This window comes from Azospirillum lipoferum, from assembly GCF_024170005.1.
In the GTDB taxonomy this organism is placed as follows: Bacteria; Pseudomonadota; Alphaproteobacteria; order Azospirillales; family Azospirillaceae; genus Azospirillum; species Azospirillum lipoferum.
In genome coordinates this window covers 115344-171343 of the sequence record NZ_JALJXJ010000012.1, presented here as the reverse complement: position 1 = coordinate 171343, position 56000 = coordinate 115344, and the positions used below count along the sequence as shown (strand labels likewise).

Annotated in this window: 55 protein-coding genes (1 of these 55 only partly in view); 22 read left to right on the top strand and 33 right to left on the bottom strand. The window is 66.8% G+C overall.

Annotated elements, in window-relative coordinates:
- Positions 1–36 precede the first annotated feature (36 nt).
- Both J2848_RS25675 and deoC read right to left on the bottom strand, forming a co-directional pair.
- Positions 37–1083, bottom strand: a complete 1047-nt coding sequence (locus J2848_RS25675; protein ID WP_149235127.1) for an autoinducer 2 ABC transporter substrate-binding protein — start codon at positions 1081–1083, stop codon at positions 37–39.
- A gap of 183 nt (positions 1084–1266) precedes the next feature.
- Complete coding sequence (deoC, locus tag J2848_RS25670; RefSeq protein WP_149235128.1) at positions 1267–1938, bottom strand: deoxyribose-phosphate aldolase; 672 nt, start codon at positions 1936–1938, stop codon at positions 1267–1269.
- 274 nt (positions 1939–2212) lie between these two features.
- On the opposite strand from deoC, the gene J2848_RS25665 reads away from it, so the two are divergent.
- Positions 2213–2980 carry a DeoR/GlpR family DNA-binding transcription regulator gene (locus J2848_RS25665; RefSeq protein WP_149235129.1) on the top strand — a complete coding sequence of 256 codons (768 nt, stop codon included), beginning with the start codon at positions 2213–2215 and terminating at the stop codon, positions 2978–2980.
- A 9-nt stretch (positions 2981–2989) separates the two neighbouring features.
- On the opposite strand, the gene J2848_RS25660 is transcribed toward J2848_RS25665, so the two are convergent.
- Positions 2990–3937: a LysR family transcriptional regulator gene (locus J2848_RS25660; RefSeq protein WP_246194425.1), complete on the bottom strand. Its 948-nt coding sequence runs from the start codon at positions 3935–3937 to the stop codon at positions 2990–2992.
- 122 nt (positions 3938–4059) lie between these two features.
- On the opposite strand from J2848_RS25660, the gene J2848_RS25655 reads away from it, so the two are divergent.
- The 11 genes from J2848_RS25655 to fdhF all read left to right on the top strand — a co-directional run bounded on the left by J2848_RS25655 (position 4060) and on the right by fdhF (position 18298).
- The gene (locus J2848_RS25655) at positions 4060–5556 is read left to right on the top strand and encodes a form I ribulose bisphosphate carboxylase large subunit (protein ID WP_149235131.1); all 1497 of its coding nucleotides are present in this window, start codon (positions 4060–4062) and stop codon (positions 5554–5556) included.
- 15 nt (positions 5557–5571) lie between these two features.
- The gene (locus tag J2848_RS25650) at positions 5572–6012 is read left to right on the top strand and encodes a ribulose bisphosphate carboxylase small subunit (RefSeq protein ID WP_149235132.1); all 441 of its coding nucleotides are present in this window, start codon (positions 5572–5574) and stop codon (positions 6010–6012) included.
- The gene (gene rpe, locus J2848_RS25645) at positions 6002–6724 is read left to right on the top strand and encodes a ribulose-phosphate 3-epimerase (RefSeq protein ID WP_149235133.1); all 723 of its coding nucleotides are present in this window, start codon (positions 6002–6004) and stop codon (positions 6722–6724) included. Before J2848_RS25650 ends, rpe begins: the two co-directional genes overlap by 11 nt.
- Positions 6721–7641, top strand: a complete 921-nt coding sequence (cbbX, locus tag J2848_RS25640) for a CbbX protein (RefSeq protein ID WP_246194427.1) — start codon at positions 6721–6723, stop codon at positions 7639–7641. The genes rpe and cbbX overlap by 4 nt, the downstream gene beginning before the upstream one ends.
- Before the next feature lie 44 nt (positions 7642–7685).
- Complete coding sequence (locus J2848_RS25635) at positions 7686–8798, top strand: class 1 fructose-bisphosphatase (protein ID WP_149235135.1); 1113 nt, start codon at positions 7686–7688, stop codon at positions 8796–8798.
- Between the two features lie 14 nt (positions 8799–8812).
- Positions 8813–9688: a phosphoribulokinase gene (locus J2848_RS25630; protein ID WP_149235136.1), complete on the top strand. Its 876-nt coding sequence runs from the start codon at positions 8813–8815 to the stop codon at positions 9686–9688.
- Positions 9689–9729: 41 nt separating this feature from the next.
- Positions 9730–11781 carry a transketolase gene (gene tkt / locus J2848_RS25625; protein WP_149235137.1) on the top strand — a complete coding sequence of 684 codons (2052 nt, stop codon included), beginning with the start codon at positions 9730–9732 and terminating at the stop codon, positions 11779–11781.
- Between the two features lie 17 nt (positions 11782–11798).
- The gene (gene fba, locus J2848_RS25620; protein ID WP_149235138.1) at positions 11799–12890 is read left to right on the top strand and encodes a class II fructose-bisphosphate aldolase; all 1092 of its coding nucleotides are present in this window, start codon (positions 11799–11801) and stop codon (positions 12888–12890) included.
- Positions 12891–12901: 11 nt separating this feature from the next.
- Positions 12902–13582 carry a phosphoglycolate phosphatase gene (gene gph, locus J2848_RS25615; RefSeq protein WP_149235139.1) on the top strand — a complete coding sequence of 227 codons (681 nt, stop codon included), beginning with the start codon at positions 12902–12904 and terminating at the stop codon, positions 13580–13582.
- A gap of 158 nt (positions 13583–13740) precedes the next feature.
- Positions 13741–15516 carry an NAD(P)H-dependent oxidoreductase subunit E gene (locus J2848_RS25610; protein WP_211103340.1) on the top strand — a complete coding sequence of 592 codons (1776 nt, stop codon included), beginning with the start codon at positions 13741–13743 and terminating at the stop codon, positions 15514–15516.
- A 10-nt stretch (positions 15517–15526) separates the two neighbouring features.
- Entirely contained in the window at positions 15527–18298 is a 2772-nt protein-coding gene (fdhF, locus tag J2848_RS25605; RefSeq protein ID WP_149235140.1) for a formate dehydrogenase subunit alpha, read from the top strand.
- On the opposite strand, the gene J2848_RS25600 is transcribed toward fdhF, so the two are convergent.
- The 3 genes from J2848_RS25600 to J2848_RS25590 are packed head-to-tail and all read right to left on the bottom strand — an operon-like array spanning position 18258 to position 19971.
- Positions 18258–18980 carry a (5-formylfuran-3-yl)methyl phosphate synthase gene (locus tag J2848_RS25600; RefSeq protein WP_149235141.1) on the bottom strand — a complete coding sequence of 241 codons (723 nt, stop codon included), beginning with the start codon at positions 18978–18980 and terminating at the stop codon, positions 18258–18260. The two genes, fdhF and J2848_RS25600, sit on opposite strands and share 41 nt — an antisense overlap.
- An 18-nt stretch (positions 18981–18998) precedes the next feature.
- Complete coding sequence (locus tag J2848_RS25595; protein WP_149235142.1) at positions 18999–19442, bottom strand: dihydroneopterin aldolase; 444 nt, start codon at positions 19440–19442, stop codon at positions 18999–19001.
- Positions 19443–19473: 31 nt separating this feature from the next.
- The gene (locus J2848_RS25590) at positions 19474–19971 is read right to left on the bottom strand and encodes a DUF3280 domain-containing protein (RefSeq protein ID WP_246194429.1); all 498 of its coding nucleotides are present in this window, start codon (positions 19969–19971) and stop codon (positions 19474–19476) included.
- A gap of 105 nt (positions 19972–20076) precedes the next feature.
- Between J2848_RS25590 and J2848_RS25585 the strand changes: the two genes are divergently transcribed.
- Positions 20077–20670: a hypothetical protein gene (locus J2848_RS25585; RefSeq protein ID WP_246194431.1), complete on the top strand. Its 594-nt coding sequence runs from the start codon at positions 20077–20079 to the stop codon at positions 20668–20670.
- A gap of 9 nt (positions 20671–20679) precedes the next feature.
- Here J2848_RS25585 and J2848_RS25580 read toward each other — a convergent pair whose 3' ends face one another.
- From J2848_RS25580 to J2848_RS25560, 5 genes are all read right to left on the bottom strand, one after another.
- Positions 20680–22020, bottom strand: a complete 1341-nt coding sequence (locus tag J2848_RS25580) for a quinoprotein dehydrogenase-associated putative ABC transporter substrate-binding protein (RefSeq protein ID WP_149235143.1) — start codon at positions 22018–22020, stop codon at positions 20680–20682.
- A gap of 7 nt (positions 22021–22027) precedes the next feature.
- On the bottom strand, positions 22028–22591 hold the full coding sequence (locus J2848_RS25575; protein WP_149235144.1) for a c-type cytochrome: 564 nt from the start codon (positions 22589–22591) through the stop codon (positions 22028–22030).
- Between the two features lie 101 nt (positions 22592–22692).
- Positions 22693–24531, bottom strand: coding sequence for a methanol/ethanol family PQQ-dependent dehydrogenase (locus tag J2848_RS25570; RefSeq protein ID WP_149235145.1), 1839 nt, complete (start codon positions 24529–24531; stop codon positions 22693–22695).
- A gap of 411 nt (positions 24532–24942) precedes the next feature.
- The gene (locus J2848_RS25565; protein WP_149235146.1) at positions 24943–25758 is read right to left on the bottom strand and encodes an ABC transporter permease; all 816 of its coding nucleotides are present in this window, start codon (positions 25756–25758) and stop codon (positions 24943–24945) included.
- Positions 25755–26543, bottom strand: coding sequence for an ABC transporter ATP-binding protein (locus tag J2848_RS25560; RefSeq protein ID WP_149235147.1), 789 nt, complete (start codon positions 26541–26543; stop codon positions 25755–25757). The genes J2848_RS25565 and J2848_RS25560 overlap by 4 nt, the downstream gene beginning before the upstream one ends.
- Before the next feature lie 171 nt (positions 26544–26714).
- On the opposite strand from J2848_RS25560, the gene J2848_RS25555 reads away from it, so the two are divergent.
- The 3 genes from J2848_RS25555 to J2848_RS25545 are packed head-to-tail and all read left to right on the top strand — an operon-like array spanning position 26715 to position 29568.
- The gene (locus tag J2848_RS25555; RefSeq protein ID WP_246194433.1) at positions 26715–27830 is read left to right on the top strand and encodes an ATP-grasp domain-containing protein; all 1116 of its coding nucleotides are present in this window, start codon (positions 26715–26717) and stop codon (positions 27828–27830) included.
- Positions 27827–28732 (top strand): RimK family alpha-L-glutamate ligase, encoded by a 906-nt coding sequence (locus J2848_RS25550; protein WP_149235148.1) that lies wholly within the window; start codon positions 27827–27829, stop codon positions 28730–28732. Before J2848_RS25555 ends, J2848_RS25550 begins: the two co-directional genes overlap by 4 nt.
- Entirely contained in the window at positions 28729–29568 is an 840-nt protein-coding gene (locus J2848_RS25545; RefSeq protein ID WP_149235149.1) for a RibD family protein, read from the top strand. The genes J2848_RS25550 and J2848_RS25545 overlap by 4 nt, the downstream gene beginning before the upstream one ends.
- A gap of 60 nt (positions 29569–29628) precedes the next feature.
- Here J2848_RS25545 and pqqA read toward each other — a convergent pair whose 3' ends face one another.
- From pqqA to J2848_RS25505, 8 genes are all read right to left on the bottom strand, one after another.
- A complete protein-coding gene (gene pqqA, locus J2848_RS25540; RefSeq protein WP_085083035.1) occupies positions 29629–29709 on the bottom strand; it encodes a pyrroloquinoline quinone precursor peptide PqqA in 81 nt (26 codons plus the stop codon).
- A 290-nt stretch (positions 29710–29999) separates the two neighbouring features.
- Positions 30000–30527, bottom strand: a complete 528-nt coding sequence (gene fae, locus J2848_RS25535; protein ID WP_280174727.1) for a formaldehyde-activating enzyme — start codon at positions 30525–30527, stop codon at positions 30000–30002.
- Between the two features lie 811 nt (positions 30528–31338).
- Positions 31339–32313 (bottom strand): PQQ-dependent catabolism-associated beta-propeller protein, encoded by a 975-nt coding sequence (locus J2848_RS25530; RefSeq protein WP_149235151.1) that lies wholly within the window; start codon positions 32311–32313, stop codon positions 31339–31341.
- Positions 32314–32327: 14 nt separating this feature from the next.
- Positions 32328–33593, bottom strand: coding sequence for an ABC transporter substrate-binding protein (locus tag J2848_RS25525; protein ID WP_170307280.1), 1266 nt, complete (start codon positions 33591–33593; stop codon positions 32328–32330).
- A complete protein-coding gene (locus J2848_RS25520; RefSeq protein ID WP_149235153.1) occupies positions 33568–34323 on the bottom strand; it encodes a formylmethanofuran dehydrogenase subunit C in 756 nt (251 codons plus the stop codon). The genes J2848_RS25525 and J2848_RS25520 overlap by 26 nt, the downstream gene beginning before the upstream one ends.
- Positions 34320–35231, bottom strand: coding sequence for a formylmethanofuran--tetrahydromethanopterin N-formyltransferase (fhcD, locus tag J2848_RS25515; RefSeq protein WP_211103341.1), 912 nt, complete (start codon positions 35229–35231; stop codon positions 34320–34322). Before fhcD ends, J2848_RS25520 begins: the two co-directional genes overlap by 4 nt.
- Positions 35231–36907: a formylmethanofuran dehydrogenase subunit A gene (locus tag J2848_RS25510; RefSeq protein WP_149235154.1), complete on the bottom strand. Its 1677-nt coding sequence runs from the start codon at positions 36905–36907 to the stop codon at positions 35231–35233. Before J2848_RS25510 ends, fhcD begins: the two co-directional genes overlap by 1 nt.
- Positions 36901–38166: a molybdopterin-binding domain-containing protein gene (locus J2848_RS25505; RefSeq protein ID WP_149235155.1), complete on the bottom strand. Its 1266-nt coding sequence runs from the start codon at positions 38164–38166 to the stop codon at positions 36901–36903. The genes J2848_RS25510 and J2848_RS25505 overlap by 7 nt, the downstream gene beginning before the upstream one ends.
- 281 nt (positions 38167–38447) lie before the next feature.
- Here J2848_RS25505 and J2848_RS25500 point away from each other — a divergent pair, with 281 nt between their 5' ends.
- Genes J2848_RS25500 through J2848_RS25475 form a run of 6 tightly spaced genes read left to right on the top strand, consistent with a single transcriptional unit; the run spans position 38448 to position 43998 of the window.
- On the top strand, positions 38448–39464 hold the full coding sequence (locus J2848_RS25500; RefSeq protein WP_149235156.1) for a beta-ribofuranosylaminobenzene 5'-phosphate synthase family protein: 1017 nt from the start codon (positions 38448–38450) through the stop codon (positions 39462–39464).
- A gap of 29 nt (positions 39465–39493) precedes the next feature.
- On the top strand, positions 39494–40399 hold the full coding sequence (locus J2848_RS25495; protein WP_149235157.1) for an NAD(P)-dependent methylenetetrahydromethanopterin dehydrogenase: 906 nt from the start codon (positions 39494–39496) through the stop codon (positions 40397–40399).
- Positions 40396–41388 carry a methenyltetrahydromethanopterin cyclohydrolase gene (gene mch, locus J2848_RS25490; protein ID WP_246194434.1) on the top strand — a complete coding sequence of 331 codons (993 nt, stop codon included), beginning with the start codon at positions 40396–40398 and terminating at the stop codon, positions 41386–41388. The genes J2848_RS25495 and mch overlap by 4 nt, the downstream gene beginning before the upstream one ends.
- The gene (locus tag J2848_RS25485) at positions 41385–42239 is read left to right on the top strand and encodes a triphosphoribosyl-dephospho-CoA synthase (RefSeq protein WP_149235158.1); all 855 of its coding nucleotides are present in this window, start codon (positions 41385–41387) and stop codon (positions 42237–42239) included. The genes mch and J2848_RS25485 overlap by 4 nt, the downstream gene beginning before the upstream one ends.
- On the top strand, positions 42236–43162 hold the full coding sequence (locus J2848_RS25480; RefSeq protein WP_246194436.1) for a quinoprotein relay system zinc metallohydrolase 2: 927 nt from the start codon (positions 42236–42238) through the stop codon (positions 43160–43162). The genes J2848_RS25485 and J2848_RS25480 overlap by 4 nt, the downstream gene beginning before the upstream one ends.
- Positions 43163–43173: 11 nt before the next feature.
- Entirely contained in the window at positions 43174–43998 is an 825-nt protein-coding gene (locus J2848_RS25475; RefSeq protein ID WP_149235159.1) for a quinoprotein dehydrogenase-associated SoxYZ-like carrier, read from the top strand.
- A gap of 12 nt (positions 43999–44010) precedes the next feature.
- On the opposite strand, the gene J2848_RS25470 is transcribed toward J2848_RS25475, so the two are convergent.
- The 14 genes from J2848_RS25470 to J2848_RS25405 form a co-directional block, all read right to left on the bottom strand.
- Positions 44011–44370 carry a hypothetical protein gene (locus J2848_RS25470; protein ID WP_149235160.1) on the bottom strand — a complete coding sequence of 120 codons (360 nt, stop codon included), beginning with the start codon at positions 44368–44370 and terminating at the stop codon, positions 44011–44013.
- A 168-nt stretch (positions 44371–44538) separates the two neighbouring features.
- On the bottom strand, positions 44539–44733 hold the full coding sequence (locus J2848_RS25465; RefSeq protein ID WP_149235161.1) for a hypothetical protein: 195 nt from the start codon (positions 44731–44733) through the stop codon (positions 44539–44541).
- Positions 44734–44928: 195 nt separating this feature from the next.
- Positions 44929–45402, bottom strand: a complete 474-nt coding sequence (locus J2848_RS25460) for a hypothetical protein (protein WP_149235162.1) — start codon at positions 45400–45402, stop codon at positions 44929–44931.
- Positions 45403–45432: 30 nt separating this feature from the next.
- Positions 45433–45765: a cytochrome C oxidase subunit IV family protein gene (locus J2848_RS25455; protein ID WP_149235163.1), complete on the bottom strand. Its 333-nt coding sequence runs from the start codon at positions 45763–45765 to the stop codon at positions 45433–45435.
- Positions 45762–46370, bottom strand: a complete 609-nt coding sequence (locus J2848_RS25450) for a cytochrome c oxidase subunit 3 (protein ID WP_149235164.1) — start codon at positions 46368–46370, stop codon at positions 45762–45764. Before J2848_RS25450 ends, J2848_RS25455 begins: the two co-directional genes overlap by 4 nt.
- A 52-nt stretch (positions 46371–46422) precedes the next feature.
- Positions 46423–48066: a cytochrome c oxidase subunit I gene (locus J2848_RS25445; protein WP_149235165.1), complete on the bottom strand. Its 1644-nt coding sequence runs from the start codon at positions 48064–48066 to the stop codon at positions 46423–46425.
- A complete protein-coding gene (coxB, locus tag J2848_RS25440) occupies positions 48063–49022 on the bottom strand; it encodes a cytochrome c oxidase subunit II (protein ID WP_149235166.1) in 960 nt (319 codons plus the stop codon). The genes J2848_RS25445 and coxB overlap by 4 nt, the downstream gene beginning before the upstream one ends.
- An 8-nt stretch (positions 49023–49030) precedes the next feature.
- A complete protein-coding gene (locus J2848_RS25435; RefSeq protein ID WP_149235167.1) occupies positions 49031–49837 on the bottom strand; it encodes an SCO family protein in 807 nt (268 codons plus the stop codon).
- Positions 49837–50196: a hypothetical protein gene (locus tag J2848_RS25430; RefSeq protein ID WP_149235168.1), complete on the bottom strand. Its 360-nt coding sequence runs from the start codon at positions 50194–50196 to the stop codon at positions 49837–49839. The genes J2848_RS25435 and J2848_RS25430 overlap by 1 nt, the downstream gene beginning before the upstream one ends.
- Complete coding sequence (locus J2848_RS25425) at positions 50189–51259, bottom strand: hypothetical protein (RefSeq protein ID WP_149235169.1); 1071 nt, start codon at positions 51257–51259, stop codon at positions 50189–50191. The genes J2848_RS25430 and J2848_RS25425 overlap by 8 nt, the downstream gene beginning before the upstream one ends.
- Positions 51256–51774: a c-type cytochrome gene (locus J2848_RS25420; protein WP_149235170.1), complete on the bottom strand. Its 519-nt coding sequence runs from the start codon at positions 51772–51774 to the stop codon at positions 51256–51258. Before J2848_RS25420 ends, J2848_RS25425 begins: the two co-directional genes overlap by 4 nt.
- Positions 51771–52322: a DUF3341 domain-containing protein gene (locus tag J2848_RS25415; protein ID WP_149235171.1), complete on the bottom strand. Its 552-nt coding sequence runs from the start codon at positions 52320–52322 to the stop codon at positions 51771–51773. The genes J2848_RS25420 and J2848_RS25415 overlap by 4 nt, the downstream gene beginning before the upstream one ends.
- Entirely contained in the window at positions 52319–53692 is a 1374-nt protein-coding gene (gene nrfD, locus J2848_RS25410) for an NrfD/PsrC family molybdoenzyme membrane anchor subunit (protein WP_149235172.1), read from the bottom strand. Before nrfD ends, J2848_RS25415 begins: the two co-directional genes overlap by 4 nt.
- 4 nt (positions 53693–53696) lie before the next feature.
- Positions 53697–56000 carry the 3' portion of a TAT-variant-translocated molybdopterin oxidoreductase gene (locus J2848_RS25405; RefSeq protein ID WP_149235173.1) on the bottom strand. Its footprint extends 666 nt past the window's final position, so 2304 of the gene's 2970 nt are visible here — the last part of the coding sequence; the start codon falls outside the window, past its right edge; it ends in the stop codon at positions 53697–53699.

Genomic DNA, 56000 nt, shown 5'->3' with positions numbered 1-56000 from the left:
AGCCGCTTCCGGCTGCCGGCGCCCGTCTTCAGATCATCAGAAGTCGTAGGAGCCCATGTTCTCCTTGGTCACGCCAACCCAGCCCTGGCCGTACAGCAGGTTGGCCTTGGCCCCCTGCGGCGTGGTCAGGTTGGTGTAGCCTGGCAGGCCGAGGTTCAGACCGGCCTTGATCTGGTCCTTCTTGCCGTCCAGCGCCATCACCGCCAGCATGTTCATGGCATAGCCGGCAACCGCCGGATCCCAGAACTGGATGTACTGGATGTCGCCTTGCGTCAGATACTGGCCGGCGACCGACACCAGACCGGTGCCGGAGAAGAACAGCTTGTTCTTCAGACCGCGCTCCGCCACCAGACGGCCGGCGCCGGCCGAGGTCGGCATCGGGCCGCCGACGATGCCCTTCAGGTCGGGATACGTCGTCAGGACTTCCTTCAGCTTGTTGTAGTCGGTGTTGGCGTCGTCATAGGTCTCCAGACGGTTGGTCACCATCTGCATCTTCGGGAAATGTTCCTTCTGATAGGCGACAGCGCCGTCGATCCATTCGTTCTGCGACTTGGAGGTCAGGCTGCCGACGGTGCAGACATACTTGCCCTCGCCGCCCATCGCCTTGCCCAGCACTTCCATCAGCTTGGCGCCGTAGGCGAAGTTGTCGAAGGCCTCCAGCACATAGTCGGCGTTCTGGATGTTCGACGCCTCATGCGCGATTACCACGATGCCGCGGTCACGCGCCTTCTTCAGCACCGGCTCCACCGCCTCGACCGAGAACGGGACGATGGCGATGGCGTCGACGCCCTGGGCGATCAGGTTCTCGACCAGTTGGACCTGTGCCGCCGCGTCGGCTTGGCTCGGCCCCACCATCCAGGTGTCGTGGCCGGTGTCGCTGGCGAACTGCTTCACGCCATCGCGCATGCGGTCGAACCAGGCGATGCCGTCGACCTTCACTACGGTGGCGATGGTGTATTTCTTCTTGGTGGCGTCGGACTTCAGCGTCTTGACGGCGTCCGGTGTCGGGACCGGATCGGCGGCCATCGCCGGTCCGGCGACCAGCGACGCGGCGACGATGAGCGAGGACAGCAACTTCTTCATGTCGGCGTGACTCCCATGAGAGGCGATAAGCGCCATGCGGTGGGAGAACTCTTCGACCCACCGCCGGTGCCGGGGTGTTTGCCACCCGCTGCGCGTTCCGTTTTTGGTGATGCCGTGCCGGGTGGGACGGACGGAACTCCCGCCCGACCGGCACGCTCGATGGCGTGCGCGAGGCCTGCGGGGTCAGCCGCCGACGATCGCCACGCTGGCGCTGGCGCCGATGCGCGAGGCGCCGGCTGCGATCATGCGGCGGGCGTTCTCGGTGGTGCGTACCCCGCCCGACGCCTTGACGCCCATGCCGTCGCCGACGGTCCGGCGCATCAGCGCCACATCCTCGGCGGTGGCGCCGCCTCCGGCGAAGCCGGTGGAGGTCTTGACGTAATCGGCCCCGGCCTCCTGCGACAGCCGGCAGGCCAGGATCTTCTCGTCGTCGGTGAGCAGGCTGGTTTCGATGATGACCTTCAGCAGGGCGTCACCGCAGGCCTGCTTGACCGCGGCGACGTCGTCGCGCACTTCGACGGTTCGGCCGGCCTTCAGCAGGCCGATGGGGATCACCATGTCGACCTCGCGGGCGCCGTGGCGCACCACCCATTCGGCCTCATCCGCCTTGATCGCCGTGGGATCGGCGCCGAAGGGGAAGCAGATCACCGCGCAGGGCACGACCGGCGATCCGGCCAGCCGTTCGGTCACCAGCGGAATGAAGACGGGGTTGACGCAGACCGCCTTGAAGGCGTGCGCACGCGCCTCGTCGCACAGCCGCCCGACATCAGCGGGCTGGGCGTCCGGGCGCAACAGGGTGTGGTCGATGAACGGAGCCAGACCGGCCGCATCGGCCGGGACGCTGGTCATGGGCATCTTGGTCCTCCCGGGGAGCCCCTTGGTCTTGAGGGCTCTCCTCGATTGTTGCCGGAACGCCGACACCGCTTCGGAACTCGTCGCGATGTTAACATTCTAACATTTTCTGAAAGGATAGTTTCACATTGTCGCGCACTGTGTCAAGATCAATGCATGCGATTGTGAGCTTGGCCACGGCCATCCTGTTCGAGGCGTCACACCATTGGGATTAACCCGTTTGAATTGTAAGGTACGGCCGCGGGCAGGATGGGTGGAAACGGTACGGGATGCGGACATGTCGATGAGAAGGGCCGATCGCCTGGACCGGTTGCAGAGCGCGCTGGATGCTGGCGGCTATCTTCGGTTGAAGGATGCGGCCCGGCTGCTGGGCGTCTCGGAAATGACGGTGCGGCGCGACATCGCGTCCTGCGACGGGCGCTTCGCCTATCTCGGCGGCTATATCGCCGGCGGGCTGGAGAGCGCCGGCGGCATGGGCTACATCCTGGACCGCGAGCGGGACGCCCACATCGAGATGAAGCGGACCGCCTGCGACTCGGCGGCGACCCTGCTGAAGCCGGGGGAGACGGTGTTCATCGACTGTGGCACCACTACCACTCATCTCGCCAGCCGCATCCCGGCCGACAGCCAGATCACCGTGGTCTGCTACGCCATGAACATCGCCGAGATCGTTTGCAAGAAGCCGGGCTTGCGCGTGGTCATGCTGGGCGGCCTCTACCACGCTTCCTCTGCGTCCTTCTCCAGTCCGGAGTCGCTGGAGATGCTGCGCGGCATCGGCATCAACACCGCCTTCATCTCGGCCGGCGGTGTGCATGAGTCGCTGGGGATCAGCTGTTCGAACTTTCACGAGGTGGAGATCAAGCAGACCGCCATCGCCAACGCCGTGACCAAGGCGCTGGTGGTCGACAGCAGCAAGTTCGATCAGGTCAAGCCGGCCTTCTTCGCCAAGCTCAACAGCTTCGACTTTCTCTGCTGCGATGACGGGATCGACCCGGCGCGGGCGGAGAGGCTTGCTGCGGCAGGCGTGCGCATCATGCTGCCTTGACGCCTGGGTTCAGGTGCCGGGCACCAGCGCCCGGTGGCTGGCATGAATACTGTCGATAATCGCCTGCCCGCGCTCCAGCAGATAGCTGCGCAGCTGCGCATGTACCGGCAACAGCGGCAGGCTGCGGCGGTGGGCGATGTACCAGGACCGCATCAGCGGTAGCCCCTCCACCTTCAGTTCCCGCAGCATGCCCAGCGCCAATTCCAGGTCCACGGTGTGACGGGACAGCAGGGCGATACCGATGCCGGCCATGACCGCCTGCTTGATCGTCTCGTTGCTGCTGGAGGTCATGACGATGCGCGGCGAGAAGCCCTGGCCCTGGAAATAGGCGTCGGTCAGCGCCCGTGTGCCGGCCCCTTCCTCCCGCGCGATGAAGCCGCTGTCGGCCAAATCGGACAGGCGCAGGGCCGGGGCATCGGCCGCGGGATGGGTCGGCGCGCAGATGATGATGCTGGGATGGCGGGCAAAGGGGTCGGCCAGCAACTCCCCCTCGTCCAGCGGGCGGCCCATGATAGCGAGGTCTACCTCGCCCTTGGCAACCATCGCGTTTACCTCCCGCCGGTTGCCGTCTCGGAGATGGATCGACACGCCCGGCCGTTCCTCGCGGAACCGGGAGATCATGTGCGGCGCGATGTATTTGGCGGTGCTGACCAGTCCGATGGTGACGTTGCCGCCGGTCACCCCCTTCAGCGCCTGCATCCGCCGGTCGGCATTGTCCAGCGCCTGGAGGATCAGCGTCGCATGCTCCAGCAGGTCGCGTCCGGCTTCCGTCAGCACGACATGCCGGCCCACCCGTTCAAACAGCGGGAAGCCGCAATGGCCCTCCACCTGCTTGATCTGGAAGGAAACCGCGCCGGGCGTCAGGCCGAACTGTTCCGCCACGCGGGCGAAGGACAGGTTGCGGGCGGCGGCGGCGAAGATCTGGAGTTGGCGCAGCGTGGCATGCTGGATGGTCATCGGCTGCTCCAATCATCAGGAATCCCTATCCATATTGTGCTGTGTATTTGAATTTTCCTCAATAGTACGTGACGCTAACGTTTTCATCGAACGAACCGAACGCCACTGGCGAGGTGAAGACGATGAATTACGTATCGACGACGCTCCCGACCGACCGAAAGGCGAGCGACACGGTCGTCAGCGATCCCAAAGCCCGCTACCGGCCGGGCGTGCTGAAATACCGGCAGATGGGCTATTGGGAGCCGGACTATGAGCCAAAGGACACCGACGTGCTCGCCGTCTTCCGCATCACGCCGCAGGATGGCGTCGATCCCGAGGAGGCGGCGGCGGCGGTCGCCGGCGAAAGCTCCACCGCCACCTGGACCGTGGTGTGGACCGACCGCCTGACCGACTGCGAGCGCTATCGCGCCAAGGCTTTCCGCGTCGATCCGGTGCCCGGAACGCCCGGCCAGTATTTCGCCTACATCGCCTATGAACTGGACCTTTTCGAGGAAGGATCGATCGCCAACCTCACTGCCTCGATCATCGGAAACGTCTTCGGCTTCAAGCCGCTGAAGGGGCTGCGGCTGGAGGACATGCGGATCCCCATCGCCTATCTGAAAACTTTCCAGGGGCCGGCGACCGGCATCGTGGTGGAGCGAGAAAGGCTGAACAATTTTGGTCGTCCGTTGCTGGGCGCCACCATGAAGCCGAAGCTGGGATTGTCCGGCCGCAACTACGGCCGCGTGGTGTACGAGGCACTGAAGGGCGGACTCGATTTCACCAAGGATGACGAGAACATCAACTCGCAGCCTTTCATGCATTGGCGCGACCGCTTCCTCTACTGCATGGAGGGAGTCAACCGCGCCACCGCCGAGACCGGGGAGGTCAAGGGCACCTACCTGAACGTCACCGCCGCCACCATGGAAGACATGTACGAGCGCGCCGAGTTCGCCAAGGAACTGGGCAGCGTCATCATCATGATCGATCTGGTGATCGGCTACACCGCCATCCAGTCGATGGCGAAATGGGCGCGGCGCAACGACATGATCCTGCACCTGCACCGCGCCGGCCATTCCACCTACACCCGGCAGAAGAGCCACGGCGTGTCCTTCCGCGTCATCGCCAAATGGATGCGCATGGCCGGCGTCGACCACATCCATGCCGGCACCGTCGTCGGCAAGCTGGAGGGCGACCCCAACGTCATCCGCGGCATCTACGACACCTGCCGCGAGACCCATGTCCCGCAGAATCTCCAGCACGGCATCTTCTTCGACCAGCCCTGGGCCGGGCTGAAGCGGGTGATGCCGGTGGCGTCGGGCGGCATACATGCCGGGCAGATGCACCAGCTGCTCACATATCTAGGCGAGGACGTGATCCTACAGTTCGGCGGCGGAACCATCGGCCATCCCGACGGTATCCAGGCCGGCGCCACCGCAAACCGCGTCGCTCTGGAAACGATGGTCAAGGCCCGCAACGAGGGCCGCGACATCTGGAACGAGGGACCGGAGATCCTTCGTGACGCTGCCCGCTGGTGCGCCCCGCTGCGCGCGGCACTCGACACCTGGAAGGACGTCACTTTCGACTACGCCTCCACCGACAGCGTCGATTACGTCCCCACCCCCACCGCGGCGATGTGAGAAGGAGCGATTCCCATGCGTCTTACCCAGGGCCAGTTCTCCTTCCTGCCGGACCTGACCGACGGGGAGATCACCAAGCAGGTCCAGTACGCCCTCGACCAGGGTTGGGCGGTAGCGGTGGAGTTCACCGACGATCCGCACCCGCGCAACAGCTATTGGACGATGTGGGGCAACCCCATGTTCGACCTGCGCGACGCCAAAGGCGTGATGATGGAAATCGACGCCTGCCGCACCGCTCACCCCGACCAGTATGTGAAAGTCCTCGCCTTCGACAGTTCGCACGGTTTCGAGACGGTGCGCATGTCCTACCTCATCAACCGCCCGGCCGAGGAACCCGGTTTCGAGCTGCTGCGCGCGGAAGGGCCAGGGCGGCGCATCGGCTACACGGTGCGCAGCTATGCCACCGGCCGCCCATCCGGCAAACGCTATAGCGGGGAGACCGGTCATGGAACGTGAGCTTGAGGCTGGATATCTCTTCGCTCCCTCTATCCTCTCCGCCGACTTCGCCCGGTTGGGCGACGAGGTGGAGCGGGTTGTGGAGGCGGGATGCGAAGTCATTCATGTCGACGTGATGGACAACCATTATGTCCCCAACCTGACCATCGGTCCGCTGGTCTGCGCTGCCATCCGCCCGCGCACCCGCGCCGTCATTGACGTCCATCTGATGGTGCGCCCGGTGGATGCGCTGGTGCCACTATTCGCGAAAGCCGGTGCCGACATCATCAGCTTCCATCCCGAGGCGTCGGAGCATCCCGACCGCACCCTGGCGCTGATCCGCGAGCAGGGTTGCCGCGCCGGGCTGGCTCTCAATCCGGCGACGCCGCTGACCCATCTCGACCACGTGATGGATCGGCTGGACCTGATCGTCGTCATGTCAGTCAATCCTGGCTTCGGCGGCCAGTCCTTCATCCCCTCCGCGTTCGAGAAGATCGCTGAGGTTCGCCGCCGCATAGATTGCTACCGCAAGCGTACCGGCCGCGATATCCGGCTGGAGGTGGATGGCGGCATCAAGCCCGACAACATCCGTGCCGTCGCCGATGCCGGTGCCGATATCTTTGTCGCCGGCTCCGCCATCTTCTGCTCACCCGACGTTGACGGAGGGTATCGCGGAGTGGTGGGGCGCATGCGTGCCGCCCTGATGACCGAACCGGAATGGAGGGCGGCATGAGTGGAGCGGCCGACCTTCTCGATCCCGAAACCCGAGATGGGCAATCCGACGCGCCGTCCGTCGATCTCGACGCGCTCTACCGCGAGTCCGGCATCGGCGGGATGCTGGCGGGAATGGATCGCGAGTTGGTCGGGCTGCTGCCGGTAAAGACCCGCATCCGCGAGATCGCCGCCTTGCTGCTGGTGGAGCGCGCCCGCCGCAGCATCGGCCTAAGGGCGGAGCCGCCGTCACTGCACATGTGCTTCACCGGTAATCCCGGCACCGGCAAGACGACGGTCGCGCGCCGCATGGCCGGGCTTCTCCACGGGCTGGGCTATATCCGGCGCAACCATGTGGTCAGTGTTACCCGCGACGATCTGGTCGGGCAATATATCGGCCATACGGCGCCCAAGACGAAAGAGGTGCTGAAACGCGCCATGGGCGGCGTGCTGTTCATCGATGAGGCTTATTACCTCTACCGGCCGGAGAACGAGCGCGACTACGGCCAGGAAGCCATCGAGATCCTGCTCCAGGTGATGGAAGACAACCGCGACGACCTCGTGGTGATCCTCGCCGGCTACCGCGACCGCATGGAGATCTTTTTCCGCTCCAACCCCGGCATGGCGTCGCGCATCGCCCATCATGTCGATTTCCCTGACTACGAGGCCGGCGAACTGCTGGAGATCGCCCGGCTGATGACGGCGGGCATGCAGTACCGTTTGGCGCCGGAGGCGGAGCGGGCGATGGCCGACTACATTCTGCGCCGCATGGCACAGCCGCGCTTCGCCAACGCCCGCTCCATCCGCAACGCGCTCGACCGCGCCCGCTTGCGACAGGCCAACCGCCTGTTCGAAGCACGCACCAGCGCCATCGCCGTCGCCGACCTGCTGACCATCGCCGAGGAGGACATCCGCCGAAGCCGCGTCTTCATGCAATAGGCCGGCAAAAAGCCGACCACACAAAACACCGAGAGGGGGAACCGATGCCGCACCGTCACACCACCTTCAGCAAATTCATCATCGAGGACCAGCGCCGCCGCGGCGGAGCCGACACCGATCTGACGGCCCTGCTCAACGACGTGCAGACCGCGTGCAAGTTCATCGCCAGTGCCGCCGCCCGCGGGTCACTGTCGCCGTCTGCCGGCCAGCCGGCGGTTCCGGCTCCCGAACCCGGCGTCAACGTCCATGGCGAAACGCAGAAACCACTGGATCTGATCGCCAACGAGATCATGCTGCGCACCTGCGAATATGGCGGCAAGCTTTGCGGCATGGCGTCGGAGGAGATGGAGGAGCCCTACCGCATCCCTCGCGAGTATCCGCGTGGCCGCTATCTGCTTTGCTTCGATCCGCTGGACGGTTCGTCGAACGTGGACGTCAATCTGACGGTCGGCACCATCTTCTCCATCCTCAAGGCGCCCGACGGCGTGGAGGAACCGGAGGTGGAGCATTTCCTCCAGCCCGGCACCCAGCAGGTGGCGGCTGGCTTCGCCCTCTATGGCCCCGCCGACATGATCGTCGCCACTTTCGGCGAGGGCGTGCACGGCTTCACGCTCGACCGCGAGATCGGCGCTTACACTTTGACCCATCCCGACATGCGGATCCCCGACCATGTCTGCGAATTCGCCATCAACAGCTCCAACGCCCGCTTTTGGGAGCCGCCGGTGCGCCAGTATGTCGAGGAGTGCATCAAGGGCAGCTCCGGTCCGCGCGAAGCGGATTTCAACATGCGGTGGATTGCGTCTCTGGTGGCGGAAGTTTACCGGATCCTGATCCGCGGCGGCGTCTTCCTCTATCCGCGCGATGCGCGTCCGACCCACAAGCCGGGCCGGCTGCGCCTTCTCTACGAGGCGAACCCCATCGCCATGCTGGTGGAGCAGGCCGGCGGGGCAGCCAGCACCGGGCGGCAACGCATTCTCGATATCAAGCCGATGGCCCTGCACCAGCGGGTGCCGGTGATCCTGGGATCGAAGGCGGAGGTGGAGCGGCTGGTCGCCTATCACGCCGCCTATGACCGGGGCGAGGAACTGTCCTTCCACGCGCCGCTGTTCGGCAGCCGGTCGCTGTTCCTGGCCCCCGAGCCCGCCGCACTCAGCTGAAGGAGAGGGATGCCATGTCGGCCCGTCACCCGATCATTGTCGTTACCGGCTCTTCCGGTGCCGGAACGACCACCGTTACCCGCACCTTCCAGCAGATCTTCCGAAGGGAGGGCGTTTCCGCCGTCATCGTCGAGGGCGACAGCTTCCACCGCTACGACCGCCGCGAGATGCGCGCCAAGGTCGCTGAGGCGCAGGAGGAACCCCATTCCACCTTCAGCCATTTCGGTCCCGACGCCAACCTGTTCGAGGAATTGGACGACCTGTTCCGCAGCTATGGCGAGACCGGTGGCGGCCGGACCCGCAAGTACCTGCATGACGAGAAGGAAGCTGCTCCCTACAGCCAGGACCCCGGCACCTTCACGCCGTGGGAGGAGATCGAACCCGGCACCGACCTGCTGTTCTACGAGGGCTTGCACGGCTGCGTGCGTACCGACCGCGTCGATCTCGCCCGCCATGCCGACCTGAAGATCGGGGTGGTTCCCATCGTGAACCTCGAATGGATCCAGAAGATCCACCGCGACCGCAACATGCGCGGCTATTCGGAGGAGGCCGTCGTCGACACCATCCTGCGGCGCATGCCTGATTACGTGAAATACATCTGCCCGCAATTCAGCAGCACCGACGTGAATTTCCAGCGTGTGCCGACGGTGGACACCAGCAATCCCTTCATCGCCCGCGACATTCCGACGTCGGACGAAAGCATGCTGGTCATCCGCTTCACCCGGCCTAAGGGGATCGACTTCCCCTATCTGCTGTCGATGCTGAAGGACAGCTTCATGACCCGGCCCAACACCATCGTCTGTCCGGGCGACAAGATGGCGCTGGCCATGCAGCTGATCTTCACGCCGATGATCTGGCAACTGATCGACCGCAAGAAGAAGGCGTTCTGACGGGAAGCCCGAAAAGCTACCTACCGGGGAGGATACCAACCATGAACGCATCAATGATCGCGGCCGTCGAGGTCCGCGAACAGGATCGGCTTGTTCTACCAGCCGACACTCCCAACCGCAGCTCCGGACGCCGGTTGCTGGCGAACGCGTTGCGCGTTCTCGCCATCGATGCGGTGGAGGCCGCGAAATCCGGCCATCCCGGCATGCCCATGGGCATGGCCGAGATCGCCGAGGCGCTGTGGCGTCGCCATCTGCGTCACAATCCGGCGGACCCGCGCTGGCCCGACCGCGACCGCTTCGTGCTGTCGAACGGGCACGGCTCCATGCTGCTCTATGCGCTCTTGCACCTGACCGGCTACGACTTGCCGATGGAGGAGTTGCGGCGCTTCCGCCAGCTCGGCTCGTGCACGCCGGGGCATCCCGAATATGGCGTGACGCCGGGGGTGGAAACGACCACCGGGCCGCTGGGGCAGGGCCTTGCCAACGCTATCGGCATGGCGCTCGCCGAGCGGTTGCTGGGGGCGGAATTCAACCGGCCGGGGCATTGCATCGTCGATCACCGGACCTTCTGCTTCGTCGGTGACGGCTGCCTGATGGAAGGCATCAGCCACGAGGCCTGCTCGCTGGCCGGAACGCTGGGGCTGGACAAGCTGGTGGTCTTCTATGACGACAACGGCATTTCGATCGACGGCCCTATCGCCGGCTGGTTCACCGACGACACGCCGCAGCGGTTCGAGGCCTATGGCTGGCGGGTGATCCGCGCAGTCGACGGTCATGACCCTTACGCATTGGATGCCGCCATCGACGAGGCGCTGACCCCCTGCGGCAAGCCGACGCTGATCTGCTGCAGGACGGTGATCGGTCACGGTTCCCCCAATCGGGCTGGATCGGCGGACGTGCACGGCGCGCCGCTGGGTGCTGCAGAGGCCGCCGCGACCCGAGCGTCCCTGGGATGGACCGCTCCACCCTTCGAACTGCCGGAGGAGGCGCGTGCCGGCTGGGATGCCCGACGGCGCGGTGCCACGGCGCAGGCTGAGTGGCAGGCCCGGTTCGACGCCTATGCCAACGCCCACCCGCAGTCTGCGTCCGAGTTCCTGCGTCGAATGCGTGGCGATTTGCCGGACGATTTCAGGGAGACGGCGGATGCCTGGGTCGCCGCCGTTGCTCAAAAGTCCGAGCCTATGGCGACCCGCAAGGCGTCCCAGCAGGCCATCCAGGCTCTGGCGGGCCTGTTGCCTGAACTGCTGGGCGGATCGGCCGACCTGACCGGTTCCACGCTCACCGACTGGCCGGGAAGCGGCGGACGCCACCTCCATTATGGCGTGCGGGAGTTCGGCATGGCCGCTGTGATGAATGGCATGGCGCTGCATGGCGGCTTTCTACCCTTTGGAGGCACTTTCCTGGCCTTTTCTGATTATGCTCGCAATGGCCTGCGGCTGTCGGCGCTGATGGGGGTGCGTGTTGTCTATGTCTTCACCCATGACGGCATCGGTCTGGGCGAGGACGGCCCTACCCATCAGCCGGTCGAGCATGCCGCCAGCCTGCGCCTGGTGCCGAATCTCGACGTCTGGCGGCCCTGCGATGCCTTGGAAACCGCCGTTGCCTGGCGGGCGGCGGTTGAGCGGACCGACGGACCGACCGCGCTACTGCTTTCGCGCCAATCACTCCCGGTTCAGGCTGGTACCGGCCGCGCCCATGATGCGGTTCGCGGCGGCTATGTGCTGGCCGATGACGGGCGGCCCGAATTGGTGCTGATCGCTACCGGGTCGGAAGTTGCCATTGCGATGGAGGCGGGGCAACTGCTCGCCGGCCGGGGCATCGCCACCCGTGTCGTTTCCATGCCCTGTTGCGAGGTCTTCGACCGGCAGGATCCGGCTTGGCGTCGTGCCGTGCTGCCGGACGGCATTCCCCGACTGGCGATCGAGGCCGGGGCAACCGGACTCTGGCGCGCCTATGTCGGGTTGGACGGAGCTGTGGTCGGCCTCGACCGCTACGGCGAGTCCGCTCCAGCCGCTGACCTCTACCGCCATTTCGGCATCACGGCGGACGCGGTGATGGATTGTGCCCAACGCCTTCGTTCCCCCCAGCTCTGAACCGGAGATTTCCCGCGATGGCCCTGATCTCCCTCCGACAGCTCCTCGACCATGCGGCCGAGCATGGCTACGGCGTGCCGGCCTTCAACATCAACAACATGGAACAGATCCAGGCGATCATGCAGGCGGCGGAGGACTGTGCCAGTCCGGTGATCCTTCAGGCCTCCGCCGGGGCTCGCAAATATGCCGGCGAGCCGTTTCTGCGTCACATGGTGCAGGCGTCGGCGGAGACGTGGCCGCACATTCCCATCTGCCTGCACCAGGACCACGGCGCCAGTCCGGCAATCTGCCAGCAGGCGATCCGCTCCGGCTTCACCAGCGTGATGATGGACGGCTCGCTGCTGGACGACATGAAGACGCCGGCCGGCTATGACTACAACATCCGCGTCACCCGGCAGGTGGTAGAGCAGGCGCACGCCGTCGGTGTCTCGGTGGAGGGCGAACTGGGCTGCCTCGGTTCCTTGGAGACCGGCCGGGCGGGGGAGGAGGACGGCTCCGGCGCGGCCGGCGTGCTGTCGCGCGACCAGTTGCTGACCGATCCGGAACAGGCGGCGGACTTCGTGGCGCGGACGGGGGTGGACGCACTCGCCATCGCCATCGGCACCAGCCATGGCGCCTACAAGTTCAGCCGCCGCCCGGACGGCGAGGTGCTGGCCATCGATCGCATCCGTGCCATCCACGACCGCATCCCCGATACCCATCTGGTGATGCACGGGTCCTCCAGCGTGCCGCAGGAGTGGCTGGAGGTCATCCGCGCTCATGGCGGCAGCATCCGCGAGACCTACGGCGTCCCGGTGGAGGAAATCCGTGAGGGCATCCGCAACGGCGTTCGCAAGGTGAACATCGACACCGATATCCGCCTCGCCATGAGTGGCAGCCTGCGCCGGGCGATGATGACACGGCCCGAGGAGTTCGACCCGCGCAAGTTCCTGGCCGAAGCGATCAGGGCCGCCCGCAGCCTCTGCCGCGAACGGTTCGAAGCCTTCGGGTCGGCCGGTCAGGCGGGCCGCATTGTCCCGCTTCCGCTGGAGCGCATGGCCGCCCGAGCCGCAGCGCTGGAGTTCGCGGCAATGGAGCGGCGGTCGCCTGCGATGATGGGGTCGGGCTGAGGGAGGGGGCGGTGGACAGGCCGGCACCGATCATCTTCGACCTGGACGGGACGCTGATCGACAGTGCCCCGCATCTCGGCCACGCCCTCAACCGCCTGCTCGGCGATTGGGGGCGTCCTGCGGTGAGCGACGCTGTGCTGCGCTCCTTGATCGGCGATGGCCCGCGGCGGCTGGTCGAGCGCGGATTCGCTGCGGCCGGCCAGCCCCTTCCGGTGGAAGAGACGGACACCGCGTTGGCCCATTTCCTCCGCCTCTATGCTGCACGTCCCGCCGACCCGGCCAGTGTTTATCCCGGCGTGCCGCAGACGCTGGCGCGGTTGGCCGCTTTCGGCCATCCCATCGGCCTGTGCACCAACAAGCCCCATGCCATTGCCCGCAACCTGCTGGGCGAGTTGGGGCTTCTTCCGTTCTTCGGCGCCATCGTCGGTGGCGACAGCCTGCCCCAGCGCAAACCGGCACCGGAGCCTCTGCTGGCCGTGCTGGCTGCATTGAACGGCTTGAAAGCCCAGGCGGTGATGGTGGGTGACGGCCCCAACGACGTGGCCGCCGCCCGCGCCGCCGGAGTCGCTTCCATCCTCGTTACCTATGGTTATGCCCATGGCAATCCGGCCGATCTCTCCGCCGATCGGTTGATCCGCCACTTCGCTGACCTTCCGGACGCCTTGGAGGCCATCCGCCGGGATCGCCCCTGACCCCATCCGACATTCCCATCCGGCCAACGCTGAAGATGATTTAGGATGCTGACATTCAGCAGCAGATGCACTATCTTGGCATCTGGTATACGAAACGCCAGGAACTTGGGATCGCGACAACCAGAAGCGCGGACCACCCAGCAGAGGCCAGAACCGTCGTGACCGCACTCCCCCCGATCATCAGCGCCAAGCCGCCCGGCGGCGTTCCAGCCCGCAGCATCCATCCCGGCTCCGGCCGCCGCAAGACGCGTGACCAGCAGAAGGGGCGTCAGGTCGATCCCCTCAGTCTTGACGAGGTTCGGGCGCTTCTCGGCGACCGTTCCCGCCAGTCGGACCTGCTGATCGAGCATCTCCATCTGCTCCAGGACCATTATGGCTGCCTGCACGCCCGCCATCTCGCCGCCCTGGCGAAGGAGATGCGGCTGGCGCTGGTCGAGGTGTTCGAAGTCGCGTCATTCTATGCCCATTTCGACATCGTGATGGATGGCGAACCGGCGCCGCCGAAGCTCACCATCCGTGTCTGCGATTCCCTGAGCTGTGCACTTGCCGGGGCCGAACAGCTGCACAAGGCACTGAAGGCCGGCGTCGACGAACGCGAGGTCCGCGTCGTGCGCGCGCCCTGCATGGGCGGCTGCAACAACGCTCCGGTCGTGGCGATCGGCCATGCTCCGCACGAGAACGCGACGGTCGAGAGTGTGCTCGACGCCGTCGCCCATGGCCATGTCCACCCGGACATTCCCAACTATATCGGCTTCGACGACTACATCCGCGACGGCGGCTACAAGATGCTGGCCGAATGCCTAAACGGCGCGCGCGACGTCGATGCCGTGCTGAAGGGGCTGGAGGATTCCAGCATCCGCGGCCTGGGCGGCGCCGGCTTCCCCACCGGCCTGAAATGGCGTTATGTCCGGGCGGAGCCGGGACCGCGCATGATGGCGATCAACGGCGACGAGGGCGAACCTGGCACCTTCAAGGACCGCTTCCATCTGGAACGCGACCCGCACCGCTTCCTGGAAGGGATGCTGATCGGCGCCTGGACGGTGGAGGCGACCGACGTCTACATCTACCTGCGCGACGAATACCCACAGTGCCGGGAAATCCTGCTGCGCGAGATCCCGAAGGTGGAGGCCGCCGGCTTCGCCCGCCACACCCGCATCCATCTCCGCCGTGGTGCCGGCGCCTACATCTGCGGCGAGGAATCGGCGATGCTGGAGAGCATCGAGGGCAAGCGCGGGCTGCCGCGTCACAAGCCGCCCTTCCCATCGGTGGTCGGCCTGTTCGGTCGCCCGACCCTGATCAACAACATCGAGACGGTGTTCTGGGTTCGCGAGATCCTGGAGAAGGGCGGCTCCTGGTTCGCCAGCCACGGCCTGAACGGGCGCAAGGGGCTGCGCACCTTCTCCGTCTCCGGCCGGGTGAAGGAACCGGGGGTCAAGCTCGCCCCGGCCGGCATCACGCTGCAGGAGCTGATCGACCAGTATTGCGGCGGCATGGCCGAGGGCCACACGCTGAAGGGCTATCTGCCCGGCGGTCCATCCGGCGGCATCCTGCCGGCGTCGATGGCAAACATCCCGCTCGATTTCGGCACGCTGGAGCCGCACGGCTCCTTCATCGGCTCGGCCGCGGTCGTCGTGCTGTCCGACAAGGACAACATGCGCGACGTGGCGCTCAACCTGCTGAAATTCTTCGAGGATGAGAGCTGCGGCCAATGCACGCCCTGCCGGGTCGGCACCGAGAAGGCCGTGCGCCTGATCAGCGAGCCTGACTGGGACGAGGAGCTGCTGACAGCACTCGCCACTGTGATGGGCGATGCCTCAATCTGCGGTCTGGGACAGGCGGCGATGAACCCGGTCAAGCTGGTGATGAAGCATTTCCGCGATGACTTCGTGTCGCGTCAAAGCGCGGCCCAGGGCGCAACCGGATCGCAGGGGTAAGGAGACCGACATGTCCAACGGCATCACTTTCACCCTGGACGGCACCGAAGTCACGGCGCGGAACGGCGAGACGATCTGGCAGGTCGCCACCCGGCTGGGCACCGAAATCCCGCATCTCTGCCACCGGCCGGAGCCCGGATATCGCCCCGACGGCAACTGCCGCGCCTGCATGGTGGAGATCGAGGGGGAGCGTGTGCTCGCCGCCTCCTGCATCCGCAAGCCCAAGCCCGGCATGACCGTGCGCACGGCGTCGGAAAGGGCCAAGGCGTCGCGCAAGCTGGTCTTCGAACTGCTGCTGGCCGACCAACCGGAGCGGGAGACCGCGCACGACCCCAACTCCACCTTCTGGAACTGGGCCGACAAGGTCGAAATCGCAGGCAGCCGTTTTCCCACGGTGGACCGGCCGACCAAGACCGACGACCTGTCGCATCCGGCGATGGCGGTCCAGCTCGACGCCTGCATCCACTGCAACCTGTGCGTCCGCGCCTGCCGCGAGGTCCAGGTCAACGATGTCATCGGCATGGCGGCGCGCGGACATCTGGAGAAGATCGTCTTCGACTTCGACGATCCGATGGGCCAGTCCACCTGCGTCGCCTGTGGCGAATGCGTGCAGGCCTGCCCGACCGGTGCCCTGATGCCGGCGACCCTGGTGGACGAGAAGGGCGTCTATGCCAACGCGCCTGATCGCGAGGTGGACTCGGTCTGTCCCTATTGCGGCGTCGGCTGCCAGCTGACCTACAAGATCAGGGACAATAAGATCGTCGCCGTCGATGGCAAGGATGGCCCGTCGAACCAGAACCGCCTGTGCGTGAAGGGCCGCTTCGGCTTCGATTACGCCCATCATGGCGACCGCCTGACCGTGCCGCTGATCCGCAAGGAGGGCGTGTCGAAGCACGACGTCGACATCGATCCGATGAACCCCTTCACCCATTTCCGTGAAGCGACCTGGGACGAGGCTCTGGCGGTCGCCGCCGGCGGCTTGCGCAAGATTCGGGACGAGCGTGGCGGCAACGCGCTGGCCGGCTTCGGGTCGGCCAAGGGGTCGAACGAGGAGGCCTATCTGTTCCAGAAGCTGGTGCGCACCGGCTTCGGCACCAACAACGTCGACCACTGCACGCGGCTCTGCCATGCCTCCTCGGTCGCGGCGCTGATCGAGGGTGTCGGATCGGGGGCGGTGTCGGCCCCCTTCATGGCGGCGGAGGATGCCGAGGTCATCGTCATCATCGGCGCCAACCCGACCGAGAACCACCCCGTCGCCGCGACCTTCTTCAAGAACGCGGCGGAACGCGGGGCGAAGCTGATCGTCATGGACCCGCGCGGTCTCGCCATGGCGCGCCATGCCACGCACATGCTGCAGTTCACGCCCGGACGCGACGTGTCGATGCTGAACGCCATCCTCCACACCATCATCGCGGAGGGGCTGTACGACCGCCAGTATGTCCAGGCCAACACCGAGGATTTCGAAGCACTGGCCGAGACGGTCAAGGACTACCCGCCGGAGGAGATGGAGAAGGTCTGCGGCATCCCCGCCGCCACCCTGCGCACGGTGGCACGGCTGTTCGCCCGGTCGAAGGCGTCGATCATCTTCTGGGGCATGGGCGTGTCCCAGCACATCCACGGTACCGACAACAGCCGCTGCCTGATCGCGCTGTCGCTGGTCACCGGCCAGATCGGCCGCCCCGGCACCGGACTGCACCCGCTGCGCGGCCAGAACAACGTCCAGGGCGCGTCGGACGCCGGCCTGATCCCGATGTTCTACCCCGACTACAAGTCGGTGGAGGATCCGGAGGTCCAGTCCTTCTACGAAAATTACTGGGGCACCAAGCTGGACGGCAAGCGCGGCCTGACGGTGGTCGAGATCATGGATGCCATCCATGACAACCGGATCAAGGGCCTCTACATCGAGGGCGAGAACCCGGCGATGTCCGATCCGGACGTGACCCACGCCCGCGAGGCGCTGGCGATGCTCGACCATCTGGTGGTGCAGGACATCTTCCTGACCGAGACGGCGAAATACGCCGACGTGGTGCTGCCGGCCTCCGCTTGGCCGGAGAAGGATGGCACGGTCATCAACACCAACCGGCAGGTCCAGATGGGCCGTGCGGCGGTGCCGCTGCCGGGCGAGGCGCGCCAGGATCTGTGGATCATCCAGGACATGGCGCGTGGGCTGGGCCTGAACTGGAACTACAGCCATGTGTCTGAGGTGTTCACCGAAATGGTCGGCGCCATGCCGTCGCTCGCCAACATCACCTGGGAGCGGGTGGAGCGCGAGGGCTCCGTCACCTATCCGGTCGATGGCCCGGACCAGCCCGGCCACGACATTGTCTTCGGCAACGGCTTCCCCACCAAGACCGGCCGCGGCCGCTTCGTGCCGGCACGGCCGATCAACCCGGCGGAGACGCCGGACCTCGACTATCCGCTGGTGCTAACCACCGGCCGCCAGCTGGAGCACTGGCACACCGGGTCGATGACCCGCCGGTCCAGCGTGCTCGATGCGGTGGAGCCGGAGGCGGTCGCCTATGTCTCTCCACACGACCTCACCCGCGCCGGAATGAGGACCGGCGACTACATGCTGGTGTCGAGCCGCCGCGGCACCATCCGGCTGAAGGCCCGCATCGACGACCGCATGCCCGTGGGGCTGGTCTTCATCCCCTTCGCCTACGCCGAAGCGGCGGCGAACGTACTGACAAACCCGCAGCTCGATCCATTCGGCAAGATCCCGGAGTTCAAATACTGCGCGATCAAGATCGAGAAGGCGCAGATGGCCGAGGCTGCGGAGTAGTGATGGCGGCGGCGACCTGCGCCGCCGCCTGCGGGTCGATGCCCGCGGTGCGCTCTCCACCGCAGAGCGCGCCGCGGAAGCCGAGGTAATCGGGCGACAGGGCCATCAGAGCCGGGATGTCTGCGACCCGCAGCGACCCGGCCAGCCCGGCCAGCAGCCGGTGCGCCCGTGCGCAGGACACGAAGGCTTCCAACTGCGCATCCTGCCAGTGGTGGCGCAGGCCGTGACGCTTGCCGGCGGTGTCCAGCATCACCCCGCGGAATCCGGCGGCGGCCAGCCTGTCGATGGGCAGGCAGCAGGGATCGCTCGGCCACAGGTCGGCAAACAGCACGGCGATCAGCCCCGCCCCCTCTGCGGTCAGCGGGGCCAGCGCGTCGATGCAGCGTTCGGGGGCGCCGTCCGGTGCGAAGCCGATCTTGACGAAGTCGACACCGGTCGCGGCGATGCGGCGCGCTGCCGGTATCACCACGTCGGGTCGCATCGGATGGTCGCCGATGGTGGCGCTCAGCCGTGGCCGTCCCGGTGTGTTTGCCAAATCCCGCACCGTCGCGACGATGTTCTCGTCATCCCAAGCGCCGAGCGCTCCTGCGGTGGGATCCTTCAGGTCCAGGATATCCGGTCCGGTCGGCAGGATCAGGGAGATTTCCGCTGCATTTGCGATGCTGGCCAGCCATCCGGTCATGCGTCCCCCTTATCGCCATCACGGCGGCTCCCGCGCGCCGGTCAGTATCACGCCCACCCCGGCCGCCTGCGGCACGATCTCCAGCTTTTCCACCTGTACCCGGGCAAACACCGCTTGCGGCGGCGACAGGCACAGCGCCAGCAGCTTCTCCGCCAGAACCTCCAGCAGCTGGATGTGGGGGCTGCGCGTGAAGGCCTCGACCCCCTGGATCAGGTATTCATAGGAGACGACGGCGTCGAGGTCGTCGACGAAGGGGCGGTTCGGCACCTCTACCGTGACGGTCAGGCTGACGCGCACGCGTTGGGTCCGCGTCTTCTCATGCTCCCAGACGCCGATGCGGAAATCCCCGACATAATCGCGCAGCACCAGATCATAGCGGCGCATCAGGGCGGCCGTGCGCGGCGGCGGTGGCCGCAGGACATTCATGATGCTGCTGTAGCCGCTTTCAGATTCGTCCGGCATTTCTCGGTCCTCCCCGCCGCCTGCTGCCCGTTCACCGCTTCCCCGGCGCATGTTCCGCCAGCCGATGGTCGACAAGCCAGCCGACGCCGCGCGACCAGGCGGTTTCAGTGTCGCCGCGAATGTCGCCGCGCGCCGTCGTCACCACTTGGCCGGTGCCGACATCCTCGACAACCACGCCGATCCACAGGATCAGGCTGCTGATCTTGCGGACGATACCGAAGACGACCAGATCGGCTCCGACCGCCCGGGCGATGTCGCGCTCGCAACCATTGCAGGATCGGATCGCCGTTCCCGGCGGCGCCAGTCCTGCGGAGCCCGCGTTGCCGATCACGCCATACCCTTTGGCATCCAGGGCCCGTCGCAGCTCCGCACTGACCCGTTTCAGCCGCTCCGCATGCTCCGCCGACGGGGCCTCGCCGCTGCTGTCCTCCAGTTCCAGGTCCAGGACCAGTGTCCGCGCCGACGCTGCCGAAGCGGCTGCCATCACAGCGATGATAGCGGCGCCGGCCCACCTCCCCGCATGATCCATCGGGCTTCTCCTTTTGCGCAGCGGTTCCGATTGCGCCGGTCCGTTGGCGGGGCCATCATTCTTTCCATGCAACGATATTCTTTCGTCCTCGGACCCGCCTTCGCCGTGGCTCTTACCGCGTCCGTGACCGCTGGATTGCCCGCGGCGGCCGTTGCGCAGGACCCGAAAAATCCCGACTGGCCCTGTCAGCAAATCCTCGTCCCGACCCTGTCGTCGGCCTCCGTCTGGGATGGGCCGTCGATCGATGGGCTGGGGGACGAGTGGCAGCGCGATCCCGCGGTCGCCACCCTGGTCCGACGCGCCGCCGACGACAGCATCGACCCCGCCACGCTGGAACCGCAGGCCGAAGCGCTGGCCGGTCCAGACAAGCAAGGTGCGGAACGCGACCGCAAGCTTGCCCTTGTCTTCGCCGGAGCCTTCCAGACGCTGGATCGCCAGCGCACCGCGGCCATCGCCTCCATTGAACGCTATGCGCAGCATCAACGGGCCTTGCGCGACCGCATCGCCGCCGCCCTGCGCGACCTCGATGCCGCATCGGGCGACGCGGCCCGCGCAAAGGAGATCAAGGACGCCATCGCCTGGGACCGCCGAATTCTCGACGATCGTCGCCGGTCGCAGACTGCGGTATGCGAACAGCCGGCCCGGATCGAGCAGCGACTCGGCCAGATCGCCCGGATGCTGTCGGCGCTGCTGTCCTGAGCGGGTCACTCAGTTCGCCATCTTGGAGATAGAATTCGGCGATGCAGGATTGGGCTCCGGTTCGAGCGTGACCAATTCGTGCCCTGCTGCCCTCCAGCCTTCGGTGCCGGCTGGAAACCATTTGACCGTCTGATAGCCGAGGGAGAGCGCGCGCTTGGCGGCATTCCAGCTCATCCAGCAATCGGGCTGGCAGAACACCACCAGTGGGCGCCTGCGATCGCCGGCGGTCAGCGCCTCCAGGCTGGTGCGGAAATAGGCCTCCTGTTCGGCCGATGGAGCACCATAGCCGACATTCGGTAGCCAGTGCGCACCGGGTAGGCTGCGATGCGGCGGTGGCGCCCACCGGCTCCCTGCCGTCAGCCCCTCCGGCTTCGGCGGGGTCGGCAGCACGTCGATCAGGACGGCGCCGGCCTTCGCCAGCCGCTCCACCTCCGCCGGCCCCACCGTTTCGGCGCCACGCAGGCCGGGCGGGGTGGGAGACCGGTAATCGGCCATGCGATAGCCGTCCGGCTCCGCCACCTCTGCCCGGATGCTTCCGTCGGCATTGACGAGCGGGACATGGTATTCGGCGAGGATGCGGTCGATGTCCCCCTGGCGGCGGACGATGAAGTCGTTCAGCCAGTGCCGCCAGTCCGGCTCGTCCGGGCGGATGCCCATGGAGATCATGTACTGGAAGGGCGATGCTCCCGGCTCATCCGTCAGCGGCACGACCGCCAGCGGCGCCTGCTGCCGGGCGGCGAAATAGGCGGCAATCGGACCCCAGACGATGGCGGCATCGGTGCGCGCCCTCGCGACGTCCTCCACCGCCTGCTGGGCCGGATGGTGGGCGCGCGTGTCGGTGTCGAGCTGGTAAGGTTCCAGGTTTGTCAGGCCGTGGCGCAACATCACCGCAGACGGCGGGGTACGGGCGACAACGCCGATGCGTGCCCCTTGCAGTGACGGATCGGCCAAGCTCTTCGCGGTGATCCCGGAATCCTTCCGGTAGATCAACGCATAGGTCGACCGGTAATAGGGGTTGGTGTTCTGCATCAGCTCTTCGCCGACCGCCGTCCCCATCACCAGATCGCATTGGCGGGTGCGCAGCGTGTTGCGGACGAATCCGATGGTCTGCGGCCACCATGTGAAAGCCAGCGGCACTTTCAGATCGTCGGCGATCAGCTGGGCGATCCGGTTCTCGAATCCCTCGCCGCGGTCGTTGGAAAAGGGAAGCAGGTTGGCATCGGCACAGACGCGCAGCACGTCGGTCGGGATGCCTTCCGCTGCGCCGGCAGACCGGCTGAAGGATGCCGCCGCGCAGAGCGCGACGGCCAGCAACAGGACATGCCTGGAAGAGTTGGGCCGGCGGGTCATGCCATGCTCACGACGGCGTCTTGAACCGCTCGGGCCGGCCACGGCCGATCTTGTCGTCCGACCGCGCCTTCAGATAGCGGTAGATGTCGGCGAGATTCAGCATCACGTTGGGGTCGGACCCGAAGGTCGGCATCACCTTGTCACCCGTCGCACCCATGTTCTTGCGGCCGTTGGTCACCACGTCGGTAAACTGCCAATAATCCATCCGCTTCAGCGATTCGGCCAACGCCGGCGCGAAGGAGGAACCGAGCCCGTCCGGTCCGTGGCAGACATGGCAGGACGAGGCGTAGCGCCGATAGCCGTTGTAGGTTCCCTGGTCCACCTTCCCATCCCGAACCGTGTAGAGCGGCACGCCCTGGTCGTCCACCAGTTCCTCCGGATCGGCGACCTTCGCCTCCTGTGGTCCCTTTCCGCCGCTTGATGGTTGGGCGGCCGTGTTCTGTGTCTGGTTCGGCGGTGTCTGGTTTTGGGCCGGCTTCTGTGCGGCATCCTGCTGGCCGAATGCGGTGCCGAGGGTCACGGTTGCGGTGAACCCAACGGCGACGCACAGCCCGGTCAGGTATTTGGGCATCTTGCTCTGTCTCCCCACTGCCTTCATGCGTAGGCGCCATCAGCTTGGATGAGGGCGGGCGCCGGCCCCCCTTGGGGAACCGGCGCCCGTTCGTTCGTGCGTTATTGGTTGTCCGGCAGCGCGAAGACGGTCAGCGTCCCGCCCAGCTGGGTGTATTCGCCGAGCGCCTTGTGTGCGCCGACCGCACCCAAACCTTCCTGCTCGCCGGTCAGCCCCGCAGCCAGTCCGATGCCGGCCCAGCCGCCGACACCCGACAGCACGGCGATATACTGCTTGCCCTTGTGCATGTAGGTGTTGACGTTGCCGATGATCCCGGACGAGGTCTTGAAGTTGTACAGATCCTTGCCGTCCTTCAGGTCGAACGCCTTCAGATAGCCTTCCAGCGTGCCGTAGAAGCCGACGCCGCCCTTGGTCGACAGGGCACCGCTCCACACCGCGAAGCGCTCGGGCTTCGACCAGACGATCTTGCCGGCGGACGGATCCCAGGCGATGAAGTTGCCCATGCCGCCATGCGAATCCGGTGCCGGATACATGCTGAGCGTCGCGCCGACATAGGGCTGGCCGGCCGAATACTCCACCTTGAACGGCTCGTAATCCATGCAGATGTGGTTGGTCGGCACATAGAGCAGGCCGCTTTCCGGCGAGTAGCTGGCCGGTTGCTGGTCCTTCGACCCCAGCGCCGCCGGACAGACGCCGGTGGTGTTGTGGTCCTCGCCCTGGGCGAAGGTGCTGTACTTGTCGTTCACCTTCGGCCGGCCGGTCTTCATGTCGATCTCGCTCGCCCAGTTGACGGACGGATCATATTTCTGCGCGACCAGCAGTTCTCCGTTGGTGCGGTCGATGGTGTAGGCGAAGCCGTTGCGGTCGAAGTTGATCAGCGCCTTGCGCTTCGCTCCCCCGATGGTCACGTCGGCCAGGATGTTCTCGTTGACGCCGTCATAGTCCCATTCGTCGAAGGGCGTCTTCTGGAACACCCACTTCGCCTGTCCGGTGTCGGCATCACGGGCGAAGATGGTCATCGACCATTTGTTGTCGCTCTTGGCCCGGTCCTTGTCGACTGCGCGCTGCGCCGGGTTCCAGGTGCCCGGATTGCCGGTGCCGTAATAGATCAGGTTCAGTTCGGGATCGTAGGTGTACCAGCCCCAGGTGGTGCCACCGCCGATCTTCCACTGGTCCGCCGGCCAGGTCTTGATGCCCAGGTCGGGCTCGCCGATCGGCTTGCCGAGCATCATCGTCTTCTGCGGGTCGATCATGACGTCCTTGTCGGGACCGGTCGAAAAGGCCCGCCACACCATCTTGCCGCTGTTGATGTCGTAGGCGGTCAGATGGCCGCGCACGCCGAATTCGCCGCCGCTGATGCCGACATAGACCTTGTCCTTCACCACCAGCGGTGCAGCGGTCAGCGTCTCGCCCTTGCTGGCGTCGCCGTTCTTGGCCGACCACAGAACCTTGCCGGTTTCGGTGTCCAGCGCCACCAGCGTATTGTCGGCCTGTCCCAGGAACAACTTGTTGCCGGCGACCGCGACGCCGCGGGTGACGGTGTCGCAGCACATCACGGGAATGACGGACGAATCCTGCCTCGGCTCATACTTCCACTTGATGCGACCGTTGTCGTTGAGGTCGAGCGCATAGACGGTGTTGGGGAAAGGCGTCGAGATGTACATCGTGTCGCCGACGACGATGGGACCGCCTTCATGCCCGCGCAGCACGCCGGTGGAGAACTGCCACACCGGCCGCAGGTTCTTGACGTTGTCGCGGGTGATCTGGTCGAGCGTGCTGTAACGTTGGCCAGCATAATTGCCGAGCTGCAACGCCCAGTTGGCCGGATCTTTCTGGTTCTTCATGATATCGTCATTGGCGAATGCGCCAGTGACACCGACTGTGACGGTGGCCGCCTGGATCGCGGCGGTGACGAGCAGACAGCGCACAAAGGGGTTCATGTGTTTCCTCCCGTTTTTCGGCGGTGGTCCGTGGTCCCAGAAACTTGTGCGGCGACAGGCGGCGACTTCCGTAAAAGGCGATCTTCAGAGAGGGCGTTCTCCCTGGACGATGGACGCGTGACGTCGACCGGGGAGACGTCGGGCGGATCGGTCACCGGCGCTCCGAATGCGAACTGCTTTGGCATCGCAGGCGTGCCGGTCCTAAATATCGGGACGCGACCGTTGGCGGGGTTCTAAACTGCCCCGCACTATGTTGGCGATGCTGACATTCAGTGTGCTCAAATAAAGATAAGCTGTGAAGATTATTTTCCGCTGCCGTTCGAAAGTTTTCGAAAGAGGCGGAATAACGGGTAACAGGAAGATTAAGAGGTACCCCTAAAAGCCCAATCTGCGGAGCTGCCGCTCCGGATATCACCCCTGTTCGGCCGGACCGCCCCGCCGCGCCCAGAATCCGCGCCCCGGATCATAGGCCAGAACCGCCGCACCAAGGAACAGCGCGAGACAGCCGGCCACCCACAGCAGGGCGGTAACGTCGACTCGGAGATACAGGCTGAAGCGGATCAGCTCCACCGCCTGGGTGAAAGGGTTCCAGGCGGCGATCTGGTACAGCATCGGGCTGCCTTCCCTGATCCGCCAGAGCGGATAGAGGGCGGAGGAGGCGAAGAACATCGGGAAGATCACGAAGTTCATCACCCCGGCGAAATTTTCCAGCTGCTTGACGAAGGACGACAGCAGCAGACCGAGCGCTCCCAGCATCAGCCCGCTGAGCAGCAGCGCCGGCAGCACCGCCAGATAGCCCAGCGGCGGCGGCTCCACCCCCCACAGCCATGCGATGCCGAGGAACACGTAGACCTGGGCGATCGACACCGCCACGCCGGCCAGCAGCTTGGCGACCAGCAGGTACCAGCGCGGCAGCGGGCTGACCAGCAGCGTCCGCATGCTGCCCATCTCGCGGTCATAGACCATCGACAGCGAGTTCTGCATGCCGTTGAACAGCTGGATCATCGCGACCAGCCCCGGAACCACATACTCGTCATAGAGGATGTAGGTGTCGTAGGGCGGGATGATCGACACGCCCAGCACGGCGCGGAAGCCGACGGCGAAGATCGCCAGCCAGACCAGCGGCCGGACCAGCGCTGCGAAGAAGCGCTCGCGCTGATGCAGAAAGCGCAGGCCTTCACGCACGATGATGCTGCGCAGGCAGTACCAGTAGGTGGCGGCGCTCATGGTCGGCGCTCCCCTGTCGTCAAGGCTGCGAAGGCTGCGGGCAGGGCGGAAGTGCCGGTCTCGGCGCAGATCGCTCGCACGCTGCCGGACGCGCGCAGCCGGCCCTGGTGCAGCACGACGACGGAGTCCTCATCATTCGCTTCGTCCATCAGGTGGGTGGCCCATAGGACCGCCAGCCCCTGCTCACGGCAGAGCCCGCGGACATGGCCCAGGATATGGCGGCGCGACTCCGCGTCCAGCCCGACCGTCGGTTCGTCGAGCAGCAGCAGGCTCGGCCGGTGCAGCAGGGCACGGGCGATCTCCACCCGCCGCCGCTGGCCACCGGACAGGGCGCGGACCTTGTCGTCGGCGCGGTCGGCAAGGCCGATGCGCGCCAACTCCTCCCGCGCGCGGGCTTCGCAGTCCGACGGCGACATGCCGTGCAGCCCGCCGTGATAGCGCAGGTTCTGCCGGACGGAGAGATCGAGGTCGAGCGTCGGCTGCTGGAACACCACGCCGATCCGTTCCAGGGCGCGCGTCGGCTGGCGCCGCAGGTCGAAGCCGAAGATGCGGATGGCGCCCGTCCGGTTGGAATAGAGCCGGGTGATCAACGAGAACAGCGTGGTCTTTCCCGCGCCGTTCAGGCCCAGCAGCATGGTGAAGCCGCCTGGTGCCACGGCGAAGGACACGCGATCCAGTGCCACACGCTTGCCGAAGCTGTGGCTCAGCTCCTCCACTGCCAGGGCGGGAGGGCCGTGAATCGTGGGAATCGGCGGAGGCTCCGCAGGGATCGCAGCTTCGTACATCCTGTCTTCCCCCAGGACACGCTCTGTTCGACGCCGGGACGAAATCCGGCGCGTGGCGGTCGCCTTTGTTCGGAGACTCTTCTTCGGAAGGGTCATTGCAAAGAGGGCGTCCGCGCATGATTGTTGGTATCGCAAGCGATTGTTCAAGATGCTTTTCGGAGGGGGTGGAGCTTGACCCCGACGGCCGTCCCGGAATTCGTCGTGGTTGCGCTGTCGGCACGGGCGCTGGCTGCCAGCGCCTGCCGCGGTGAGCGGCGCGTCGCCGCCATTGATCTGTTCGCCGATGCGGACACCGCTGCCCTGGCCGACCCTTGTCTGGCCCTGCCGTCGCGCCGGTTGCGCATTCCAGCCGGGGCATTGCGACGGGCACTGGCCTCGCACGGCTTGCGTGGGCTCCCGCTGGTCCATGGCGCCGGATTCGAGGATCGGCCCGACCTGTTGGCGGCGCTGGCGCGCGACCGGCCGGTGATCGGCAACCGGGCGGAGACGGTGGCGCGCGTGAAGGATCCGTTCGTTTTTGCGGACCTGCTTGCTCGTCTTGGTATTCCGCATCCGGAGGTTTCGCCTTCGCTGCCTGACGGTGGCGGCTGGCTGGTGAAGCGGGCCGGTGCTAGCGGCGGCGCCCACATCCGCTCGGCCAACTCGCGACTGCAGGCCGGCCACTATGCCCAGCGCCGCATGGCCGGACGGCCCCTGTCCCTGCTGTTCCTTGCCGATGGCCGACAGATCCTGCCGGTGGGCTTCAGCCGGCAATGGGTGGCGCCGGCACCCCGCCAGCCCTGCCGCTATGGCGGTGCGGTCGGTCCGTTGGCGTCTTCCGGCGGGACCGCCGCGGCGATGATCGACGCCATGTCGCGGATCACTGAAGCGGCGGGGCTGGTCGGGCTGAACAGCGCCGACTTTCTGGCCGGACCGGCCGGCTGGTGCCTGCTGGAGATCAACCCGCGGCCGGGAGCGACGCTGGACCTGTTCGACCGTCCGCCGATGCCCAGCCTGTTCGATCTGCATGTGGCCGCCTGTGCCGGGGAGCTGCCGGCCGATCTGCCGCCGCTCGCCGGCTGTCGCGCTGCCATGGTCATCTATGCCAAAGCACCGATCCTGCTGCCCGAGGGCCTGCACTGGCCGGACTGGACAGCCGACCGCTCGCGAACGCCTGCAGCCATCCCGATGGGCGCACCACTCTGCACCGTGCTCGCCGATGCAGGCACCGTGGTGGAGGCACGGCGCCTTGCCGGCCGCCGCTCACGGGACCTGTGCCTGCGCCACACCGTGGCGGAGGCGGCATGAGCGGCGCTGTCGCCTTGTTCACCGACGGAGCCGACTGGCACGCGGCGCGGCTGGAGCGGGCGATCATACGCCGTGGCGTCGAATGCCGTCGCGTCTCTCTGAACGCCTGCGGCTTCGCCGTCGGACGGACGCGGACGGGGCTTCTGCTGCCGGGCTTTGGCGACAATTTGCCGTCGGGCGCCTTCGTGCGCGTGGTCGGGCAGGGCAGCTTCGAACAGGTGACGCTGCGCCTGGGGGTGCTCCATGCGCTCGCCCGGCTGGGTGTGCCCGTCTACAACACCGCCCGCGCCATCGAACACTGCGTGGACAAGAGCACCACCAGCTTCCTGTTGTCCCACGCCGGCCTGCCGACCCCTTCCTCCGTCGCCGTCCAGTCGGCCGAGATGGCGCGCGCCGTGGTGAAGGATGGGCCGGACTGCGTGCTGAAGCCCTTGTTCGGTGCCCAGGGGCGCGGTCTGCGCCGTCTGTCCCGCCCGGACGAGGTGCCGGAGCCCGAAGCCGTCGCCGGCGTCTATTACCTGCAACCTTTCGTGCCGCCGCTCCGGGTGGGCGAATGGCGCGATTGCCGGGTCTTCGTCGTCGGAGGGCGTGCGGTGGCCGCAATGGTCCGCCATGGCCGCAGTTGGATCACCAACGTCCGTCAGGGTGCCCGTTGCGAGGCCCTGGCGCCGGAAGGAACCGTCGCAGATCTGGCAGTACGTGCGGCAGCCGTCGTTGGGGCCGATTATGCCGGTGTCGACCTGATTGCAGATCCGAATGAGCAGGACCGCTGGCTGGTTCTGGAGGTCAATTCGATGCCGGCATGGCAGGGGCTGCAATCCGTCAGCAAGGTTGACATCGCCGATGCGCTCGCCGCCGATTTCCTGCGCCGGGTCGATGCCGCAGCACCTGAGGGACCATGATGACCGCCCGCATGCTCCGCCTTTATCCCGGCGCACCGGAGGAGATCGCGCTTCCCGGTGCGTACCTTGCCCATCGCCTGCATGAGCGCGGGAATACTGGTGCCCCCTTTGTTTATGCCAGCTTCGTCAGCAGTCTGGATGGCCGCATCGCTCTGCGCGACCCCAGCACCGGCGAGAGCCGGCTGCCGGCCGGTCTGGTCAGCGACAATGATTTCCGGCTGTTTCTCGAACTCCAGGCGCAGGCGGACTGTCTGGTCACCCATGGCGGTTACCTGCGCGACCTCGCGGCCGGCAGGCTGGACGATGTGCTGCAAGTCGGCACGCAAGAGGCGACGCGGGCGCTTGCGCAATGGCGGGCCGATAACGGGTTGCCACCCCAGCCGGCCGTCGTCATTGCCAGCGCCAGCCTGGATTTCCCGATGCCGGACTCACCCGCCCGCCATGGTCAGCGTGTGGTCATCGCCACCGGGGCCGATGCTCCGGCCGACCGGGTCGCGCACTGGCGTTCTGCTGGCTATAAGGTTCTGGTCGCCGGCACCGGCGCGTCGGTGGACGGTGGCCCGTTGGTCCGCGAACTGGGCGGCATGGGCTTTCACAGCGTCTATCTGTTGACCGGGCCATGCATGCTCGACACCATGCTGCGGGAAGGCATGCTCTCGCGGCTTTACCTCACCACCGCGCATCGCCTGCTCGGTGGGGAAAGCTTCCACAGCATGCTGTCCGGTCCGGAATTGGGCGATGCCGGCCGGCTGCGGCTCTGCGCACTGCATTACGATGCCAGTGCGCCGGACGGCACAGGGCAGTTTCTCGCCCATTTCGAGCCGCGGCCGGCCTGAGTTGAAGACATGCAAGGATATTTGAGGGAAGAGGGAGCCCTTTCCGCTCGCAAACGCCGGTTACAAGCCGGCGCAGGCGTAGGCGTTGATCTCGGTACCGACCGAAATCTCGACAATCGTCGGCTTGCGCCAAGTCTTCATGTCCGCATCCTCCGCTGGAATGGGCAGTCAGGCATGATTGCCGGGGAAGCCCATCATGAAATTCTACCCATGTATTGCCGAGAGCGCCATATTCCCAACGGATGATATCTTGAGAATTATGCTCTCTTATTTGTGCAGTGCAAAATGAACTGGCGATGCTCAGCGCTTCGGATTTGAAGCCCATCGCCCGCCAAGGTGGCCGGTAGCGCACAATATGACAAGGAGTCGCGACCGCATCACGGCCGCCTATCTGCCTTCCTCATATTGTAAAGCGCCACCGGCTTCCGCGATCAGGCGGCGAACGGATGCTTGGCCGAATCCTTCTGGTTCTGCAAGTCCTTGAGGGTGGGATAGCCGGATACTGCGCGTTCGATGGCTTCCTTGGTGGCGCGGTAGTTGTAGTCCTGAATCTTGGCGTTGTCCTTGGCCTCCCAGTGGATGAAGACGCCGACGCAGATGAAGATGTTGTCGATCTCGTCCTGCGGGATGGTACCGGCGGCAACACAGTCGGCGACGGCCTTGGCGACACCGTGCTGGGCCGGGCCGAACATCTGCACCGCCTGTTCCGCGCCCTTGATCGTCACCTTGTTGAACAGGATGGTGGAAGGCTTGCATTGAAGGTTGGGGGCGATGACCGCAAGAAGGCTGGTGAAGCCATCCTTGTTATTGGTCAGCGCGTTGCAGAAGGCGGTCTCCGCCGCGCTGCCGCGTGGTCCCATGATCAGGTCGATGTGGGCGACCTCGTTGCCGTCGCCGACCAGAGATTCGCCCACCAGCACGCGATTGATTTTCGGGGATGACCCCTGCCACATGCCCATCGCCGCTTTCTCCCATGGATTTTGAAATCATTGGAGGACCGTCGCGGTCATGCGGGCATGTCGATCCAGCATGATTGATGGCCGGATAGCTGCGGCCACGGCGTCGGTCACGGCCTACATTATGACATCTTGTTTGTTTTGCCAACAAACTCTCAAAAGAGAGCCGGAGTAACTTGAAATCGCAGCCGCCGCTTTTCCGCTGTCCGACGCCAAACCGGGATGGCACGGCCTTTCGGACGATACTACCTCGTCTTTGGGAGGGCGGCGGCCGCGAAGACGTCAGGAAGCCGGGATTGGTCCCGCTTACTGGTTATCCTGCTTGCCGCTCGATTGGCCCGAGCCACCTTGGGTGACCGGGGCTCCGCCGATTACACCCTGCCTTTCCTGTTGCAGCGAGCCACCCGGCAATTGCCCCGTCGGAGACGCGGTTCCATCGGTTGAGGAGCCGGAACTCTCCTGAGGGACCGGAGCCCCGCCGATGGCGCCCTGGCGCTTGCCGGGCAGCGAGTCGGGCGGCAGTTGTCCGGTGGTCCCGGCCGGGGCGTTCTGGGTATTTGTGGAACTGTCAGTGGCGGTGCCGCTGGATTGCGCGGAAGCCGGCAGCGCAGCAAACGCAAGGCCCGCAGCCAGTGCAAGGCCCCTCAGGGGTAGGGTCGTGAAGCGTTTCATCATGTGTCTCCGGGGATGGACAATCCTGGCGACGCGGATCAGGACAGTCCTGCCGCGTGCTGCGTCGGGCCATCGTCGACGGTCTGCCGACGCACCCGGCCATCCCCATCAACCGGTCTATCCGGTTACGGGTTCCGCCACCTCACGGTTTGACGACAATGCCCCAGGGCGCACCGCCGACCGGGATGCTCTTGATCACCTTGTTGCGTTCCAGATCGATCACTGACAGGTCGTTGCTGATGCCGTTGGTGGTGTAGAGCCGCTTCTCGTCGGGCGAGAAGGCAAGGTTCCAGACCCGTTGCCCGACCAGGAAATAGCGCTTCACTTCGAAACTGTCGGTATCGATCTCGGCGATGCGGTTGGCCGGTCCCAACGCCACGAAGGCCCGCTTGCCGTCTTTCGTCATCTGGATACCGACGGCCTGGATCGCTTCGCGGCGAACGCCGGTGACCTCGAAGCGGATCTTCTTGATCACCTTGAGCGCCGCCGCGTCGATCACGCTGACCGTGCCGCCGATCTCGCTCGACACCCAGACCTGCTTGCCGTCATCGGTGAAGCGGGCGACGCGCGGCCGGCTGTCCACCAGCACATTGCCGACGACGCTATGTTTCTCGGTATCGATGAAGTGCGCCATGTTGGTGGTTTCGGAGGTGTTGACCAGAATCTTGCCGTCGGGGCTGATCCCCATGCCCTCCGGCTCGACGCCGACCTGGATGTTGCCGATGGCCTTGCGGTCGGCGACGTCGATCACCGTCACCATGTTGTCGTTCTCGTTGGCGACATACAGCTTCTTCCCGTCCGGCGACAGCACGAACAGCTCCGGATCGGGGCCGGACGGCAGGGTGTGGACGATCTTGCCGCTGGCGATGTCGACCACGTCGATGCGGTTGTCGTCGCCGACGCAGACATAGAGCTGCGTTCCGTCGGCGCTCAGCGTGATGCCGCGCGGGCGGCGGCCGACCTTGATCTTGTTTTTGATCTGAAGGCTGTCGCCGTCGACAACGGCGATCTGGTTGTCCTTCTCGTTGGACACGAAAATCGTTTCGGCAAGGACCGGCTCGGCGACGAGGACCGGGCCGGCGAGAAGCAGCAGGGTGCAGGACAGCAGGAATCGCATGGTATGGTCCGCCCTTATCGGTTGAGACGGCATTTGCTTTCCGGCGCATCGTCGCCGAGCGTGTCGAGAGGCGTCACCGGATGCAGGAATCCCTCCTGCGGCGATACCGAGACCAGCATCCGTGGCCCGGCGATCAGGATGGGCTGGCGCATCTGCCCGTCCCAGGCGCGGAAGGACAGTGCTTCTCCCTTGAAGCCGGCCAGTTCGAAATCGGGACCGTGCAGATAGCCGGTCAGGTCGCCGAAGCCGGTGGCGTTGGTGCGGGCCGCCGCCTCCCCGACGCTGCGAACCGCCAGCCAAGCTGCATAGTCGCGTTGCGTCATCCAGCGGCCGGCCAGCTTTTCGAACCGGCTTTGCAACTGGGTGCCGCCCCACTGCTCGTTCACCCGTGACCACGCGGTAGCGGTCAATCCCTGGGTGCCGGCGACCGGGCGGGGGTACCAGGTACGCCCATCGAGATAGTCGCCGAAATCGCCTGCCTCGTCGGCCACGACCAGCACGTCGTAATCCGGCCCCTGGGTGGCGAGCGGGATGTCGGATTGTATGGTGGTTACGCCGGTGTCGGTGCGGCGGTTACCCGTATCGAAGGTCCAGGATTTCTCGGCGACGATCTTGCCGCCAAAGCGCTTGGCGGCGCGGCGGACGGCCTCGGCATAGAGCGTGTCGCCGGGATCGCGGCCGGTCAGCAGGCTCCAGCGCGGCCATTTTTTCCAGGCAAGATATTGCGCCAGCGCATCGGCCAGCATGCGCCGGCTGGGGGCGGTGTGCAGGATGTTGGCGCGGCATTGCTCGTTGCGCAGCGCATCGTCGGTGGCGCGCGCGTTGAACAGCAGCATGGATTTGGCTTCCGGCTGGTCGGCGGCGGCGAGCAGCGCATCGGCAGGCAGGTCGGCGACGACGAAGCGCACCCCCTCGTCGGCCAGAGCCTTCACCCCGGCGGCGATATCGCCGTCCTGCGGCAGAACCTGTTCCACCAGCCGGTAGCTTTGCTTCAGGAACACGCCCGTGGTGTTGTTGTCGGCGAGCGCCAGCCGGGCGCCCTGAAGCCCTTCGTCGGTCGCGACCGGTTCCAGGAAGCTCAGCGGTGTGCGCGGATCCTCCTGGCGGGCGAGATAGCCGATCAGCATCACCGTCGGACCGGCTTCCGGGCTGGCCGGCTGAGCCACCGCCGGTGGTGCGAGGGCCAGCAGCCCGATGACCGGCAGGGCGGCGGCCGTGAGGCGCCGTCCCGCTGTCGATAAGTCGGATCGTCGTTCAGGCCATCGCCAGAATCTCACCATGCCCTCCTTCCGCAAGGTCGCCGATGAACCGATGGGCGCGGGTGGTGCCCGCGCGCTCGAACCAGCTTCCGGTTCCCTCCAGCGCGCGCCGCAGCAGGTGCAGGAACAGCCAGTCGCGCGTGCCGCCGTCGGCGAAGCCTTGGGGCACCGTGTCCTGCGGCTGCCCCAGCAGCAGCGTGCCGCGCCGCATACCGAATCCCGGATGCGGGCCGCAACCGCCACCAGCGGCGAGCGTCCCGGCGACCATGAAGCCGGCTGCATAGGCGCCGACCACACCATCGACGACCACGATCCCCCGCCGCATCCGCTCCGCCACCCGATCCCCGGCGCTGCCGCCGACGCTGATCAGTCCGCCGCGCATTCCCGACGGCAGGCCGGGCAGGGCACCTCCCAGCGCGTCGCCGGCATTGCCCGTGATGCGCAGAAGCCCGCCGCTCATCCCGGCCCCCGCATGGCTGCCGGCGTCGCCCTCCACCAGGATACGCCCGGACGCCATGCCGGCACCGACGCGATGCAGGACGGCTTGTCCCGGCCGGATCAGCAGGCCCTCGGCGGCATCGCCCGCTGACACCTCGAACATCCCGCCGACGGTCGCCACCCCGCCGCCGCAGGGCAGCGGCAGCCCGGCAACCTCCACCGCCGTCAGCCCCGCCAACCGGTCCGGCAGCAGGGCGGACATGTCCACTATGGTTCCGGCGTCGCCGCGGAAGGTCAGGGTCATGCCGCTCATGCCATCACCTCGTGGAGGTGGAAATGGTGCGGCCCCAGCTTTCCGCCGTAATTTCCGGCGGTGATCGCCAGCACCCCGGCCGCCGTTCCGCCTGCCGCGGCGGCGGCGATGCCGGCGCGCATGCCGGTGCGGATCGCCGCCTCGTCGGAGCCGTCCAGCACCAGCTCCAGCACCGCCTCGACGTCCGGGGTCAGCAGCGTTTCCGGCTCCACCGCCCGCAGGGTCGGGCAGAAGCGCGTGTTGGTGGAGGCGATCAGCGCCTTGTATCTCGACCCCACCTTGGATCCTGAACGCACCACCCCGCCGGGAAAGGGCAGGATCACGCCGGGCAGCGGCCGGATCGCTGCCACCGCCGCCTCCGCCGCGGCAAGGCACTGGCGGTGGCTGGCGGCCAGGATCAGGAAATTGCCGCCGCCGATGCCTTTGGCCACGGCGACGCTGTCCTCGCAGACGAACTCGCCATCCATCACCGGCAGGCGCCAGAAACGGCGGTCGCCGAACTTCTTGGCGATCTGGTGCCCGTCGCCGAAATAGCGCAGGCCGTCGCCGAGCGGAATGCGCTTGCTCCCCTCCAGAAGCCCGGCATAGCAGGCCGACCCCGGCGAGGTCATGATGCACTGTCCGACCCGGTTGACCACCAGCTTGGCGAGGTCGCCGGTGGACATGCCGAAGATCAGCACCGCCGCACCCGGTCGGCCGTCCGGCGTCTCCTCCGGCGTCAGCAGGCGCTCCACCGCCGCCTCGCAGCCGCAGCCGATGACGGAGGTGGCGAAACCGGTCAGGCTGGACGTCGCCGCCTCCACCCAGGCGGGCGTGTCGGCGGTGATGACCAGCCGCGTGTAGGTCATCGGAAACGCCTCGGCAAAGGTGTCCTCGATGCGCACGCCGTTGATGTGCATCTCCGCCATCACGGCACCTCCCGCCGCCGGCAGGGGTGGAGCTGCGGACCGGCGCCGTGGCGGATCTCTGCGTCCCGGATGCGGAAATGCTTGATCGGCAGGCCGATCCGCTCGTCGAAATGGCGGGCGATGCGGCGCTCGATCAGATCGTCGAAGCCGGGGCGGACGACATGGGTGCAGCCCCGCGCCATCGCCACCAGCGCCCCGTCGCGCACCACCAGCCGGCCGCTCTTGAAGACGAGGTCCGGCCGCTCGAACATGGCGCGCCGGTCGGGCAGGTCGCTATAGACGGTGACGTCGGCCGAAGCGCCGGGCGCCAGATGGCCGCGGTCGGCAAGCCCCAGGATGCGGGCCGGCGCTGCGCGGGTCATGACTGCGATCTCCGCCAGCGTGTATTCGCGTGCAATCGAACCCAGCGTGGTGTTGGCCGGCGCGTCGGGATGGATTTCCGCCAGCTTCGCCAGCCGGTAATCGCGATCCATCAGCAGCCGGATCAACTCCGGATAGAAGGTGAAGGGCGCGCCGTTGGGGTGGTCGGTGGTCAGGAACACGCGCCAGGGATCGTCGAGCAGCAGGAACAGCTCCAGCCCGATCGCCCATTGCAGCGCGTTGACATAGGATTTGTCGCGGTAGCGGAAGGGCACCACCCCGCATCCGGCATCGCATTCGATGTCCATCGCCAGCCATTTGCGCGGATGGGCCAGCGGTGCTGTATGGCGCTGCGCCATGGTGTCGGCCGACGCGGTCACCGTCTGGCCGAACATCACCTGCCCGATGTCCACCGACAGGGTCGGTGTCCGGTTGATCGCCTCCGCCAGCGCCGCGGCGCCGGAGGAGAATTTGCGGTCGCCCGCCGTGTCGTAGCTGTGGAACTGGATGTGCGTCATGTGCATCGGCAGGCCCGACGCGGCCTGGATGGTGTCGAGAGTCGTCGCCACATTGCCGGGAACGCCCAGGTTGCAGCCATGGACATGCAGCGGGTGGGGCAGCCCAAGCTCGTACACCGCGCGGGCCAGCACGGTCAGGACGCTGCGCGGGGTGACGCCGTAATGGGGGCCCGCCTCGTCGAGGTCGAGGGTACGGGCGTTGAACTTGAAGGCGTTGATGCCGCCGGGATTGACCACTTTGACGGCAAGGCTCTGCGTTGCCGTCAGCATCCAGGCGACATAGTCGTTGACCGCTGCCTGCCCGGCATTGGTGGCGATCAGGTCCAGCAGGAAGTCGTCGTTCCCCAGCACCAGATAGCCGCCGGTGTCGATGTAGGGGATGTCGCTCATCTCCAGATGGGCATGCCGGGCGTTGGATCCCAGCATCGCCGGCTCGAAGGCGGCGGTGAATCCCATCTCGATATAGCGGGCGCCGGTGGTGTGGGTGGAGGGCGTGGCGATGCCGCTGCCGCCCCCGATCCTGTCGCAACCGCAGGCATGGCCGGCGAAGCGGTGTTGCTCATGCTCCTCCCCCATCAGCAGGCGGGCGAGGTTGACCTTGCCGCCGGCGATGTGGCTGTGGATGTCGATGGCGCCGGCCATCACCACCTTGCCGGTCACGTCATGCACCGCGTCGGGGATGGCCCCTGGCCCCGGATCGGCAACGACACGGTCGTCGTGCAGCCACAGGTCTTCGACTTCGCCATGCCGCCCGTTGGCCGGGTCGAACAGCCGTCCGCCGGTGAGCTTCGTCAGCATCCGGCGGCCTCCTTGACAGTGGTGGGCTGATCCAGAGCCATCAGCATCCGGCCGATCACGTCGGCCACGCTGGGCAGCCCCCTGTCGATCAGCCCGTCCGCATGCAGCGCCACGACGCTGTCGGCCCGGAACACATCGCCGCCATGGTCGATGCCAGGCGTCCCCACCGGAATGAACAGCGCCGGTTCCGGCGTCACCGCCATCTCCGGCGGAGCCAGCATGATCACGGCGCCATCGGTGGTGAAGGGCGGTATCTCCGGACGGAAGGCGGAGACCCATAGAGTCACGTCGGCATCGCGCAGGCGCGCTTGCCAAGCGAACCGCTCCGGATCATGCAGTGGTGCGCCGCCATCAAAGCCGGTGCGCAGAGGAAAGCCGGTGCGCCAGCCGCAAGCCTGATTGGCGCCGATCAAATTGTCGGCGCCGGACAGCGGCAGGCCGGCGCACCGCGTGGTGCCATCCACGCTGCGGACCAGCCGGACCAGCCCCTCGACGATCAGGTCCGGCTGCGGCCCGTCGAACAACCCCGCCGCCCAGATGACCACCGCATAGCGGGCGGCACGCAGCCGGGCCGCCAATGCCGTCATCGGGTCGTCCTCCGCCGTCCGTCCCGCCAGTGCCGTTCGCAACCTGCCGACGATACTGGCGAGATCCTGGCCTGCGCTCCCGTCCAGGCCGCTTTCCTCGATCCGGCTGCCAAGGCACTGCACCGTCTCCGGCAGCGGCTGCCCACCCAGGAAAACGACGCTCCTGGCGCCACCGGGAACGAAGGCAGGCTCCGGGGCCACCCAGCGTTCCCACAGGCGTGGAAAGGCGGCAGCCGGGTCGGGTCCGGCCACAAGAACGAGGTCGCAGCGGTTGCGCAGCTCGGCCAGGGTGGTCACCGACCAGCCGAAGCGGCGCAGGACCGTCAGATTGCGGAACAGCGCGTCGGACCGCTCATGGTCCACCGTCGCCCCGATGCGTTCGGCAAGGCTGAGCGCGGCGAGCACGCCATCGACATCGGCGGCCAGCCCGGCGATCAGCGGGGCGCGGCTCGCCCCCAGCAGCCGGACCGCTTCGGCGATCGCAACGTCGCAGGAAACGGCGGCACCACTCATCCGGGCATCGGTCGGCACCACCGCGGACCGGCGGAACAGCCGGTCGGCCTGCGGGCATCCGGTCGGCCGGGGAACGATACCGGACTCGTCCCGGTCGATCGCGATGTCGCCGCAGCCAAGCCCGCAGAACGGACAGAGAGTGTCGGGGTGGAAGGTCATGGCCCCCCAATCGCCTGAGCAGGGAATGAAGTCAGCGTGCGGAACTCAACGGCGCCAGCGGTCTTCGCCGGGAACCGTCCAAGCATCGGCCGCGAATTGAGGCGCCATATGCTTGGGCATGGTCGGTCCCCGACAGGCAGAGCGATCGCTTCATGCCCGGCTTCCTCCCTGAATTCTTTACTACCCCGTTTGGGCTACCGCGCACGGGTACTCGTTCGCGCTACGGACAATTTTGTTTACGACGCTAACATTGTGCGGTGACCCGCGCAAAGGGAATGCAGATGAGCCACCAGCGCAATCGGATAGGGGAGGTGTGGGTCCGTGCGCCCGCGCGCCTGCATGCCGGCTTCGTCGATCTGAATGGTGGATTGGGGCGCCGTTTCGGCAGCCTCGGCATCGCCATCGACCGGCCGACCATCGCCCTGCGCGCACGCGCCGCCGACAGTCTGACCGTCAGCGGTCCGTCGGCCGACCGCATTCGTCGCAGCATCGAACGTCTCGGCCGCGAGGCGGGTCTGCCCGATGCCGTCGCCGTGACGGTGGAGGAGGCGATCCCGCCCCATGTCGGCTTGGGCTCGGGCACGCAGACGGACCTTGCCGTTGCCGCCGCGCTGGTCTGCCTGGAGGGGCGCGGCACCGCCGCCCGCGACCTTGCCCGCGCGCTGGAACGGGGTGCCCGGTCCGGCATCGGGCTGGCTGCCTTCGAGCAGGGTGGAGTGCTGCTGGACGGCGGCCGGGGCGAACTGGATGCTGCACCGCCGCTGATCGCGCGGGCTCCTTTCCCTGAGGACTGGCGCATCCTGCTGCTGCTTCATCGCGGCGGCCATGGGCTGCACGGCGTGCCGGAGGCCGAGGCTTTCCGCCGGCTGCCGCCCTTTCCGTCCGATGCCGCGGCGCATCTCTGCCGGCTGATGCTGATGGTCGCCCTGCCGGCGCTGGCCGAAGGCGACGTGGACCGTTTCGGACAGGCCATCGGCGAGTTGCAGCGCACGGTCGGCGACCATTTCGCTCCAGCCCAGGGGGGGCGCTTCACCAGCCCCCTGGTGGCCGACGCGCTGGCTTGGCTGGAGGCGGAAGGCATTGCCGGTGTCGGGCAGAGCAGCTGGGGGCCGACCGGCTTTGCCATCGTCGGCGACGCGACGCAGGCGGAGTGGCTGGCCGGCGAGATGCGCACCCGCTGGGCCGGCTCGCCGCTGGAGGTGATGGTGTGCCGTGGGCGGAATACCGGTGCGACCGTGCGGAATCTGTCGGCCGAGACCGAGTTCGTCCCTGCCGTCCGGCGGGTGGCTGGCGAGTGATGCGGGAGAATGATTGGAAGGAGGCAGGCATGGGCGCCCCTTACGTGCTGCACATGATCACGCCGCTGGCGAATGTCAGCCCATTCGACGTCAACATGGCGGTGGATGCCGGCATCGATACGGTGGTTCCCTACACCGGCATCGAGACCGCGCAGGTCGAGGCGCTGACCCAGGACGCCATGTTCTCCCGCGACCCAAAAAACGCGGCACGCACAGGCCTGTTCATCGGCGGGCGGGACGCGGCGACGGCGCTGGACATGCTGGAGGTGGCGCGCAAGGCGATGTTCCCACCTTTCCAGATCTCGGTCTTTGCCGATCCGTCGGGCGCCTTCACCACCGCTGCCGCCATGGTCGCGGTGGTGGAGCGAGCCCTGCGGCGGTCGGGGCAGGACGGCTTGGCCGGCCTGGATGTCCAGGTCTATGGAGCCACTGGTGTCGTCGGCGGCATCGCCGGGCTGATCGCGGCCCAGGCCGGTGGTTCGGTCACCCTGGTCAGCCACCGCGGCGTGTCGGCCGTGCAGGGCAAGGCGGAGGAGTTCGGCCGGCGCTATGGCGTCACGCTGTCCTGCGCCGACACCTCGGCCGGCGGCAAGGCGGCGCTAATGGAGCGGGCGGAGGTCGTGCTGGCCTGCGGCAAGGCCGGAGTCACCGTATTGACCGCCGACGATCTGCGCGCGGCCAGACGCCTGCGCGTCGCCGCCGACATCAACGCCGTGCCGCCGGCCGGGGTGGAGGGCGTCGGCGTAAAGGATGACGGCGCTCCCTTGTCCGCTCAGCCGAATGCTGTCGGCATTGGCGCGCTCGCCATCGGCAACGTCAAGTTCAAGGTCCAGCACCATCTGCTGGAGCGGATGCAGACCGGCGGCACCGCCGTCGCCTTCGATTTCCAGGATGCGATGGACGCGGCGCGGACCATTGTCGGGAAGGCCCAATGATGACACAGCGCGCGATGACCGGGCGCCCAAGCCTGTCAGCCCTGTCCGGTCCGCTCGCCACCACCCTGGTTGCCGATGCGGTGCAATTGCGGCTCGGCATCGACCGGGTGGCCGGCGCCACCATCGTCGATGGCGGAATCGCCCATCCCGGCGGTCTGGAGGCCGGACGCCGCATCGCCGAGCTGTGCATGGGCGGGCTTGGCCGGGTGACGCTCCAGGCCGACACCCGGTCGGATCGTTGGCCCTTCCAGGTGGCGGTTCACAGCACCGATCCGGTGCTCGCCTGCCTGGGCAGCCAATATGCCGGCTGGAGCCTGTCGCATAAGGAGGAGGGCGGATCCTTCTTCGCGCTCGGCTCCGGTCCCGGACGCGCGCTCGCCCGCAAGGAGCCCCTGTTCGAGGAACTCGGCTATGCCGACAGCGGCGACCATGCCGTGCTGGTGCTGGAAAGCGGCACCGTCCCGCCGGCGCCGCTGGTCGAGCGGATCGCCGCCGATTGCAGGATCGCGGCGGAGCGGCTGACGCTGGTTCTGACGCCGACGGCCAGCCTCGCCGGCACGGTGCAGATCGTCGCCCGCGTGCTGGAGGTTGCGTTGCACAAGGTGCATGCGCTGGGCTTCCCGCTGGACCATGTCGCCGACGGCATCGGTGTCGCTCCCTTGCCGCCACCCGGCAAGGGCTTCGTCGAGGCGATGGGGCGGGCCAACGACGCCATCCTGTTCGGCGGCACCGTCCAGCTGTTCGTCACCGGCCCCGACGATGCCGCCTCCGATCTGGCGCGCCGCCTGCCCAGCACGGAATCCCGCGATTATGGCCGCCCCTTCGCCGAGGTGTTCGCGGCGGTGAACAAGGATTTCTACGCCATTGACCCGTTGCTGTTCGCGCCGGCCCGTGTGGTGGTGACGGCGCTCGACAGCGGCCGCAGCTTCCATGGCGGGCATCTTGCGTCGGACATGCTCGACCGCTCCTTTGCAGGGACGGGGGGATGAGTGCCGCCGTCGCGGAGCTGTTCATGGCGGTCTGCCGGGCGGAGGTGATGGCCCTGAAACCCGGCAACGTCCATGTGCACGCCGCCGGCCACGGCATGACAGTGGAGGATTTCCTGCGGTCGGCGGAGGCCGCGGCACCGGAGATCGCCCGATCCGGCACCCCGGTCGGCGAACGCATCCTGCGGGCGGTGCGGGCGACACGGTCGGTGGTGGACTGCAACACCAACCTGGGCATCCTGCTGCTGTGCGCGCCGCTAGCCCGCGCTGCCGAGCTGCCGGCGGCACGTCCCCTGCGCGACAGGCTGTCCACCGTGCTGGCGGCGCTGACGGTGGAGGATGCCGAGGCTGCTTTTGAGGCGATCCGCCTCGCATCGCCCGGCGGTCTGGGACGTGCTGCGGAGCATGACGTCGCCGGCCCGGCGACGGTCGACCTGCGCGTGGTCATGACGGCGGCCCGGTCGCGCGATCGTATCGCCGCCCAGTATGCCGATGGCTACCGCGACGTCTTCGACATCGGCGTCGCCCGTGTCCGCTCGATGGCCGACAGTGATGCCGTCACCATGGCCGAGGCCGTATATCTGGACTTCCTGACGGCCTTTCCCGACAGCCACATCCTGCGCAAGCATGGCGAGGAGGTCGCCGCGTCCGTGCTGGCCGAAGCTCGCGAGGTGCGCGGGCGGGTCGCCGCAGCATCCTCGGCGGTTCTCCGGCGCGAACATCTGTTCGTCTTCGATGCGCGCCTGAAATGGCAGGGCATCAACCCCGGCACCTCCGCCGACCTGACCGTCGCCAGCCTCTTCGCCCATTGGCTGGAGGGCCGGCAGGCGGGCCGTAAGGGAACACAGGCATGACCGCCATCTTCGGCCTCAAGGTCGGCGGCACGATGCTGTGGCTCCTCGCGGCAGCCCTGCCCGCGTCGGCGGAGCCGCTGCCGATGACGGAGGTGGCTCCCGGCGTCTTCGTCCATCAGGGTGTCATCGCCGAGCCGGCGCCGGACAACCACGGCGACACCGCCAACATGGGCTTCATCGTCGGCGACAGCGTCGTCGCGGTCATCGACACCGGCGGTACGCCGGACCTGGGGCGGCGCCTGCGCGACGCCATCACGGCGCGGACCGACAGGAAGCCGGTCATCGTCATCAACACCCATATGCACCCCGACCACATCTTCGGCAACGCCGCCTTCGCCGACGTGCCGGTCGCCGGCCATGCCAATCTCCGCGACGCGCTGGCCGCCCGCCAGGAGGTCTATCGTCAGCGCCTGACCGAGGAATTGGGGGCCGAGGCTGCGGCCGGCATCGCTCCGGTGCGGGTCGACCGGCCGGTGGGCGAAGAGTTGCGGGTTGACCTGGGCAACCGCATCCTGGTGCTGACCGCCTATCCGACCGCGCACACCAACAACGACCTGACCGTCTTCGACCGCAAGACGGGGACGCTGTTCGCCGGCGACCTGCTGTTCGTTGACCATCTTCCGGCGGTGGACGGCAATGCGCTGGGGTGGCTGCGGGTGATCGACCGGCTGGAGCGGGTGCCGGCGGTGCGTGCCGTTCCCGGCCATGGCCCCGCATCCGTGGCTTGGCCGGGCGCGCTGGACGCCGAACGGCGCTATCTGACGACGCTGGTGGAGGGGGTGCGGCGGGTGCTGAAGGCGGGTGGCGGCATCCAGGATGCCGTCGCCCAAGTGGCGGAGGACGAGCGGGGGCGCTGGCTGTTGTTCGATGCATATAACCCGCGCAACGTCACGGCGACCTTCGCCGAACTCGAATGGGAATAGGAGCGGGAGCGATGACGCGATATCCGCTGATGGGGCCGCTGATCGGCCTTCTGATCGTCCTGTCCATGCCCGGTCTTGCCGCGGCCGATGCGGCGGAGGACGCGGCGCGCTGGGACCTGCTGCACGACATGTATTTCAAGGACCGCCCGGTGGAGGAGGCCGGCATCCGCATCCGCATCGACGCCCCGGCCCGCGCCCATGACGCGGCCCTGGTGCCGGTGCGGATCGAGGTGGAGCCGTCGCTTCGCCTGAAGACGTTGTCGTTGCTGGTCGACAAGAATCCGGTGCCGCTGGCCGCCACCTTCCGCTTCGGTCCGGCCAGCGCCGGCAGCGGCGTCGAAACCCGCGTCCGCGTCAACGAATACACCAACATCCGTGCAGTGGGGGAGACGCAGGACGGCCGGTTGCTGATGACTGCCGCCTATGTCAAGGCGGCCGGTGGCTGTTCCGCCCCCGCCGTCAAGGACCCGCAGGAGGCGATGGCGCGCCTAGGCCGTATCAAGGTGAAGCTTCCGGATACGCTGCCGCCCGGCAGCCCGGCCATCGCGCAGGTCATGATCAGCCACCCCAACAGCAGCGGCCTACAGTTCGATCAGGTCAGCCGGACCTACATCCCCGCTCATTATATCCAGTCGATCATCATCCGTGCCGGCGGCGGGACGGTACTGGAGGCGGACACCGACATCTCCATCGCCGAGGATCCGAACCTGCGCTTCAGCTTCCTGCCTACCGAAGGCGGCAGCCTGGAGGTGGTCGCCCAAGACACCAAAGGCGCCACTTTCGCCAAAAGCGTTTCGTTGGCCCCCGGTGCCGGAAAAGACGACCCGGCGCTGTAGCCACCGGGCCGGTCAGAAGCATTTCCGGTCGGCGGCGACCTGGGCCTGGCGGAAGCGGTCCATCAGGTCCTTGGCCCAGCCGGAACTGCGGAAGATCCCGGCGCGTTCTCCCGGCTGGTCGGCCATCACCTTCACCGTCTCGATGGCGGTGTAGTCGTCATAGGTGATGCGGTCGGCGATGGCGTCGATGCTGCACGCGCATTTCTCCATGACGATGTGTGACTGCCCGTTCGACGCCATGCAGGCGATCACGTAATCGGCCCGTGCCGCCGTCGGATAATCGTTCACCGGGCCGGCGGCGGCCGGAGCCACAGACGACAAAGCCGCCGACAGCAGGGCCGCCGTGAGAATGAGCACGATGCGAACAGGCATGGCCGGACCCTTTCCATCCTTCCCATGGGGGTGTGCCCAGGGATCATCAATGATTGTCTCTTATAACAATCACGGACGCGGATGGAACTGGATCGCTCAAAAGAGGTAGATCTCTTTATGGGGGAGATGTGCGGGTGCCGGCAGGCCCTGCGAACCAGACCTTGTTGCTCAGACTTGGCGCGGTTCGCACTTCCAGCGGCGGACCGTGTATTTCGGGTGCTGTTCCGCCCATTCCGCGGCCCGGAACAGGCCGGTGCGCGAACAGGCCATCACATTGACGAACGGCTCCTGGAACTGCGGGCGTTCGACGGTGCAGCGGTCGGGACTGGAAACAAGGCAAACCACGAAGATCAACTCGATCATGACAACTCCAGCCGTCATGGAGTGGGGGAGCGACCTCGGTTGGGCGCCTCGATGCGGCGGCGGCCGTCCAGGTTCATGAGCGGGGGTTATGCTGCACTGCACACAAAATATGTGCTGGAGTCAAGCATGGTTTATGGAAAGCCAATTTTGCCTTAACACCGGACCCCGGGTGAACATCCCGATATGATTGGCCGCCTATCCCTGAATTGCCTTCGCCAGGAACCGGTCGACCATCAGCGCGACCGCCTCGCTGTCGAGATCGTCCAGCCGGCAGGTCCGCACGTCGGTCGTCTTCACCGGTGTCAGGAAATTTTCCGAAACGGAGGTGGTGCCGTCCTCCCCGACATGGATGGTCATATACGCGTGCGGCGCATCCTCGGCACTGTCGACGGAAGTGAAATGGACGATGGCACGCGGCATCTCGTGGACCAGGCCGATGTCCTCCTGGAACCACACGGTGCCGACATCGCGGACGATCGGCTGCCGGGACTCAATGATCGGCCGGATGATGCGGTCGTGCAGGTCGCGGATGTCCATCAGCACCGCGCTCTTGCCACGATCGCGGGGGCCTTCGCCGAAATGCTCGATTGTGCTGCGCCGGGCGGCGTCCAGCATATGCCGGGTGCGGACCACGGCATCGACCAGCCGGCTGGTGGCGTCCGAATGCATCGCGTCTGCCTCCTCGTTCGAACAGGCGGCTCAGCGGCCGCCCGACTGGTATTCCCGACCGGTCGGCGCCGGCAGGTCGCCGGCGGGCTCAACCTTGCGGGTCAGATAGTCCGTCGCCGACAGGGCGAACAGCACCGCCAGCCAGAACAGCCCGGCCGCCGCCGCGGCACGGGTCAGGGCCGGGGCGCGGAACAGCTTCATGAACAGCGCCAGCACCAGCAGCGCCTTCGCCACAGAGATGCCCAGCGCCAGCACGATGTTCAGCGGACCGGGCATCGGCACATAGGCCAGCCCCAGCGTCGCCGCCAGCAGCGCCACCAGGGCCGCCCAGGTGATCAGGCAGGTGCGGGGAAGTCCCATCATGGCCCGCTCCGTCCAGCCAGATAGATCAGCGGGTAGAGGAAGATCCACACGATGTCGACGAAGTGCCAGTACAGCCCCGTCACCTCCACCGGCGTGAAGTAGCCCGCCGAAAAGGCGCCGCGTCGCGCCCGCACCGCCATCACCGCGATCAGGACGATGCCGATGGTGACATGGATGCCGTGGATGCCCGTCAGCAGGAAATAGAGGAAATAGAACAGCTCGATCGTCCGGGCATGCGGGCCGTTTTCCTGGAAATTCAGTCCCGGCACCAGATGCTCGGCCCATTCCCCATGATACTCGTAACCCTTCAGCCCCAGGAACAGCAGTCCGAGCAGCGCCGTGACCGCCAGCAGCCGGGTCAGCGCCGTCCGCCGACCATGCTCCGCCGCATGGACCGCCCAGGCCATGGTGAGGCTGCTGGTCAGCAGCACCAGCGTGTTGACCGACCCGATGACGACCTTCGTGTGGCGCCCGGCCTCCGCCACCCCGTCCGGATGGCTGGCGCGCAACCACGCATAGGCCAGCAGCATCCCGCCGAAGAACAGCACCTCCGTCGCCAGGAACACCCACATGCCGAAGCTGGCGGCCTCCGCCTGCTGGTCCATCGTGGCGTATTGTGGTTCGGGCCGAGGGACGGGCTGTGGGTGTGGGGTGGCGTCAGACATCCTGCGGCTCCGGTTCCGGCCGGTACTGGTAGGGCGGGCGGGTGACGGTCGGTGTCCGGTCGAAATTGTGGGTGGGGGGAGGGGAGGGGGTTTTCCATTCCAGTCCCGTCGCCGCCCACGGGTTGGATCCTGCCCGCTTGCCACGGAACAGCGACCAGCCGAGATAGAAGAAGGGCAGGACATAGCCGACCGCCAGCACCGACGCCCCGGCCGACGAGAAGATGTTCCAGGCCTGGAACTCCGGCGGGTAGGCGTAGTACCGCCGCTCCATCCCCAGATAGCCCAGGATGAACTGCGGGAAGAAGGTCAGGTTGAAGCCGAAGAAGATCAGCAGGGCGGCGATGCGTGCCCACCATTCGGGATAGAGCCGCCCGGTCACCTTCGGCCACCAGTAATGCAGCCCGCCGAAATAGGCGCTGACCATGCCGCCGACCATGATGTAGTGGAAATGCGCCACGACGAAATAGGTGTCGGTGACATGGACGTCGAAGGCGAGGTTGGCGACGAACAGCCCGGTCAGCCCGCCGATGGTGAACAGCCCGATGAAGCCCAGGGCGTACAGCATCGGCGCATCGAAGCTGATCCAGCCCTTGTGCAGCGTGGCGGTCCAGTTGAACACCTTGATCGCCGACGGCACCGCGATGACGTAGCTGAGCAGCGAGAAGACCAGCCCGGCATAGAGCGAGATGCCGGCGACGAACATGTGATGTGCCCACACGAAGAAGCCGATGACCGAGATGGCGATGCTGGACCACACCACGAACTTGTAGCCGAACAGCGGTTTGCGGGCGAAGCAGGGTACGATCTCGCTGATCACGCCGAAGCCCGGCAGGATCATGATGTAGACTGCGGGGTGGGAGTAGAACCAGAACAGATGCTGGAACAGCAGCGGGTCACCGCCTAGCGCCGGGTCGAAGATGCCGACCCGCAGCAGCCGTTCCACCGCCACCAGCAACAGCGTGATCGCCAGCACCGGTGTGGCCAGCACCATGATGACGGAGGTGGCGTAGTTCGACCAGACGAACACCGGCAGCCGGTACCACGTCATCCCCGGCGCCCGTAGGCGGTGGGTGGTGACGATGAAATTCAGCCCGGTCAGGATCGAGGAGAAGCCCACGGCGAATACGGCGGCCAGCGCCAGCACGACATAGCCGTTGGAATAGAGCGAGGAGAACGGCGTGTAGAAGGTCCAGCCGGTGTCGACCCCGCCGATCAGGATGGCGAACAGCGCCAGGAACCCGGCCCCCATATACAGATACCAGCTGAGCAGGTTCAGCCGGGGAAAGGCCAGATCCTTGGCGCCGATCATCAGCGGGATCAGGAAATTGCCCATGGTGTTGGGGATCGACGGAATCAGGAAGAACCAGACCATCACGATGCCGTGCAGCGTGAACAGCCGGTTGTAGATGTCCGGTGTGAAGATGCCGGCCGGCGTCACCAGATTCAGCCGGATCAGCGTCGCCGCCGCCCCGCCGACGAAGAAGAAGACGGTGAGCGACAGGGTGTAGAGGATGGCGATCCGCTTGTGATCCCGGGTCAGCAGCCAGGAGCGCAGCGTGGTCCCTTCCTCCGTCAGGTAGTTCTTCGTCGCGACGACGGGTTCCTCCGGTTTGCCGGTCACGGTCGCGGTCGTCATGGGGCAGGCCTTTCCGCGCTGTCGGCCGTCTTGTCGGCCAGCGATTTGATGTAGGCGACCAGCTTCAGCAGATCGTCCTCGCCGATCTGCCCGGCAAAGGAGGGCATGACCGGCGGATAGCCGGCGGCGATCTCCGCCTTCGGCATCAGGATCGAATCGCGGATATAGCGATCGTCGGCGATCACCGTGCGTCCGTCTTCCAGCGGCACCGGACGGCCGAACAATCCCTCCAGCCTTGGCGCGCGGACGGTGCCGGCCCCGCCATGGCAGCCGCTGCAGCCGTAGCTGCGGAACAGCGCCTCCCCCTCCTGCGCCAGGCTGGGGCCGGGGTCCTGGCTGTCCAGCCAGCGCTGGAAATCGGACGGTTCCATCACCACGATGGTGCCGCCCATCCGCGAATGCCAGGTGCCACAGAACTCCGCACAGAACAGGCGGTATTCGCCGACCTCCGTCGGCATGAACCACAGCGTTTCATAGCGACCGGGGACGGCGTCCTGGCGGATGCGGAAGGCGGGGATGGCGAAGTCGTGGATCACGTCCTGCGAGGTCAGCACCAGTCGCACCGGCCGCCCGACGGGGACATGCAGCGTGTCGATCTCGCGCTGGCCACCGGGATGTTCGATCTTCCACATCCACTGCTTGCCGACGACATAGATGTCGGTGGCCTCACCGGGCGGACTGTGGATGCGGACATAGAGGTCCGCCCCCCAGAAATAGAGCACGAGGAAGGCGGCGAAGGTCAGGCCGGTCCACGCCACTTCCACCCTCCAGGTGCGGCCCAGCCGGTTGCCGCGCTCCACCTTGCTGCCTTTGCGGTAGCGGACGCAGAACAGGATCATCAGCCCGAAGACCAGCAGCAGGATGAAGGCGCTGACCCCCAGCAGGGCCGCGAACAGCCAGTCCATGTCGGCGGCATGGGATGAGGCGGTGGGGGGGAGGAGTTGCAGGCTACCCATCGCCGTCCTCATCCCTTTCTTGGCCGGCGCGCAGTCCGCCAGACCAGCAGCCCAAGCGCCAGCACCGACAGGACACCGGTTGCTTGGATCAGCCGGCCGACCTCGGCATTGTAACGGCCCTGCTTGGCGTCATAGCCGTAGCAGAGCAGCAGCAGATGGTCGGCGACCGATCCGACCGCGCCCCTGGAGGCGTCGACCAGCCCCAGCCGCAGGTCGGTGGGGTCGTAGCCCACCCCCAGGATGTAGCGGGAAACCGTTCCTCCCGGCGACACCAGCACCACGCTCGCCGGATGGGCATACTGTCCGGTCGCCTCATCCAGCTGGTAGCGGAAGCCGGCCGCGCTGGCGAGGCGCCGCACCTCCCGCCCCCGATCGGACGGATCGCCGACCAGGGCGTGAATGGCACCGGCCAGTGTGGGATCGCGTTCGAAATGCCGGGCCTTCAGCGCCGCGGCGTCGGCCGGGCTGTCGCCCGGATCAATGCTGACCGCCATCACCGCGTAATCCTTGCCCGGCGCCAGCGGCGTCTGAGCGAGCGCCGCAGCCAGATCGCCCAGCACCACCCCGCACAGCGTCGTGCAGCGGTAATAGTCGAAGACCAGGACCAGCGGCCTGCCGCCGTCGAAGAGGGACGCAGTGGTGACCGCATGTCCGGCGTCATCGCGCAGCCGAACGTCGCGTGGCAACTGCGCCCCCGGATGCTGCTCGAAGGCTAACTGCGTGAATTGTCCCGGCAGCAGGGCTGTGGGGGACGCCTGCACGGAGGCGGTACCTAACAGCAGAAAGAACAGGGTGGGCATTGTGAGCCGTGTCATCACTGCCCCTCCCGCCTTGCGCCGGCCGGCCAGTCGGCGATTCCGCGTTCGGCGACACGGTGCATGGCTTCGTCGATCGGGATGTGGGCGATGCCATGCTCGCGGTCGGCCCAGCCATAGCCGGTCAGCCGCTCCATCGCTTCCGCCTTGTAACGCTTCAGGTCGGCGGCCGGATCTGTTTGCAGGCGCGGCTCCGGCATCGGCGTCGTCAGCGCATGGTTCTGGTCCTTGGCCGCATCGGGGAAGATCAGCAGCAGCGAGACCACGACGATCCCGATCAGCCCCGCCGCCAGACCGCCCAGCAGGGGGAACAACCAGGGCGGTGTGTCCCGCGTCTCGAACCGCGTAGCCTCATCCATGGCGGATCCCCTCTGCCAGCAGGCCGGCGGCTGGGGTGGCCTGTCCGACGTGGGCGGCGTGCCGCCACAGGAACACCGCCATGCAGCCTCCGCCCATCGCCAGCGCGGCGGCGGGGGCGAACCAGGTGAAGCCACCCGCCAGCCCGGGCAGGATCAGCCACCAGCATTCCAGCAGATGCGCCGCGAGCAGCAGCAGGCAGACGGCGGCCAATCCGCCCCGGCTGCGCTTCACCGGCCACCAGATCAATGCTGCGAAGGGAAGCGCTCCTTGTGCCAGCGCGCCCAGCGCCGCCACCCAGCCCCAGCCGTCTGAGAAGCGCGGGATGTACCATGTGATCTCGCTCGGCAGGTTCTCCTGCCAGACGATCAGGAACTGCATGATGGACAGGTAGAACCACAGCAGGATGGCGGCGGTCAGGAGGCTGCCCAGGTCGTGACGCTGCTCCGCATCCGTCCGTCCGCTCAGCACGGCGGCCAGTGTTGCAAGCGCCAGCGCACCCAGAAGCTGCCCGCCGACGATCATCATCCCGTAGATGCTGGAGCCCCACTCCGGCTCGATCGACATGAACCAGTCGAAGGACGCGAAGGTGACGGTCAGCCCCAGCAGGATCAGCTCCAGCGCCGCCAGCGGATTGCGCCCCCGCTCCGGCCGCAGCAGCACCGCCAGGGCCATCCCCAGCCAGACCAGGACATAGACCGCAGCCCGCGCGTAGAAGAAGGGGGCGTTCAGATAGAACCGGTTCTTCAGATGCGCGGCATCGGCCGCCTGCGCCCAGGGATACAGCTCCGGCAGCAGGACCAGCACCGGTACCAGCAGCAGGAGCATCAGCGGCAGCATGGCGACCATCGCCCGTAGGGGCGGCACCGCGGCGGCTCCCCATCGCCCGCCGGTCAGGTCATGGGCGAACAGCAGCATCATCGCGCCCAGCGGCAGCCCGATCCAGAAGGCGAAGGAGGCCAGCCAGCCGCGCAGCACCGCCTGCGGGTCCACCAGCGCCCCGGCCGCGCAGACCACGGCCCCGGCCAGCGCCGCGCCGATGGCGGCGAGGAGCGGGCGGCTCATCGCAGCGTCCCCCGCACTGCCTCAGGCAATTCGGTCGCCGCGGTATTCTGGCTGGCCTGAAGCGCGCGGATATAAGCGGCGATGGCCCAGCGGTCGTCGGAGGTGACGCGGTCGGCATAGGAGTACATCGCCCCCCAGCCGTTGGTGGCGACCTCGTAGAAATGCCGGGTGGGAGTGTTCCGCAATGCTTCGCTGTGGAAGGAGGGCGGTCGCGGGAAACCGCGCCGGACGATCATGCCGTCGCCATCGCCGAGATAGCCGTGGCAAGGCGTGCAGTAGATCTCGTAACGCTCCTTGCCACGCGCCAGCAAGGTCGGCGTCAGCGCCGGTGCCGGTTGTGGCCGGTCTTCGCGCGCCACGGTGTTGGGTGCCGGCTGCGGCGGCCAGACCTTACGGTCCGGGCCGACACTGGCGGGCGTCCAGGTCTTGTCGCGCGGCTGCTTCGCCATGTTGTCGCAGGCCGCCAGCAGAGATACCCCACACAGCAGACTCGCGAGAATGGACAGCCGGATCATGCCGGCACCTCGTCGATCCGCACCCCTTCGCCATTGGGAAGCAGCCGTTGCAGAAGTTCGCCGTCTTCGCGGCCCTCCCGTTCGGCGATCCAGATCAGGAAACGGTCCTGCGACGCCTGTTCAAAGCCGGCTGCATCGAAGATCGGGTCATAGAGGCGCGGCAGCCGGCAGAACTTGCAGAAGGCGAGGAATCCCGCCAGCAGGATGGTCAGTGCGGCGAGTTCGAAGGTGCTGGTGGCGAAGGCCGGCCAACTGTTCAGCGGCCGTCCGCCGATGTTCAGCGGATAGCTCACCACCATGCCCCAATATTGCAGGAAGAATCCACCGACGGCCCCCAGCACACCCGCCGCCACGACGATCAGCGGCAGTGCCCGTGCCTTGCGGCCAAGCAGCTCGTCCACCCCCTCCACCGCATAGGGGCTATAAACCTCCAGCCGCGAAAACCCCGCCTGCCGCAGGCGGCGCAGGGACTCCAGCATCGCATCCGGACTGTCGAAGGCGGCCAGCCGGCCGCGGAGGCTGTGGCCGGTGCCGCGCCGCACGGTCATCGTCCGCCCTCCGCCTTTTTCTTGTGGAGGAGTTCGCGCAGCTCGAACATCGACACCATCGGGATGAAGCGCAGCGCCAGGAAGAAGCCGGTCAGGAACAGCCCCACCGACCCGGCCAGCGTCGCCCAGTCCCAGACCGTCGGCACGAAGACGAACCAGCTCGATTCCGAGTGGTTCCGGTGCAGGCTGCCGACGACGATGACGTAGCGTTCGATCCACATGCCGACTACCACGCCCAGCGCCACCAGGAACAGCAGCGGCCGGTTCAGTCGTAGCACCCGTACCCACAGGATCTGCGGCAAGACGCCGTTCAGGACGATCTTCGCCCAGTACCAGGGGGCGTAATATCCGGTGAGCAGCGAGGTCACCACGGTGATTTCGCGCTGCTCCCCCCGGTAGAAGGGCATGAACACTTCGATCAGGTAGCAGTAGGACAGCAGCAGGCTGGCGGTCAGCATCAGCCGCGCCAGCACGTCGATGTGGCGCAGCGTGATGACGCCGGTCAGCTCCAGCGCCCGGCGCAGCGGAATGACCAGCATCAGCACCACGGCGAAGCCCGACAGTGCCGCGCCGAAGACGAAATAGGGCGGGAACTGCGTTTCGTGCCAGCCCGGCGTCAGGCCGCCGGCGAAATCCAGCCCGACGATGCTGTGGATCGAACAGACCAGCGGCGCCATCAATGCTGCGAACAGCCCGTACAGCATCCTGAACTGGCACCAGTGCTGCGACGACCCCTGCCAGCCCAGCGCCAGCAGCCCGTACAGCACCCGCTGCCAGCGCCGCCGCGCCCGGTCGCGCAGGGTGGCGAGATCGGGGAGCAGCCCGACATACCAGAACAGCAAGGATCCGGCGACATAGACCAGGATGGCGACGAAATCCCAGTGCAACGGGCTGCGGAACTGCGGCCACAGCGCCATGGTGTTGGGATAGGGGAACAGCCAGTAGAAATACCACCAGCGCCCGAGATGGATGACCGGCATGATCCCGGCGCAGGCGACGCAGAACACCGTCATGGTCTCGGCGATGCGGCTGGTGGCGCTGCGCCAGTCCGACCGGGTCAGGAAGAACAGGGCGGAGATCAGCGTCCCGCCGCTCGCCATGCCAACCCACCAGACATAGTTGGCGATGGCGAAGCCCCAGGCGATCGGCCAGTCGATGCCCCAGATGCCGACGCCGCGGATGAACAGCCAGCCGACCGCTACCAGAAACAGCCCGAACAGTCCGAACGACAAGCCGAAGCCGACCCACCACCACAGGGGCGTGCGGCGTTCCAGCACGAGGTCGCTGACATGGGCCGTCACCGATCGGGCCGTCACCCCCGGTTCCACCACCCGTTTCCGGTCCCGTTCGGTCCCTGGCGATGCGCTCACCGGCTTACACCTCCTGAAGCTCGGGATTGGGGTTGCGCAGCCGCGCCTCGTAGGTCGTACGGGGCCGGGTGTTCAACTCGGTCAGGACGCCATAGTCCAGCGGGCTCGCCTTGCGGCGGCTGACCGCGCTGTCGGGATCGTTCAGGTCGCCGAAGACGATGGCCTCCGCCGGGCAGGCCTGCTGGCAGGCGGTCTTCACCTCGCCGTCGCGGATCGGCCGGTTCTCGCGGTCGGCGGCGATCCGGGCGTTGCGGATGCGCTGGATGCAGTAGGTGCATTTCTCCATGACGCCGCGCGCCCGGACGGAGACGTCGGGGTTCCAGGACATCGACAGCCGGTTGTCGTCGCCGGAATAGTTGAAGTAGTTGAAACGCCGGACCTTGTACGGACAGTTGTTGGAGCAGAAGCGGGTGCCGACGCAGCGATTGTAGACCATCACGTTCAGCCCGTCGGCGTCATGCATGGTGGCGGCGACCGGGCAGACCACCTCGCAGGGCGCGTTCTCGCAATGCATGCAGGTCATCGGCTGGAAAAGGGTCTGCTCCGGGGCCGCCGCCCCGCCCTCGTACCAGGTGTCGATACGGATCCAGTGCATCTGGCGGTTCCGCAGCACCTCCTCCTTGCCGACCACCGCGATGTTGTTCTCGCCCTGGCAGGCGGCGGTGCAGGCGTTGCAACCGATGCAGGCATTCAGGTTGATCGCCATGCCCCAGGCGTTTCGCGGATAATCGTAATCCGGATAGAGAGATTGCTGCGGTTCCTTGCGCTTGGCGAAGCCAGGATTTTGGTGGAACTCGTCCAGCGTGGCGTGGCGGACCACATCGGGGGAGTCGATCATCTGGTGGTGCTGGGTAGCGGCCAAGCGGTGGCTTTCCCCGGTCTTGCGCAGTTCCACTCCCGGCTGTTGCCACAGATTGCCCGAGGTCCGCAGCTGGAAGGCGTCGAATCCGACATCGCGTCCGACCCGCCCAACGATCCGGCGCCCGAAGCCGAAGGGCAGGGTGACGCAGTCCGGGGCATGGCCGGGGAGCAGCCAGACCGGCGCCCGCAGCCGGCCGCTGGCGGTGTGCACCTCCACCACATCCTCGTTCTTGAGGTCCAGCCGCTGCGCGGTCGCCGGTGCGATCAGCAGGGCGTTGTCCCAGGTCAGGGTGGTGAAGGGCCGGGGCAGTTCCTGCAACCAACCGAGATTGGCGTAGCGCCCGTCGCGCAGCCACGGGTCCGGCCGGAACAGCGCGGTCAGCGTACCGTTGGGCTGTGTTGCAGCCGGGGGCAGGCGATCCGCCAAGCCGGGCAACAGCGAAACGGAAACCGGTGCGGCGGCGCTGTCCGGCACCACGCCCATGCGCAGGGTGTCCGCCCACAACTCCGCCGCATCGCCCTTGCCCTGGAGGCGCTCCATCCAGCTCTGCCGGACGATGGAGTAACCGTCGGGCCGCGTCTCCCCGTCGAGGACCGCCAGCAGTTCCTGCGGCGACCAGCCGCCCCACAGCGGCTGGACCTGCGGCTGCTGGATGGTGACGGTGCCATCGAAGGCCCGCGCATCGCCCCAGCGTTCCAGCTCATGCGCCTCCGGCACATGCCAGGTGCAGAGCACGGCGGTCTCGTCCGGCGCGGTGCCGAGATGGACGGACAGCGGCACCTTCCCCAGCGCTGCGGCGAAATCGAGATCGGCGGGAGCGGTGAAGACCGGGTTGGCGCCCAGGATCAGCAGCGTGTCGACCCGTCCCGCCGCCATGTCGGCGACCAGCCCCTTGATTGACTGGGCATGGTCGACCGGATCGGCCTCCACCGGCTCGATGTGGCTGACCGTCTGTCCGGGTGCGCCAAGCGCATCGTTGATGGCGTGGACCAGCGCATGGACGGCGGGCGGCTGGGCCGGGCCGGCATGGACCAGCGCCGCACCGCGATTGGCGGACAGGTCGCGGGCGATGGCACCCAGCCAGCCGGGAGCACCCTGCCGCCACTCCGCCGGCCCGGCGCCAAGCTCGGCGGCCAGCGCGCGCACCACCGCCTCCACCTCGTCGGGCCGGACAGCGAAGCGGTGGTCGGCGCGGGCGCCGGCAAGGGTGGGCGAGCTTTCCACCGCATAGAGGCGGCTCATCTCCTCCGGCCGTCCGTCCTCTGCCGCACGGCGGCGGCGGGCGAAGTCGCGGGCGTAGCGCAGATGCCCAGGCGCGCTGTCGAGGAAATCGCTCTCCACCGTCAGGATCATCTTGGCGTGGTCGAGATGCAGCACGGTGTCGACCGGCCGCCCGAAAGCCAGCACCGAACCGGCCCGCACCGTGTCGCGCCCGTCGGCTTCCCA

What these genes read in the sequence shown, in the direction of transcription:
- J2848_RS25545 (WP_149235149.1), top strand. Translation starts at nt 28,729, where the DNA reads ATGATGACCGCCCGCATGCTCCGCCTTTATCCCGGCGCACCGGAGGAG.
- J2848_RS25570 (WP_149235145.1), bottom strand. Translation starts at nt 24,531, where the DNA reads ATGAACCCCTTTGTGCGCTGTCTGCTCGTCACCGCCGCGATCCAGGCG.
- J2848_RS25550 (WP_149235148.1), top strand. Translation starts at nt 27,827, where the DNA reads ATGAGCGGCGCTGTCGCCTTGTTCACCGACGGAGCCGACTGGCACGCG.
- J2848_RS25665 (WP_149235129.1), top strand. Translation starts at nt 2,213, where the DNA reads ATGTCGATGAGAAGGGCCGATCGCCTGGACCGGTTGCAGAGCGCGCTG.
- fba (WP_149235138.1), top strand. Translation starts at nt 11,799, where the DNA reads ATGGCCCTGATCTCCCTCCGACAGCTCCTCGACCATGCGGCCGAGCAT.
- J2848_RS25475 (WP_149235159.1), top strand. Translation starts at nt 43,174, where the DNA reads ATGACGCGATATCCGCTGATGGGGCCGCTGATCGGCCTTCTGATCGTC.
- J2848_RS25500 (WP_149235156.1), top strand. Translation starts at nt 38,448, where the DNA reads ATGAGCCACCAGCGCAATCGGATAGGGGAGGTGTGGGTCCGTGCGCCC.
- J2848_RS25675 (WP_149235127.1), bottom strand. Translation starts at nt 1,083, where the DNA reads ATGAAGAAGTTGCTGTCCTCGCTCATCGTCGCCGCGTCGCTGGTCGCC.
- J2848_RS25450 (WP_149235164.1), bottom strand. Translation starts at nt 46,370, where the DNA reads ATGGACCAGCAGGCGGAGGCCGCCAGCTTCGGCATGTGGGTGTTCCTG.
- J2848_RS25465 (WP_149235161.1), bottom strand. Translation starts at nt 44,733, where the DNA reads ATGATCGAGTTGATCTTCGTGGTTTGCCTTGTTTCCAGTCCCGACCGC.
- J2848_RS25660 (WP_246194425.1), bottom strand. Translation starts at nt 3,937, where the DNA reads ATGACCATCCAGCATGCCACGCTGCGCCAACTCCAGATCTTCGCCGCC.
- J2848_RS25445 (WP_149235165.1), bottom strand. Translation starts at nt 48,066, where the DNA reads ATGACGACCGCGACCGTGACCGGCAAACCGGAGGAACCCGTCGTCGCG.
- J2848_RS25510 (WP_149235154.1), bottom strand. Translation starts at nt 36,907, where the DNA reads ATGCTGACGAAGCTCACCGGCGGACGGCTGTTCGACCCGGCCAACGGG.
- J2848_RS25590 (WP_246194429.1), bottom strand. Translation starts at nt 19,971, where the DNA reads ATGGATCATGCGGGGAGGTGGGCCGGCGCCGCTATCATCGCTGTGATG.
- J2848_RS25595 (WP_149235142.1), bottom strand. Translation starts at nt 19,442, where the DNA reads ATGCCGGACGAATCTGAAAGCGGCTACAGCAGCATCATGAATGTCCTG.
- J2848_RS25455 (WP_149235163.1), bottom strand. Translation starts at nt 45,765, where the DNA reads ATGATGGGACTTCCCCGCACCTGCCTGATCACCTGGGCGGCCCTGGTG.
- J2848_RS25530 (WP_149235151.1), bottom strand. Translation starts at nt 32,313, where the DNA reads ATGCGATTCCTGCTGTCCTGCACCCTGCTGCTTCTCGCCGGCCCGGTC.
- J2848_RS25565 (WP_149235146.1), bottom strand. Translation starts at nt 25,758, where the DNA reads ATGAGCGCCGCCACCTACTGGTACTGCCTGCGCAGCATCATCGTGCGT.
- J2848_RS25420 (WP_149235170.1), bottom strand. Translation starts at nt 51,774, where the DNA reads ATGATCCGGCTGTCCATTCTCGCGAGTCTGCTGTGTGGGGTATCTCTG.
- J2848_RS25480 (WP_246194436.1), top strand. Translation starts at nt 42,236, where the DNA reads ATGACCGCCATCTTCGGCCTCAAGGTCGGCGGCACGATGCTGTGGCTC.
- J2848_RS25635 (WP_149235135.1), top strand. Translation starts at nt 7,686, where the DNA reads ATGCCGCACCGTCACACCACCTTCAGCAAATTCATCATCGAGGACCAG.
- J2848_RS25650 (WP_149235132.1), top strand. Translation starts at nt 5,572, where the DNA reads ATGCGTCTTACCCAGGGCCAGTTCTCCTTCCTGCCGGACCTGACCGAC.
- J2848_RS25655 (WP_149235131.1), top strand. Translation starts at nt 4,060, where the DNA reads ATGAATTACGTATCGACGACGCTCCCGACCGACCGAAAGGCGAGCGAC.
- J2848_RS25460 (WP_149235162.1), bottom strand. Translation starts at nt 45,402, where the DNA reads ATGCATTCGGACGCCACCAGCCGGCTGGTCGATGCCGTGGTCCGCACC.
- J2848_RS25430 (WP_149235168.1), bottom strand. Translation starts at nt 50,196, where the DNA reads ATGGATGAGGCTACGCGGTTCGAGACGCGGGACACACCGCCCTGGTTG.
- J2848_RS25575 (WP_149235144.1), bottom strand. Translation starts at nt 22,591, where the DNA reads ATGCCCAAATACCTGACCGGGCTGTGCGTCGCCGTTGGGTTCACCGCA.
- fdhF (WP_149235140.1), top strand. Translation starts at nt 15,527, where the DNA reads ATGTCCAACGGCATCACTTTCACCCTGGACGGCACCGAAGTCACGGCG.
- rpe (WP_149235133.1), top strand. Translation starts at nt 6,002, where the DNA reads ATGGAACGTGAGCTTGAGGCTGGATATCTCTTCGCTCCCTCTATCCTC.
- tkt (WP_149235137.1), top strand. Translation starts at nt 9,730, where the DNA reads ATGAACGCATCAATGATCGCGGCCGTCGAGGTCCGCGAACAGGATCGG.
- J2848_RS25495 (WP_149235157.1), top strand. Translation starts at nt 39,494, where the DNA reads ATGGGCGCCCCTTACGTGCTGCACATGATCACGCCGCTGGCGAATGTC.
- J2848_RS25560 (WP_149235147.1), bottom strand. Translation starts at nt 26,543, where the DNA reads ATGTACGAAGCTGCGATCCCTGCGGAGCCTCCGCCGATTCCCACGATT.
- fae (WP_280174727.1), bottom strand. Translation starts at nt 30,527, where the DNA reads ATGGGCATGTGGCAGGGGTCATCCCCGAAAATCAATCGCGTGCTGGTG.
- J2848_RS25485 (WP_149235158.1), top strand. Translation starts at nt 41,385, where the DNA reads ATGAGTGCCGCCGTCGCGGAGCTGTTCATGGCGGTCTGCCGGGCGGAG.
- pqqA (WP_085083035.1), bottom strand. Translation starts at nt 29,709, where the DNA reads ATGAAGACTTGGCGCAAGCCGACGATTGTCGAGATTTCGGTCGGTACC.
- fhcD (WP_211103341.1), bottom strand. Translation starts at nt 35,231, where the DNA reads ATGGCGGAGATGCACATCAACGGCGTGCGCATCGAGGACACCTTTGCC.
- J2848_RS25525 (WP_170307280.1), bottom strand. Translation starts at nt 33,593, where the DNA reads ATGGTGAGATTCTGGCGATGGCCTGAACGACGATCCGACTTATCGACA.
- J2848_RS25415 (WP_149235171.1), bottom strand. Translation starts at nt 52,322, where the DNA reads ATGACCGTGCGGCGCGGCACCGGCCACAGCCTCCGCGGCCGGCTGGCC.
- J2848_RS25425 (WP_149235169.1), bottom strand. Translation starts at nt 51,259, where the DNA reads ATGAGCCGCCCGCTCCTCGCCGCCATCGGCGCGGCGCTGGCCGGGGCC.
- J2848_RS25580 (WP_149235143.1), bottom strand. Translation starts at nt 22,020, where the DNA reads ATGACCCGCCGGCCCAACTCTTCCAGGCATGTCCTGTTGCTGGCCGTC.
- J2848_RS25600 (WP_149235141.1), bottom strand. Translation starts at nt 18,980, where the DNA reads ATGACCGGATGGCTGGCCAGCATCGCAAATGCAGCGGAAATCTCCCTG.
- cbbX (WP_246194427.1), top strand. Translation starts at nt 6,721, where the DNA reads ATGAGTGGAGCGGCCGACCTTCTCGATCCCGAAACCCGAGATGGGCAA.
- J2848_RS25630 (WP_149235136.1), top strand. Translation starts at nt 8,813, where the DNA reads ATGTCGGCCCGTCACCCGATCATTGTCGTTACCGGCTCTTCCGGTGCC.
- coxB (WP_149235166.1), bottom strand. Translation starts at nt 49,022, where the DNA reads ATGGGTAGCCTGCAACTCCTCCCCCCCACCGCCTCATCCCATGCCGCC.
- J2848_RS25435 (WP_149235167.1), bottom strand. Translation starts at nt 49,837, where the DNA reads ATGACACGGCTCACAATGCCCACCCTGTTCTTTCTGCTGTTAGGTACC.
- deoC (WP_149235128.1), bottom strand. Translation starts at nt 1,938, where the DNA reads ATGCCCATGACCAGCGTCCCGGCCGATGCGGCCGGTCTGGCTCCGTTC.
- J2848_RS25470 (WP_149235160.1), bottom strand. Translation starts at nt 44,370, where the DNA reads ATGCCTGTTCGCATCGTGCTCATTCTCACGGCGGCCCTGCTGTCGGCG.
- mch (WP_246194434.1), top strand. Translation starts at nt 40,396, where the DNA reads ATGATGACACAGCGCGCGATGACCGGGCGCCCAAGCCTGTCAGCCCTG.
- J2848_RS25520 (WP_149235153.1), bottom strand. Translation starts at nt 34,323, where the DNA reads ATGAGCGGCATGACCCTGACCTTCCGCGGCGACGCCGGAACCATAGTG.
- J2848_RS25505 (WP_149235155.1), bottom strand. Translation starts at nt 38,166, where the DNA reads ATGACCTTCCACCCCGACACTCTCTGTCCGTTCTGCGGGCTTGGCTGC.